Here is a 54818-nt window from a genome sequence, read left to right on the forward strand (position 1 = left end):
CATTGAAGCGTTTCCAGTTGGATTATTGCAATTGGATGATGCAGATAACCTATTGTAACAGTGCAAGTGAAGCGAGAGGTGAAGCGTAGCATGGCGTTAGCGAAAATGAGCGTGGCGGAGCTCGAGCAGTTTCTCCGCGGGGAGTTTCCCCAGGCCTTCAGCGGCGACGACATCGCCATCGAAAGCGCCGACGGCCAGACCTCGCTGCTGCGCCAGCGCTATAGCGAAAGGATGCTGCGGCCGGGTGGAACCGTGTCGGGGCCGACGCTGATGGCACTGGCCGATTTCGCGATGTACGTGGTGCTTCTGTCGGCGATCGGGCCGATCGGGCTCGCGGTCACCACCAATCTCAACATCAATTTCCTGCGCAAGGGCCAGCCCGGGCAGGACGTGCTGGCGGAGGCGCGGCTGCTCAAGCTCGGCAAGCGGCTGGCGGTCGGAGAGGTGAACCTGTTGTCCGGCACCTCGCCCGATCCGATCGCCCATGTCACCTCGACCTATTCCATTCCAAACGTTTGAACTTTTCGCAGGTATTTTAATACCATATTTTTAAGCCATTGATATTGAACATGTAAATTCCACCTTTGGGCATTGACCGTGGCGCCTCTGTTCTCTAGAAAACCGCCCAGTCCGGTGCGGTGTTCGCGCCGATGCTCCCCGTCCACGGAAACTCTGACATGAAAACCTTTTCGGCAAAGCCGGCTGAGGTGACGAAGAAGTGGGTATTGATCGACGCCAAGGGTCTGGTCGTCGGCCGTCTCGCCACCATCGTCGCCATGCGCCTGCGCGGCAAGCACCTCCCGACCTACACCCCGCACGTTGATTGCGGCGACAACGTCATCATCATCAACGCGCAGCATGCGGTTCTCACCGGCCGCAAGCGCGAGCAGAAGACCTATTACAAGCACACCGGTTATGTCGGCCACATCAAGGAGCGCACCGCGCGCCAGATCCTCGAGGGCAAGCATCCCGAGCGCGTGCTCGAGAAGGCCGTCGAGCGCATGATCCCGCGTGGTCCGCTCGGTCGCGTGCAGATGGGCAACCTCCGCGTCTATGGCGGCGCCGATCATCCGCACGAGGCCCAGACGCCCGAAAAGATCGACATCGCCAAGTTGAACCGCAAGAACACGAGGGCCGCATAACATGGCCGAATCCATCCAGTCGCTCGACCAGCTCTCGCAGTTCAAGACTGCGGCCGCGCCCGACGCGCCCAAGCACGAGAAGAAGGTCGACAAGTTCAACCGCGCCTATGCCACCGGCAAGCGCAAGGACGCGGTCGCCCGCGTCTGGATCAAGCCGGGCGCCGGCAAGGTCACCGTCAACGCGCGCGAGGTCGAGGTCTATTTCGCCCGTCCCGTGCTGCGCATGATGATCGAGCAGCCCTTCTCCGTGGCCGCGCGTTCCGGCCAGTACGACGTGATCTGCACCGTCGCCGGCGGCGGCCTCTCCGGCCAGGCCGGCGCGGTCCGTCACGGCATCTCCAAGGCGCTGACCTATTTCGAGCCGGAGCTGCGCACCGTGCTCAAGAAGGGCGGCTTCCTTACCCGCGACTCCCGCGTGGTCGAGCGCAAGAAGTACGGCAAGGCCAAGGCCCGCCGGTCCTTCCAGTTCTCGAAGCGTTAATCGCTTCGGTCACATTCGTCGCGAAAGCGGCTTCAATGAGATGCAAAAGGGCGCTGATTTCAGCGCCCTTTTTGCTGTTCGTTTGTATGCAAATTGATGGCGTGTTTCCTGAAAACTTGGGTCCGCATGAAAACCTGAATGGAACTCGCGGGACATAGCGTCGCATTTGGAAGGGCGCGCAAATCGGCTGGGCCGATCGCGTAACTGCTATGTCTAAGAGGGGGCCGACATGACGTCGCTCGATAGCATCACGCTCTATTTGGTCGCGACCATGGTTGCCGCACTGCTCGGCGCCATGATGGTGTTTTTCGGAAGGCAGGAGAACAGCCCTGCGTTGAAATGGTGGGGCACCGCGTATCTCCTCGGCGCCGCTTCCGTGGCGCTCTGGACTGCGGCCGGCGACAAGCTGGGCCCGCATCTTTACCTCGCGCTGAACGCGGTCGGCTTCGTCGCCTGCGGCATGGTGTGGAATGCAGCGCGCGTCTTCCACGGCCGCAAGCCGAACTGGCCGGGTCTCCTGGTCGGCGCGCTGGCCTGGGCCGCTGCCGCCACGCTGCTCGATCCCGCCGCGTCCATGCTGCGCATGATCGTCGGCGCCGGCATCGTCTCGGTCTATGCGGCGCTGACCGCGAGCGAACTCTGGGTCGAGCGGCGCAAGAGCCTGCAACGGCGCTGGCCGGCCTTCGTGGTCCCGGTGATGCACGGCTGCGTCTTGATGCTGCCGATCGTGCTTGGCAGCTTCCTGCGCCCGAACGATGCCGGCTTTTCCACCAGCATCTGGGTCACCGTGTTCGCGGTCGAGCTCGTGCTCTATGCCGTCGGCACCGTGTTCGTGATCTTCATGCTGGTGTCCGAACGCACGGTCACCGCGCACCGGACTGCCGCGTCGACCGATCCGCTAACCGGCATGCTCAACCGCCGCGGCTTCTCGGAGGCCTGCGGCCGCGTGATCGAGCGCGAGGCCAAGGCCGGCCGTCCGGTGACCGTGATGATCTTCGACATCGACCATTTCAAGTCGATCAACGATCGCTTCGGCCATCCCGCCGGCGACGAGATGCTGAAGCTGTTCTCGACCGTCGTCGTCAGCAATCTGCGCATGACCGACATGTCGGGCCGCATCGGCGGCGAGGAGTTCGCGGCGCTGCTGCCGTGTTCGCTGGAGGAGGGCGTGCTGGTCGCCGAGCGCGTGCGCGAGGCGTTCGAGACCTCCGGCGTCGTGGTCGATGAAGGCCCGGTCGATACCACCGTCAGCATCGGCGTCGCCGGCGGTCCGGCCGGCACCGAGCTCGAAGTGCTGCTGGCGTCGGCCGACACCGCGCTCTACCAGGCCAAGCGCGGCGGCCGTAACCGCGTCGAGGCGGCGGAGGAGCTGCCACTGTCGCTGGAGAACTGGCGCCGCCAGAGCGCCGCGCGGATCGGCGTGTCGCGGCCGCAGCCGGCGACAGCCTAGGCAATGGAGGCCTTGCGGTAATCCCCTGTTTACCATTCGATCCCTACCATTGCGGTCATGGAATCGATCCGTCGACAGAATCCGCAGGTTGCCCTGATGTCGCTCGAAGCCGCTGCGGCCTCGGCACGCGGCGGTTTCGCCTGCCTGTTCTCGACCGCAGACGAATACGAGAGCGCGCTGATCACCGAGCGCCGTGCCCAGGGGCGCTATACGCAAGGCCGCAATTACTGGCCGCTCGCGCTGTTCGCCGGTTGTGCGCTCATGGTGGCGGGCACCGTTCTGCTGCTCGCCTGAGTGATCTGCATTTTTGGACCGGGCAGGGCGCCGTTTCGGCGCCTTTTTCTTTGTCGCCGGCTGCGCTAGACACGCCCGTCGAACAAAAATGGGTGGAAACAGATGATCACCGAGATCGCGCAAATCGACGTCAAGCCGGGCAGCGAGAAGGACTTTGAGGCCGCCGTCGCCAAGGCCAAGGCCGCTTTCGGCCGCTCCAAGGGTTTTCATGGTTTCGAGCTGCACAAGTCGATCGAGAAGCCGCAGCGCTACCGGCTGATGGTGAAATGGGAGACGCTGGAGAACCACACCGTCGACTTCCGCGGCTCGGAGAATTTCACCGAATGGCGCGGCCTCGTCGGCCAGTATTTTGCGTCGCCCCCTGAGGTCGAGCACACCGAGACCGTGCTCACGACCTGAGCAGCGTCACGCCGCCTCCGCCAAGGGGCGGCGCCTCATACGCCTTGAAATGGTCGATCATGACCTTGGCGATGGCGACCAGCGGCAGCGCCAGCGCCAGGCCCCAGATTCCGAACACGACGCCGAGCAGGATCTGGAACGCGAACAGCGTGGCCGGCGGGATGTCCAATGCCTGCCGCTGGAGGATCGGCGTCAGCACATAGCTCTCCATGGCGTGCACGCCCATGAAGAGAACAAAGGCCGACAGCGCCGGAATCCAGCCGGAGGCGAGGCTCGCCAGCACCACGACGACGCCGGCGATGATGGCGCCGACGGTCGGGATGAAGGCGAGCAGGCCCGCCTGGATTCCCAGGATGAACGAGCCGGGGATGCCGATGACGGCGAGCCCGATCCAGGTCACGACGCCGACCGCGAGCATGACGGTGATCTGCGCGATCAGCCAGCGCTCCAATGTCTCGCTGATGCGGTCGATGACCAGGGTGACGCGGCTACGATGCCGGGCCGGCGCCAGGAACAGCAGGCCGTCGTGATAGGCGGCGGGCTGGGCGGCAAAGGCCAGCCCCAGGAACAACACGATGAAGATGTTCCCTACACCGTGGATGGCGCCAAGCAGCAGCTTGAAAGTCTGGCTCACGATCGCTCCGCCACTCGAGGCGAGGGCGCCGGCGGCGGGCAACGGACCGCGCGATGCCGTTCCAGGTGAGGGCGTCGCGTCCGGGGGCGCATTGGCGGAGGAATCAGCCGCTGTATTGCCGAGATCGAAGAAGCTGGTGTCGAGGCCGTGGTTTTCGAGGAACGACCTGACGTTGGTGATCTGCGACTTGATGGTCTTGCTCAGCAGTGAGGCCTGCTCGGCGATGGTGGCGCCGCCGAGATAGGCAACGCCGCCGAGCATGACAGCCAGCGCGGTGCAGACGATCGCGAGCCGGACCGCATGCGGCAGGTGCACGCGGCGGCCAAGCGCGTTGGTCAGCGCGTTGAGGCCGACGCCGAGCAGCATGCCGGTGAAGATCAGGAGCAGGGTGGCGGCAAAATACCAGGTGAAGACCAGCATTGCCGTGAACAGCACGACGCCGATGCCCCCGACCGAGATCGACCAGGCCAGATCGGTGCGGGTCCGGGGCCGTTCATCCGCGGGAATGGTCACATCGGGTCCTTTTCGTGGGCGGCGGGCGGGGCACTCTTTCGTGAAATCCCGTCGGGGATCAAGCCGGGCTCTGGCGCGATTTGACGCGTCCTTGGCCTCGCGGGCCAACGCGGCGGTTGCGAAAGGGGGCCACGCCCGTCCTCCGGCCGGCCATTTGCGCGAAAATAGCATTGCCGTCCCGCGAAGCCGTCTGTTGAATTTGTTCCACCCCAAGGGCATGTTTGGAGAATCTTCTTACTGGAGAGGTCGGAACGGGAGATGAGAAAGCCGGTCGTCGGCGTGATCGGGAATGCCCATCGCGTCGAAAATCGATTTCAGGTCCAGATGGTCGGCGAACGCAATTTGCGTGCGGTGGCCGAGGTCTCCGGCGGCCTGCCGGTGATGTTCGCGGGAGCGCCCGACATCACCGATATCGCGGCGCTGCTCGACACCGTCGACGGCATCGTGCTCACCGGCGCCCGCGCCAACGTCCATCCGACCCGCTTCAATGTCGACCCGTGTGAGCGGCACGAGCCCTACGACATCCACCGCGACGAGGTGGCACTGGCGCTTTCGGTCGCTTGCGTGTCCCGCGGCATCCCGCTGTTCGGCATCTGCCGGGGGCTGCAGGAGATGAACGTCGCCTTCGGCGGCTCGCTGCATCCCGAGATCCGCGAAATCCCCGGCCGCATGAATCATCGCATGCCCCGGCTCGAGAACGGCGAGATCCATCCCGATCCGACCGTGGTGTTCGCTGATCGTCACGACGTCGATCTGACGCCGGGCGGTGCGTTCGCAGAATTGCTCGGCTGCGAGAAGATCAGGGTCAATTCGCTGCACGGCCAGGGCATTCTCGAGCCCGGCAAGCGCGTGCTGATCGAGGGCATCGCCGAGGACGGCACCATCGAGGCCATCCGCATCGCGGAAGCCAAGACCTTTGCGCTCGGCGTGCAATGGCACGCCGAATACGACCCGCAGCGCAATCCGGTCAATCGCAAGATTTTTCAGGCCTTCGGCGAGGCGCTCTTGGCACGGCAGCGGGCGACGGCGTAGCGCGCATCGTGGGCGGGAAGGCGCACCCCGTTTGATGAGCAGGGCGGGATCCTGAGCGATCGTTCGAACCGCTCTTGAGGCTGCGATCCCTGGCGGTTGACTGTGCGTCAGCCCTGCGTGAAGTCGCCGGGTCTTAGTCCGAGCGCCTTAACGGCGACTTCCGGAAGCGGTCCATATGCTTCGACCCGCTCATTCGGGGCCATCATGGCTGCGATGATCGCGGTGGCCCTTGCCGGATCTCCTTCAGCCACAAAGAAAACCGAGCGGATGGGCGCGCCGCCGCCCAAAGGTTCAGTTGTCACCAGCACAACCTGACCATTTGCCATGGTCTCCTATACCTCCGTTACGACCGCGTTTCCATGATCGTATGGATCGATCGCCAACAAAGTGGCGGTGCAGCAGCGATCAGGCGTGCCGGAGCTAATCCTCCAGTGGTATTGCATCGTGTCGGCACAAACGCCACCTGACTGAGTTGTAGAAGGCACAATCGCTCCGGGAGTGAGAGCGTGGCCAGCCGAAGGGTAAACCAGGACCTTCCCATCATCGCGCGCTTCGAGGTACGTCGTCGCAACTACCTCGCGCCAGACGGCTCGATCCAGCGGCCGCTGCCTGCCTTCGCCTCCGACGCCAAGCTTCTGGTTGCGCTTTACCGGTCGATGGTGTTGCTGCGCCTGTTCGACCGGAAGGCTGTTGCGTTGCAGCGCACCGGCCGGCTTGGGACTTACGCCGTTTCGCTCGGCCAGGAGGCTGTGTCGGTCGGGATAGCCAGTGCGATGCGGGAGGACGACGTGCTGTTGCCGTCCTATCGCGACAACGGTGCGCTGCTCTGGCGTGGCGTCAAACTGGAGGAGATCCTCCTGTTCTGGGGCGGCGACGAGCGCGGCAACCGGTTTTCAGGACCGGTTCACGATTTCCCATTCTGTGTCCCGGTCGGCTCCCAGGCGCCGCATGCCGCCGGTGTCGCCTATGCCCTCAAGCTTCGCAAGGAACCGCGCGTCGCCGTCTGCCTGTTCGGCGATGGCGCCACTTCGAAAGGCGACGTTTACGAAGCGATGAACTTTGCCGGCGTGCACAGATTGCCGCTAGTTTTTGTGGTGGCCAACAATCAATGGGCCATCTCGGTAGCACTACGTCTGCAGACGGCTTGCGAAACGCTGGCCCAAAAGGCGATCGCCGCAGGCTTCGCCGGTGAGCAGGTCGACGGGAACGACGTGGTGGCGATGCGAGCCGCTGCCGACGAGGCGATCGCCGCCGCCCGCGACGGCAATGGTCCTCGCTTCATCGAGGCGGTCACCTACCGGCTCGGTGATCATACGACCTCCGACGACGCAGCGCGCTACCGTTCGGCCGAGGAAGTCCAGGCGCGTTGGAAGGAAGAGCCGATCGCGCGGCTGCGGGCCTATCTCGTCGCCCAGAAGATGTGGGGCAAGGCAGAGGAGCAGCGGCTCGCGGCCCAATGCCATGAGCACGTCGAGGCGGCGGCCGAACGCTATCTGGCAACCGCACCGCGCCGCCCGGAAACGATGTTCGATCACCTCTATGCCGACCTGCCCGAGGTCTATGCCGCGCAGCGCCGCGAACTCGCGGGAGAGCACGATGGCTGAGGCGACGTTGGTGGAAGCCATCAATCTAGCGCTCGGACGCGCGATGCAGGATGATCCAGACGTTGTTGTGCTTGGCGAAGATGTGGGCGTCAATGGAGGCGTATTCCGCGCTACCGCAGGCCTGCAAAAGCGCTTTGGACCGGAGCGCGTCCTCGACACGCCACTTGCCGAACTGCTGATCAGCGGGCTCTGCGTCGGCATGGCGGCGCAGGGGCTGAAGCCCGTGGGCGAGATCCAGTTCATGGGGTTCATTTACCCTTGTCTCGACCAGTTGGTGAATCACGCCTCGCGATTGCGCAACCGGACGCAGGGACGGCTCACCTGTCCAATGGTTCTGCGCACGCCGCACGGCGCCGGCATCCGAGCGCCCGAGCATCATTCCGAGAGCACCGAGGCGATGCTCGCCCATATTCCCGGCTTGCGCGTGGTCATGCCGTCGTCGCCGGAACGCGCCTATGGACTTCTGCTTGCCGCCATCCGCGATCCCGATCCGGTGGTGTTTCTGGAGCCGACGCGCCTGTACCGCGCGGCCAAAGGCGAGGTGGAGGACAATGGCGAAGCCTTGCCGCTGGATGTCGCTTTTGTCTTGCGGGAAGGCCGAGACCTCACGCTGATCAGCTGGGGTGCGATGCTGAAGGAGACCCTGGCCGCGGCCGATGCGCTGTCTCGTGAGGACATCTCCGCCGAGGTCATCGATCTCGCAACGCTAAAACCCTATGATGAAGACACCGTGCTCGGTTCGGTCGCAAAGACCGGGCGCTGCGTCATCGTACACGAGGCGGCACGCACCGGCGGTTTTGGCGCCGAGATCGCCGCGACGATCGCCGAACGCCGCTTGTCGTCGCTGCTTGCGCCTGTCACCCGCGTTGCGGGCTACGACACCATCGTCCCGATGGCTCGCCTCGAGCAATACTATATGCCTTCGGTCGAACGCATCGTGACCGCCGCCCGCAGGGTCTGCCAGTTCACCTAGACATCAACGGAATCTTGGCTCATGCGCCAGTTCACGCTGCCGGATCTTGGAGAGGGACTCGAGGAGGCGGAGATCGTGAGCTGGTATGTCGGCGAAGGCGATCACGTCGTCACCGATCAGCCGCTCCTTTCCGTCGAGACCGACAAGGCGGTCGTCGAGATTCCGTCGCCGTCGAGCGGACGCATCGCGCGCGTGTTTGGCACCAAGGGCGATATCGTGAAGGTCGGCATGCCGCTCGTCGAATTTGCCGAGGGCGCCGAACAGGACACGGGCACCATCGTTGGCGAGCTCGGCGGCGACGAGGCCGCGCGGGCGGCAACGATCGCTACTGCACGACCGGCCGGACCGCAGGTGTTCCCCGCGGTACGCGCGCTGGCGCAAAAGCTCGGCCTCGCGCTCGAGCTCGTCGAGGGCACCGGTCCCGGCGGTACCATTACGCGGGCCGATGTCGAGCGGGCTGCGAAGGGCACGTCCGACACGGGACCTGCCGAGCCGCTGCGCGGGATGCGGCGCGCGATGGCGCAACGCATGGCGGCATCCCATGCCGAGATCGTCCCCGCCACTGTCACCGATGAAGCCGACATCGACGATTGGCGGCAGGGCGAGGACGTGACGATCCGCCTCGCGCGGGCGATCGCTGCCGCTTGCAAAGCCGCCCCCGCGCTCAATGCCTGGTACAATTCAGGTACGGGAGATCGGCGGCTGATCGACCGCGTCGATCTCGGCATCGCCGTCGATACCGAGGGTGGCCTGATTGTTCCCGTGCTGCGCAATGTTGCCGCGCGCGAGGTGTCCGACTTGCGGGCCGGCCTCGATCGTCTGCGGGCGGACGCCATCGCGCGCGCGATACCTCCGGAAGAACTGCGCGGCGCTACGATCACGCTGTCGAATTTCGGAATGATCGGAGGCCGGTTTGCCAATCTGATCATCGTGCCGCCGCAGGCGGCAATCGTAGGCGCTGGCCGAATCTCGGAACGCGCGGTCGCGCATCGGGGCCAGCTCGCGGTCAGGCGTCTTTTGCCGTTGTCGCTCACCTTCGACCATCGTGTTGTGACGGGCGGCGAAGCCGCGCGCTTCCTGGTTGCACTCAAGTCGGATATCGAGCGGGCTTCATGAACCGCGCGACTGCACCGCAGGCAGCAAAAGTCTTTCGACCGACCTGCGCCATAGCATTGCCATTGCGCTGCACAACGACGCGCGTGATCCCTCATCCCGAATCCGGGCATTGAGGTTCCGAAACGGAACACCATATCTTCGGCAAGGGAGCCCTTGTCGTGCGGACCATGAAGGCGGCTTTCGTTGCGGCGATTGGCGCCGTGGCTTTGATCTGCTGCCTCCTTCCCAGCTCAGCGAAGGAGAACGGCCGTCTTGCACTGGTTGTTTCGATCGATGGGGCCATTGGCCCTGCGTCGGCCAGCTACGTGAAGGAGGCTTTCGCCAAGGCAAGCGAACGGCGTGCCGAGGTCGTGCTTCTGAGAATGAACACACCCGGCGGGCTTAATTCCAGCATGCGCGAGATCATCACGGATGTGCTGGCCTCGCCCATCCCCGTCGTCGGTTACGTCGCTCCCTCCGGCGCCCACGCGGCGAGCGCGGGGACCTATATCCTCTATGCGACCCACATCGCGGCGATGGCGCCAGGCACCAATATCGGTGCGGCGACGCCGGTGCAGATTGGCGGACCGCTGCCGGGGCTGCCGAGTGGTACCCCGGACAAGGGCGGCAAGGACAAGAAGGACGGCGACCAGCAAAGCGAGCCGAAGGATGCCATGACGGCAAAGGCGACCAACGATGCGGTCGCCCTCATCCGCAGCCTTGCGGAGCTGCGCAACCGCAATGCGGACTGGGCCGAGAAGGCGGTCCGTGAGGCTGCCACGCTCTCTGCCAATGCCGCGCTACAGGCACATGCCATCGATCTCGTCGCGCGCGATCAGGCTGAATTGCTCAGAGAGCTCGATGGTCGTGTGGTGGAGGTTGCGGGCGGCAAGACGCAACGCCTCGCGACGAAGGATGCCGTCGTTGAAGCCATCGACCCCGGATGGATATCCCGCTTCCTGGCGGTGATCACCGATCCGAACGTGGCGTTCATTCTCCTGATGCTCGGCATCTACGGCGTGATCTTCGAGTTCATATCCCCCGGTGCCGTCGCCCCGGGAGTCGTCGGCGCGATCTGCCTGCTGATCGGTCTCTATGCCCTCAATTTGCTGCCGATCAATTATGCCGGCCTTGCCCTGATGTTGATTGGACTCGTGCTTCTCACCGTCGAAGCCTTCAACCCGACCGTGGTGATCGGTCTCGGCGGGATCATCGCTTTCGTGCTGGGAGCGCTGATGCTTTTCCGGGTCGAGGCGCCGGGCTACCACCTGTCGTGGTGGGTGATCGGCATCACTGCTTCAGTGTTCATCGGCTTTGCGCTCGTCGTGCTTGGTTCGCTTCGGCGCGCCGCCAAGGCTCCTGAACGGGTCGGCGCGCGGGCCATGCGAGGCTTGCCCGCCGAGGTTCTCGACTGGAACGGGAGCGAAGGTCATGTCTTCGCCCATGGTGAGCGCTGGCAGGCGCGCGGCGCCGAAACGTTCAAGCCCGGCGAGACAGTCGAAGTCACTAACGTCATCGACCTGACGCTGCTGATCCGGCGCGCACCAACAGGCGAAGGAGGTACATCATGATGCTGGAATATCTGACCTATGCGGCACTTGCGCTGCTTGTCATCATGGTTCTATCCCAGGCTATTCGAATCCTGCGCGAATACGAGCGTGGCGTCATCTTTACACTCGGCCGCTTTACCGGCGTGAAGGGCCCGGGCCTCATCATCCTCGTTCCGATCGTGCAGCAACTCGTAAAGGTCGATCTCAGGGTGATGGTGCAGGTCGTGCCGCCGCAGGACGTGATTTCGCGGGACAACGTGTCCGTCAAGGTCAACGCCGTTCTGTACTTCCGCATCGTCGACGCCGAACGGGCCATCATCAAGGTCGGCGATTACATGGCCGCCACCAGCCAGCTCGCACAAACCACGCTGCGCTCGGTGCTCGGCAAGCACGAGCTCGACGAGTTGCTTGCCGAACGCGACAGGTTGAACGCCGACATCCAGGAGATACTCGACAAGCAGACCGACGTCTGGGGCATCAAGGTGACCGGCATAGAGATCAAGGACGTCGATATCAACGAAACCATGGTGCGCGCGATTGCCAAACAGGCCGAGGCGGAGCGGTTGCGGCGGGCCAAGGTGATCAATGCGATGGGTGAGCAGCAGGCCGCCGAAAAGCTCGTCGAAGCCGGCCGGATTCTCGCGCAGGAGCCTCAGGCGATGCAGCTACGTTACTTCGCGGCCCTGCATGATATCGCGGGCGAACGGTCTTCGACCGTCGTCTTTCCCCTGCCGACGGGCTTGTTCGACCATCTTATGCCGCGGCGGGACAATCCGTAGCCACAAGTCCCCAATCGTCATCGCAAATTGCGGGATGATGGGTTTCGCAAGGACGCTGCCTATCCTGTGTGCCAAACGAAAAGGCGCCCCTCGCGGAGCGCCTTCTTGTCGTGTCCTGTTCGAGCCTGATCAGCCCGAATAGTACATGTCGAACTCGACCGGATGCGGGGTCATTTCGAAGCGGGCGACTTCGGTCATCTTCAGCTCGATATAAGCGTCGATGAAGTCGTCGTCGAACACGCCGCCGTTCTTCAGGAAGCCGCGATCCTTGTCGAGGTTTTCGAGCGCCTCGCGCAAGCTGCCGCACACCGTCGGGATCTGCTTCAGCTCTTCCTTCGGCAGATCGTAGAGGTCCTTGTCCATCGCCGGACCCGGATCGATCTTGTTCTTGATGCCGTCGAGGCCCGCCATCAGCATCGCGGCGAAGCCGAGATAGGGATTGGCGAGCGGATCGGGGAAGCGCACCTCGACACGCTTGGCCTTCGGCGAAGCGGTGTAGGGGATGCGGCAGGAGGCCGAGCGGTTGCGCGCGGAATAGGCGAGCAGCACGGGAGCCTCATAGCCCGGGACCAGACGCTTGTAGGAGTTGGTCGACGGGTTGGTGAAGGCGTTGATCGCCTTGGCATGCCTGATGATGCCGCCGATGTAATGGAGGCAGGTTTCCGACAGGTCGGCGTACTTGTTGCCGGCGAACACCGGCTTGCCGTCCTTCCAGATCGACTGGTGCACGTGCATGCCCGAGCCGTTGTCGCCGAAAACCGGCTTCGGCATGAAGGTGGCGGTCTTGCCGTAGATGTGCGCGACCTGGTGGATGCAGTATTTGTAGATCTGCATGTGGTCGGCCATCAGCGTCAGCGTGTCGAACTTCATGCCGAGCTCGTGCTGGGCGGAAGCGACTTCGTGATGGTGCTTCTCGACCTTCACGCCCATCTTGGCCATGGCGCCGAGCATCTCCGAGCGCATGTCCTGCACGGAGTCCTGCGGCGGCACCGGGAAGTAGCCGCTCTTGGTGCGGACACGATGGCCGAGATTGCCGCCTTCATATTCGGTGTCGGAGTTGGTCGGCAGCTCAGAGGAATCGAGACGGAAGCCGGTGTTGTAGGGGTTGGCGGAGAAGCGCACGTCGTCGAACACGAAGAACTCGGCTTCGGGGCCGACGAACACGGTGTCGCCCACGCCCATCGACTTCACCATCGCCTCGGCCTTCTTGGCGATGCCGCGGGGGTCGCGGTTGTAGGGCTCGCCGGTGGTCGGCTCGAGGACGTCGCAGGTGATGACCATGGTGGTCTCGGCGAAGAACGGATCGATCGTCGCGGTCACCGGATCGGGCATCAGGCACATGTCGGACTCGTTGATCGCCTTCCAGCCGGCGATCGAGGATCCGTCGAACATCGTTCCTTCGGCGAAAATGTCCTCATCGATCATGCTGATGTCGAACGTAACGTGCTGCCACTTGCCGCGCGGATCGGTGAAGCGCAGGTCGACGTATTTGACGTCGTTGTCCTTGATCGATTTCAGGACGTCTTTGGCGGTCTTCATGCATACCCCTTTTGGCTCTGCGGGTCGGTTTCCAGGTGAGAAGGATTATTCTCGAGCAGGATTGTTCTCGCTTTTGGCGAGTTCGCGCGCGACCGCACAAACGAAATCAGGCCGCCGAAGCAGCCTATTTCTTGTCAGAGTGTCGCAAAATGCGGGATAGCACCCGGCTCAGATAGCGTCCAGCCCGGATTCTCCGGTCCGGATGCGGATCGCCTCTTCGATGTTGGAGACGAAGATCTTGCCGTCGCCGATGCGCCCGGTTTGCGCGGCGCGCCGGATCGCGTCGATGGCGCGCTCGACCAGATCGTCGCCGATCACGATCTCGATCTTCACCTTGGGCAGGAAGTCGACGATGTACTCTGCGCCGCGGTAGAGCTCGGCGTGACCCTTCTGGCGGCCGAAACCCTTGGCTTCGGTGACGGTGATGCCCTGAAGGCCGACTTCCTGAAGCGCTTCCTTCACCTCGTCGAGCTTGAACGGCTTGATGATGGCTTCGATTTTCTTCACTGCGCGCCTCCCGGCCTTTCGAACAAATAGCAACGTCTTCGTCAGGATGCGCTTTTCTTAACGCACGATCTTGTCTTCGCTATGCCGGGATCCCTGACCAGTCCGGCAACAACGGCCGGCCACACCTGATAAATGCCAGTGAGCACGACGAACCGAAGCGGCTTCCGCGAAAGCAGGGTCTATGCCAAGTTGCAAATGCCCTGATTATTGGAGCGTTATCAGCCTTTTAACGTGCAGCTCTGATAGGTGGCGCCGACCCGCACAATTACCGCAGACTACGAAATAGGCAAGCGGTTCAATATCTGTGCAGATCGGTGCTCCGTCGGATGGGCCGTCACGGAGCGTGCCTGTTGAAAAGGCGTTTGGACCAGGGAAGTGGCATGGAAGTTCTGACCAACGCCGAAATGCAGCGCGCCGACCAGCTCAGTATTGCGGCAGGCACCCCCGGCTTCAAGCTGATGCTGAGCGCGGGCCAGGCGGTCGCGGAGGCCGCCCATGCGCTGGTGGAGGAGGGGCCAATCCTGATCGTGGCCGGCCCCGGCAACAATGGCGGTGACGGTTTTGTCGCAGCCGCCGAGCTCGCCGCCCAGGGCCGCGAGGTCTCGGTGATCCTGATGTGCGAGCGCGACCAGCTCCAGGGCGATGCGGCCTCGGCCGCGCGGGGCTGGAAGCATCCGGTGCTCCCGTTCACCCCGCAGGCGATCGGCAGGCCCGCGCTGATCATCGATGCGCTGTTCGGCGCGGGCTTAAGCCGCCCGGTCGACGGCGAGGCGCACGCGATGATCGAGGCGATCAACGCCAACGGGGCGCCGGTGCTCGCGGTCGACCTGCCGAGCGGCATCAACGGCACCAGCGCGGCCGTGCTGGGCGTGGCGGTGAACGCCACCGAGACCGTCACCTTCTTCCGCAAGAAGCCGGCGCATCTGCTGCTGCCGGGGCGCATGCATTGCGGCCATGTGCGTGTCGCCGACATCGGCATCGACGCGCAGGTGCTGGACGAGATCGGGCCGCAGACCTTCGAGAACGACCCGGATTTTTGGGGCGCCGCCTTTCCGGTGCCGCGCATCGACGGCCATAAATATGCGCGAGGTCACGTGCTGGCGGTCTCGGGCGATGCGGCCGCGACCGGTGCAGCGCGGCTCGCCGCGCGCGGCGCGCTGCGCGCCGGCGCGGGCCTGGTGACTTTGGCCACGCCGCGTGATGCGCTCGCGATCAATGCGGCTGCACTCACCGCGGTGATGGTTCGCCCCGTCGATACCGCAATCGAGTTCGGCGAGCTGCTCGGCGACAAGCGCTACAACACCTGCATGATCGGCCCGGGTGCCGGCATCGGCGATCGCACCAGCGATTTCGTCCACACCGCGCTTAACGCGCAGCGGCACGTCGTGCTCGATGCGGATGCGCTGACGAGCTTTGCCGCAAATCCCGAGCGGCTGTTTGAATCGATCAAGACGTCGCAGGACAAGGCGGTGGTGCTGACGCCTCACGAGGGCGAGTTTCCACGCCTGTTCTCGGACCTCAGCAATAAGCATCCGGGCCGCTCGAAGCTGGAGCGCGTGCGCGCCGCCGCCGAGCGCTCCGGCGCCGTCGTGCTGCTGAAGGGCCCGGACACCACGATCGCCGCGCCCGACGGCCGCGCCACCATCGCCGCCAACGCACCGCCCTGGCTCGCCACCGCCGGCGCCGGCGACGTGCTCGCCGGCATCATCGCAGGCCTCCTTGCGCAAGGCGTGCCGGCGTTCGAAGCCGCCAGCATCGCGGTGTGGATGCATGGCGAAGCGGGGAGCGAAGCCGGGCCGGGCCTGATTGCGGAGGACCTCACCGAGACGCTGCCGGCCGTGCACCGGCGGATCTATAATGCGCTCGGGATCGAGTACTAGTGCTGAGGCAACTCGCGCTCACCGATATGGGCGCGGCGGCGCAAGTTCACCGGGCTGCATTCGACCATGCGATGCCCTGGCTCGTTGGGCTGCATACGCCGGACCAGGACCGCTGGTTCTACCGCGAGCATGTCTTCGCGACGTGCCGCGTGTGCGGACGCTTCGACGGCGATGTACTGAGCGGGATCATCGCTTTCCGGGACGGCTGGATCGAGCAGCTTTACGTGCTTCCTGCTGTTCAAGGGCGCGGCGTCGGCACCGAACTCCTCGATGTCGCCAAGCAGGCCTGCGAACGGCTGGAGCTCTGGACCTTTCAGCGCAACGCGCAGGCGCGGCGCTTCTATGAAGCGCGCGGGTTCACGCTGGTCGAGCAAACCGACGGAGCGCGGAACGAGGAGAACGAGCCCGACGCTCGGTACCTCTGGAGGCGTACGCCACTTGATTCGCGAATCATTGTAGTCTAAAAACTACATGTGGTTGAGCTCAAGCAGACTGAGACGTTTCGGAAGTGGCGATCGCGTCTCAAGGATGAACGTGCCAGAGCGCTGATTGCGTCGCGATTGGATCGGTTGGCTCATGGGCACGCAGGCGACGTCGAACCGGTGGGCGACGGTGTGAGCTGCGTATTCATCACGGCCCCGGATATCGCATCTATTTTCAGAAGCGGGGCAACACGATCATCGTTTTGCTGTGTGGGGGCGACAAGAGCACGCAGGTGAAAGACATCAAGGCGGCGAAGCGCCTTGCCGAGATGTGGAGCGAATGAGATGGGCGAAAAGTTGACGACTTACGATCCGGCCGAAGACCTGCAGTCTGACGAGGCCATTGCCGTTTTCATGGAGGAAGCGTTCAAGACCGAAGATGCGGCTTATATCGCGCACGCGCTTGGCGTCGTGGCCCGTGCGAAAGGGATGACGCAAATCGCGAAGGAGACAGGTCTTTCTCGCGAGCAGCTTTATCGCTCGTTCAGCACCAACGGTAATCCGACGCTCAAAACGACGATAGCGGTGATGAAGGCGCTCGGAATCGAACTCACGGCCAAGCCGCACGCCTGATCGGCGCGCCTCACTCCACCGCGTACCAGCGCACCAGCCGCGGCGCGGCCCAGTCGGTTACGACGGATTCGATCAGCCATCGCCCGGGGGAGGCCGCAGCGAACGCGATGCGCTGGGTCTGGCCGGGTTCGATCGCGAGCGTATCGAGCCGGTAGGGCTTCCAGCCGTCGTCGAGCTTGTCGAGCAGGCGGAAATGGTGGCCGTGCAGGTGGAAGACGGCGGCGACGGGTGCGGGGTTCTTCAGGGCCAGCACGACGGTGCGGCCGGCCTTGGCGCGGAAGGCGGGGGCGGAGGACGTCGAGAAATTTGCAGGCCGCGTCCAACCGCTGTCGGGAGCGCCCAGCGCGACATCGAACCGCAGGGCGCCTCTCAGATCGAGCCGGTCGGGAAGGTCGTTCAAGGGGAGCGGCTGCGGCGGCAACAGCGGCGCGGGCCGCTCCAGCTTGCCTGAGATCACGAGGCTGCCGACCTGGCGCGCCTCCCTGCCGTCATGCAGCAGGAATTGGGCCGATGTGGCCGCATCCACAAAGGCGTCGGCGCGTGCGCCGGGGGCCAGCACCAGGGCTCCGTTGCGGGCCGGGAACGGCTCAGCCGGCTGTCCGTCCAGGGCCACCACCTGGACCTCGTGGCTTTCCAATTTGATCGCCAGAACAGATCGTTGGGAGCCGTTGATAAAGCGCAGCCGCAGCCGCTCATTGGCCACGGCTGAGAGTTCGAATGAAGTCTTGCCGTTGATTGTATAGAGCGGGGTCGTGTCCTTGGGGTCTCGGCCCGGGGGAAGCGCGGTGCCGTCCGGCCGCATCCGCCATTCCTCGATCAAGAGCACCACGTCACGATCGACGGCGACCGGGTTGGTCTCGGTGGCGATGAGCGGAAGCGGGCGCGCGGGCTGCTTCAGGCCGTCCTCGAAGAGCCGGAAGTCGGCCAGCAGGGTTCCGGCGTTTGGGATTGAAACAATTGATGTTTCCGTCGCGTCCGGTGCCGTCGGGGCCCGTCCTCGAAGCGGGTCGGCCGCGGCCGGGCCGTTAAGGCCGTACCAGACTGGAGCAAGCGGCACAGGCAGGTCGTTGCGAAATACCATCTCGCAGCGGTCGCCACGCTTGAGACGAACGTCTCCAAGACGGCTTACGGCGGCCAGCTCCCAGATGGGTGTAGCCGGCTGCCCCGGCCTCAGAGCCAGCGTCGCCGGCCTTGCCTGAAGGGCGAGCTGGGCGGTCACGGCCGGAACTGCGCCGCCGGCGATCAACCCGGCCGCAGAGGCTCCCAAGCCGGCTCCAAGCCCGGCCAAAACCTCGCGCCTCGTCGGGTCGAAGATCCGCGTTTTCATGGGCGATCCGGACCACGCCGCGCTGGATAAGTCCAGCCGTCGTGCCTAGTTAAAGCCTGCCTCTATCGGGCCATTTTTTTGCTGCGAACAGGCGGGCACATGCTATAAGCCCGCCGCCCGCGGCATCGCGGCCGGTCTTGATGCAAATTTACGCGGGCGTGGCGGAACTGGTAGACGCGCTGGATTTAGGTTCCAGTGACGAAAGTTGTGGGGGTTCGAGTCCCTCCGCCCGCACCAAGCGCTTTCAGCGTTTGCACGGATTACGCGACCTGCTTCCGCGCGGATGTTTGTCCGCCTGAAGCCGGTCCGATGAACCACCGGCGTTGAGGCGTTTGCCTCGCGCTGGATCGATTAATGACAGCGTCCCGACGCATGCGCGCCGGGGCCGAACGAGAAGAAGATTGGACGCCATGCAGGTCACAGAAACCCTCTCGGAAGGTTTGAAGCACGAGTTCAAGATCAGCGTTCCCGCGTCTGATCTCGACGCCAAGGCCGGTGCCAAGCTCGTCGACCTCAAGGACAAGGTCCGCATCAACGGCTTCCGTCCCGGCAAGGTGCCGGTCACGCACCTCAAGAAGGTCTATGGCCGCTCGGTAATGGCCGAGACCATCGACCAGACCATCCGCGACACCAACACGCAGCTGTTCTCCGAGCGCGGCTTCCGCCTTGCGACCGAGCCGAAGATCACCATGCCGACCGAGCAGGCCGAGGTCGAGGAGCTGCTCAACGGCAAAACCGATCTGACCTACACGGTTGCGATCGAGGTGGTGCCGTCGATCGCACTCGCCGACTTCAAGGCCTTCGAGGTCGAGAAGCCCGTCGCCGAAGTCACCGACACCGACGTCGACGAGGCGATCAAGCGCATCGCTGATTCCAACCGCGGCTATGCTGCGAAGGACGAGGGCGCCAAGGCCGAGTCGGGCGACCGCGTCACGATCAGCTTCAAGGGCACCATCAACGGCGAAGCCTTCGAGGGCGGCGCCGGCGAGGGCATCCAGGTCGTGATCGGATCCAACACCTTCATCCCCGGCTTCGAAGAGCAGCTCACCGGCATCGCCGCCAACGAGACCCGCACGCTGAAGGTGGCGTTCCCGAAGAACTACATGAACGACAAGCTCGCCGGCCAGCCGGCCGAGTTCGAGACCACCGCGACGCTGATCGAGGCGCCGCAGGATCTCGCGATCGACGACGAGTTCGCCAAGACGCTCGGCCTCGAATCGCTGGACAAGCTGAAGGAAGCGGCGCGCGAGCGGCTGGTCGCCGAGTTCGCGACCGCGACGCGCCAGCGCGTCAAGCGCGCGCTGCTCGACCAGCTCGACGAGGCGCATCGCTTCGAGGCGCCTCCCTCGCTGGTGGACGAGGAGTTCAATCTGATGTGGAACTCGGTCAAGGCCGAGATGGATTCCGCCGGCAAGACCTTTGCCGACGAGGACACCACCGAAGACAAGGCGAAGGAAGAGTACCGCAAGATCGCCGACCGCCGCGTGCGGCTCGGCCTCGTGCTCTCCGAGATCGGCGAGAAGAACAAGATCTCTGTGACCGACGACGAGGTCGGCCGCGCCGTGATCGAGCGGGCGCGCTCGATGCCGGGCCGCGAGAAGGAAATCTGGGACTATTACCGCAGCAATGCCCAGGCGCTGGCCCAGCTTCGTGCACCGATCTATGAGGACAAGGTCGTCGACTTCATCCTCGAGCTCGCCAAAGTGACCGAGAAGAAGGTCTCGCGCGACGACCTCTACAAGGACGACGAGGCGGAAAAGACCGCAGCCTGAGGGCTCCAGGAGAGCCTTCCATGAGAGCCTTCCATTAAGGATGATCAGCGAAGAGGTCGAGCTAGCCAGGTGGCCGGCTGGGCCTCTTTGTACGAATCAGCTTCAACTGCCTCACGGATTAAGCCTTAATTCGCTCCGCACTTGTCAGGCGCGAATTGGGCTATATCTGTCGTTACGCCTTCTGCTTCTACCAAGTTCTTCTACCAAGTTCCTGCATCACGGGACGTCCATCGGCCTTCCGGCAGATCCAGCCCCGACTGGCAGCCAAGACTGGCGATGTCCGCCTCTTAAAAACCCTAGGTGACTCATGCGCGATCCGGTTGAAACCTACATGAACCTCGTGCCCATGGTGGTCGAGCAGACCAACCGTGGCGAGCGCGCCTACGACATTTTCTCGCGCCTTCTGAAAGAGCGCATCATCTTCCTGACCGGGCCGGTCGAGGACGGCATGTCGACGCTGATCGTCGCGCAGCTTCTGTTCCTTGAGGCGGAAAATCCGAAGAAGGAAATCTCGATGTACATCAACTCGCCGGGCGGCGTGGTGACGTCGGGCCTCGCGATCTACGACACCATGCAGTTCATCCGCCCGCCGGTTTCCACGCTGTGCACGGGCCAGGCCGCCTCGATGGGATCGCTGCTGCTTGCCGCCGGCGAGAAGGACATGCGCTTCTCGCTGCCGAACGCGCGCATCATGGTGCATCAGCCCTCCGGCGGCTTCCAGGGCCAGGCCACCGACATCATGCTGCACGCCCAGGAAATCCTGAACCTGAAGAAGCGGCTCAACGAGATCTACGTGAAGCACACCGGCCAGACCTACAAGGCGATCGAGGACGCGCTGGAACGCGACAAGTTCCTGACCGCGAGCGACGCCAAGGAGTTCGGCCTGGTCGATAGGGTCATCGACAAGCGCGCCGAAGAGGCTGCGTCGGCGAAGACCCCGTAGCATTACTGGCTGACGCGACGATCCCTCCGGGAACGCCGCGCACCATCAGGGTGGCGTTCACGTTAAGGACACGTGCGCGCGTTGCAAAACGCAGTTTTGCCCCCTACGACAGGCAGAAAGTTCCGCTTTCGTGCTTGTTTTTCGTGGCAATCCAGCAACGCCGGGGTGATTTCGATCACTTCGCCCGTGCCAAGACCGGAAATCACGGTATTGTCACGGGTAGCCGGCGACCCCCGATTAGCGAATTCTTGATAGTCGGGTGACAGCATGGTTGGCTACGAACGATCGGCTATGATCGCGGGAGAATCGAGACCGTGATTCGCACGGGGTGTAACGCGTAGGGTCTTTTTTGGTACGGAATTTGCTCTATTTAAACTTCATGCCGGCCGCCGTGTCGGAATGGAGCGATCGAGCGGAACGGGATCGAACCGCGGACGGAGACATGAATGAGTAAAGTCGGCACGAGCGACTCCAAGAACACGCTATATTGCTCGTTCTGCGGCAAGAGCCAGCACGAAGTCCGCAAACTGATCGCGGGTCCCACGGTCTTCATCTGCGACGAGTGCGTTGAGCTCTGCATGGACATCATCCGCGAGGAGAACAAATCCTCGCTCGTGAAGTCGCGCGACGGGATTCCGACGCCGAAGGAAATCTGCAAGGTGCTGGACGACTACGTGATCGGCCAGAACCATGCGAAGAAGGTCCTGTCGGTCGCGGTGCACAACCACTACAAGCGCCTCAACCACCAGACCAAGCACAACGACGTCGAGCTTGCGAAGTCGAACATCCTGCTGATCGGTCCGACCGGCTCGGGCAAGACGCTGCTCGCGCAGACGCTCGCCCGTATCCTCGACGTGCCGTTCACGATGGCGGATGCGACGACGCTGACCGAAGCCGGCTATGTCGGCGAGGACGTCGAGAACATCATCCTGAAGCTGCTCCAGGCCGCCGATTACAATGTCGAGCGCGCCCAGCGCGGCATCGTCTATATCGACGAAATCGACAAGATCAGCCGCAAGTCCGACAATCCCTCGATCACGCGCGACGTGTCGGGTGAGGGCGTGCAGCAGGCGCTGCTCAAGATCATGGAAGGCACGGTGGCTTCGGTCCCGCCGCAGGGCGGCCGCAAGCATCCGCAGCAGGAATTCCTGCAGGTGGACACCACCAATATCCTGTTCATCTGCGGTGGTGCGTTCTCTGGCCTGGAAAAGATCATCTCGGCACGCGGACGTTCGACCTCGATCGGTTTCGCCGCTCAGGTGCTCGCGCCTGAAGACCGCCGCACCGGCGAAATCTTCCGTCACGTCGAGCCGGAGGATCTCCTGAAGTACGGCCTGATCCCGGAATTCGTCGGCCGTCTGCCTGTCGTGGCGACGCTGGAGGATCTGGACGAGGCTTCGCTCAAGAAGATTCTGGTCGAGCCGAAGAACGCGCTGGTGAAGCAGTACCAGCGGCTGTTCGAGATGGAGAACATCGAGCTGACCTTCGCCGACGAGGCGCTTGGCGCGGTTGCCCGCAGGGCGATCGAGCGCAAGACCGGTGCGCGCGGACTGCGTTCGATCCTCGAGGCGATCCTGCTCGAGACCATGTTCGACCTGCCGGGCCTCGAAGGTGTGGAAGAAGTCGTGATTTCGCGCGAAGTCGTGGAAGGAACGGCGCGTCCGCTCTACATCTACGCCGATCGGTCCGATCGCGCCGTCGAGAACGCCAGCGCCTGATTTGCGGCGCTGGAACGCTCCAATCGTCTCCTCAAGTAAGGGCTGCGGAAAGTATCTCCGCAGCCGGTGTTGCGTCGCTTATTTGCGTGCGTAAGCGCCTGATGGCGCGCGTCTTTCAATGACTTGACACCCCCGGGGTCGATAGCCACCTAATGTCGGCGGCGAGCGAGAATTCTCTTCAAGATTCGCCTCAGTTCCGATCCGGCGAGCCGGTCCTACTCTCGAAAAGGACCGACCGGTTTTGCGGATCACCTCGGCACCTTGTGGCGGTTGCGCATGAGCATGGCGGGCTGCGTGCAAGGGGGCAAAGCAAAAGGAAAAGGCCATGACCAATCCAAAACCCAGGCCAACCATCGTTCATGGCGAAACGCACGCCTATCCCGTGCTGCCGCTGCGCGACATCGTCGTCTTCCCGCACATGATCGTTCCGCTCTTCGTCGGCCGCGAGAAGTCGATCCGCGCGCTCGAAGAGGTGATGAAGAACGACGCGCTGATCATGCTCGCGACCCAGAAGAACGCGTCCGACGATGATCCGGCACCCGATTCCATTTACGAGACCGGGACGCTTGCCAGCGTGCTCCAGCTCTTGAAGCTTCCCGACGGCACCGTGAAGGTGCTGGTGGAAGGGCTCGAGCGGGCGCGCGTGCAGAAGTACACCGATCGCGCCGACTATTACGAAGCGACCGCGATTGCGCTCGCCGACACCGATGCGAAGTCGGTCGAGGCCGAGGCCATGTCGCGCTCGGTCGTGTCCGACTTCGAGAGCTATGTGAAGCTCAACAAGAAGATCTCGGCCGAGGTCGTCGGCGTCGTGCAGGCGATCACCGATTTCGCCAAGCTCGCCGATACCGTCGCCTCGCATCTCGCCGTCAAGATCGCGGACCGCCAGGGTATCCTGGAGACGCTGTCGGTCACGCAGCGCCTTGAGAAGGTGCTGGGCCTGATGGAGAGCGAGATCTCGGTGCTCCAGGTCGAGAAGCGCATCCGCTCGCGCGTCAAGCGCCAGATGGAGAAGACCCAGCGCGAGTACTATCTCAACGAGCAGATGAAGGCGATCCAGAAGGAGCTCGGCGACGACGACGGTCGCGACGAGCTCGCCGATCTCGAAGAGAAGATCGCCAAGACCAAGCTCTCCAAGGAAGCGCGCGAGAAGGCGCAGCACGAATTGAAGAAGCTGCGCCAGATGTCGCCGATGTCCGCGGAAGCGACCGTCGTGCGCAACTATCTGGATTGGCTGTTGTCGATCCCGTGGAACAAGAAGTCCAAGGTGAAGAAGGATCTGGAAGCCGCGCAGGCGGTTCTGGACGCCGATCACTATGGGCTGGAGAAGGTCAAGGACCGCATCGTCGAGTATCTCGCCGTGCAGTCGCGCGCCAACAAGCTGACCGGTCCGATCCTGTGCCTGGTCGGGCCTCCCGGCGTCGGCAAGACCTCGCTCGGCAAGTCGATCGCGAAGGCGACGGGGCGCGAATTCGTGCGCGTCTCGCTCGGTGGCGTGCGCGACGAGGCCGAGATCCGCGGTCACCGCCGCACCTATATCGGCTCGATGCCTGGCAAGATCATCCAGTCGATGCGGAAGGCGAAGTCGTCCAATCCGCTGTTCCTGCTGGACGAGATCGACAAGATGGGCGCCGATTTCCGCGGCGATCCGTCCTCGGCGCTGCTTGAGGTCCTCGACCCCGAGCAGAACGCGACTTTCAACGACCACTATCTCGAGGTCGACTACGATCTCTCCAACGTGATGTTCATCACGACCGCGAATACGCTGAATATTCCGGGGCCGCTGATGGACCGCATGGAGATCATCCGGATCGCGGGCTACACCGAGAACGAGAAGGTCGAGATCGCGCGCAAGCACCTGATCCCGAACGCGGTGTCCAAGCACGGCCTGGACTCCAAGGAGTTCTCGATCGACGACGACGCGCTGCTGCTTCTGATCCGCCGCTACACCCGCGAAGCGGGCGTGCGTAACCTGGAGCGTGAGCTTTCGACACTCGCCCGCAAGGCGGTGAAGGAGCTGATGATCTCCAAGAAGAAGTCGGTCAAGGTCACCGAGAAGACTCTCGAAGAGCTTCTGGGCGTGCCGAAGTACCGCTACGGCGAGATCGAGAGCGAGCCGCAGGTCGGCATCGTCACCGGCCTTGCCTGGACCGATGTCGGCGGCGAGCTGCTGACGATCGAAGGCGTCATGATGCCCGGCAAGGGCAAGATGACGGTCACCGGCAATCTGCGTGACGTGATGAAGGAATCGATCTCGGCGGCGGCATCCTATGTCCGCTCGCGCGCGATCGTCTACGGCATCGAGCCACCGCTGTTCGACCGCCGCGACATCCACGTGCACGTGCCGGAAGGCGCGACGCCGAAGGACGGTCCGTCGGCGGGCGTGGCGATGGCCACCGCGATCATCTCGGTCATGACCGGCATCCCGGTCCGCCATGATGTCGCGATGACCGGCGAGATCACGCTGCGCGGCCGCGTGCTGCCGATCGGCGGCCTGAAGGAGAAGCTGCTCGCCGCTGCCCGCGGCGGCATCAAGACGGTGCTGATCCCCGAGGACAACGCCAAGGATCTCACGGAGATTTCCGATGCGATCAAGGGCGGCATGGAGATCATCCCGGTCTCGCGCCTCGACGACGTCGTTGCAAAGGCCTTGGTGAAGAAGCCGGTGCCGATCGTCTGGGAAGAGGACACCAAGGTGACGGTGAAGCCGGAGGGCGACGAAGCCGCCGGCGGACTGACCGCTCACTGAGATCGCAGCTCGAAAAGATGATAAAACGGCGCCTTCGGGCGCCGTTTTTGTTTCGGGGCAGCGGATGACGACGATGCACATCGACGGGCAATGCCATTGCGGGCAGATCACCTTTGAAGCCGAGATCGACCCGGAGGCGGTGTCGGTCTGCCATTGCCGGGACTGCCAGACCCTGACGGGCTCGCCGTTCCGGGTGACCGCGATCTGCACCGAGGCCGACGTGAAGCTCACCGCCGGCACGCCCAGGATCTACGGCAAGCGCGGCGACAACGGCCGGATGCGCTTCCAGCACTTTTGCGCCGACTGCGGTTCCCCGCTGTTCACGAGCGGCGAGGGCGACCAGGAGGACGATTGGGGCATCCGCTGGGGCAGTATCCGCCAGCGCGACCAATTGCGGCCGGTCAGGCAGATCTGGTGCCAGTCGGCGGTTGTGTGGATCGACGCGGTGCCGCTGCTGCCGGGGCGGCCGCAGGATTGAGGCCCAGGAAGTGGAGTTCCGCGCTTGCCCGTTCGGGGCCGGTGGGGATAAAGAAGCGGCGAGGGGCGGTTAGCTCAGCTGGTTAGAGCATCTCGTTTACACCGAGAGTCAAGGCCAGTAAGATCAATAGGTTACTTAGGGCTAGCTTGGTCCGGGTAACTTGCCGGGTAACAAATCTCGGGCGGTTAGCTCAGTTGGTAGAGCGCCTGCTTTACACGCAGGATGTCGGCGGTTCGAGCCCGTCACTGCCCACCATTACCTGCGTCGCCGAGCTCCAGCATTTCGAACGGCTCTGCTTGGCCCTGGCAGCCTCCGCAACCATCCCGGAGGAGCGCGCCGGGCTCGAGATCATGGCGGCCAACTATCGTGCCAAGATCGCAATAATCAACTCGTGATCGGAAGTTTGGGGAGCCGCTGCGACTGAACCGCACGGCTGCTTTCTCTGCGGGCGTGAACGCATTACGTGCTCTCCCAGTTATGGGAGGCTCACATGTTCTTTGAAATCCTGAAGGAAAGACGCGCGCTCACATTTGCGTTGGGCGCGGCGGTGTTCGCCTGTCAATTGGGCGAGGCGTTCAAACCTGCGGTTGGGCCTTCCCCGATCCAGGTGATCGGCCTCGCGGGTGCCAGCACCGTTCACGTCGCGGGGTTTTTCAACACCACCACCTTCGCGGAATTCGATGTGTTGCCGCCAATGGCGCCACCGAACGGTCAGCAAGAGCAAGGCTAACAAAGACCGAGTTGCGCAATGAGAAGGCTGCGCGGGACCGAAGCCACGAGCAGCTCAGTGTCTCAATCGGCGCATTCAAAGTGGTGGAAGCAGGCAGCGAATATCCGGTGATGGAGCGCGCAAGCGCGACTCCTCTTGCCGAAGGGCAGTATAATGCCGAATCAGTAGCGTGTGCGTCTGCGTCCCCGAAACAACTCGTGAGGACTGCTTGTCAAATCCAAACGTTGCTCAGCCCAACCGGTTCTGGGCCACCGTTACCGACGAACAACTGGTCGATCTCAATCTGGAGATCGACGATCCGGAAACCCTGCCGGGTCTGGTTCACGAAGTGCCAGACAACTATAGGGAAGCCCACGTCGAGTTCAAATACGATCTGCGCGGCAAGGGTATCGACCAGGAATTTTCCTGCGTCCATGGCCACCACCAGCACAAGGCCGGCTTCGTAATGAAGTTGGGCGATGCCCGCTTTATGGTTGGCCACATCTGCGCCAAGTCGATCTACGGCGAGGACTTCAATCAGTACACAGCCGACATCGACGCTGCGATCATCCGCAAAGATGCCCTGCGTCGCGTCCGAGAACTTCGTGACGCTATCCTGCCGTTCGAGGCATGGCTGAAACAGCTTGCCGAATCAGACACCATGAAGAGCTGGTCCAAATTGCGCGGCCAACTCGATAGTCACTTACCGTTCCTTTACGACAATCTCACAGCTTATGCGCAATTCGATCGCCGAATAACGGGTGCATCTCTGCCGAAGTGGCTGTGTCGCGCCGACTGCAATCCACGCCAGCAGATCGACGCTCTCTTGGCCGAGATCGCAAAGTTGAACAGCCTGCTGAGTGGGGCGGCCGAGAAAGCCGCTGGCATTATCGGTCAGCTTCGAGCCAGAATGGACGGGATTTCGAACCGGGCCGAGCCGATCCTCGAGTACCTGCAAGACGTTGAACTCTTCTTTCAACCGGTGACGCTTGATGCCATGTGCAAGTGGGCGAATGAGCACGACAACCCTAAACGACGCACCTATAGCTATGGGCTTTTATCGATCACCTTAAAGAACGACAAAGGCCACAAAACGCTCATCCTTATACCGAAGGGGTACGTCTCGCCCAGCAAACAGCCGATCATTGCACTCAGGAATGCCCTGGCAGGAGTTGGTACGGAAACAGCATCGCCGAACAAGATGATCGCCTGACACGCTAATCGGCCACGGTGAGGACCAGCCTGTCGGAACGCGCAGAGAAACGCTCCGAAAACAAAAAAGGCCCGCCAGCGTGCACCGGCGGGCCCAGATCGTTACCCCTTCAGCCGCCGGCGGTGCGTTATCAGCCGCTGCCGGTCGCGCGTTCGGTGGATCCTGAGCCTGCGGTTCATGTTCGCCTCGCGACGATCATTCGAACAAGCCCCTTCAGGTCGCCGCAGATCAGCCAGTCGAGGCTGATGCGGTACTTTTCGGCGAAGCACAGCAGATCATAGTGCTTGAGTCGCCCTCTCACCTTTGCGACTTCCGCTTCGGGTACGCCATAGTCGGCCGCTATCATGTCGATCCGCCGTCTCATTCGGGCTTTGTAATTTGCCCGCACCTTCTCTTGATCTTCCCTCATCGCAGCCCCCGCTGATCGAGTAGGGCCTGCATATAGCCCTCGATATATTTGCGCCCGAGCGGATCCAGTTCATTGAGCTTCGCCTCAAATTCCTGCTGCAACAACGCGCGCTTTGGAGGGCGTTGCAATTCGATGATTGTCGCCGATGGCAATGCGGCCGATGCCGCCGCCTTTGCTGCCCGTTCTTCCGGCGTGCCGTTCTTTGACCTCCGCGGCTTCCGTGAATGAATTCGTCGGGTAACTTCATACGGCAGCCGCTTGACCTCGGCGACGTTCTCCGGAGGCGGGGTGGCGGCAGAAGTAGCCTGAGCGCGCGCGGCGGATAGATCGATGATGTTGTTTGAAGACGAGCTTAGGGGTGGCGTGCTATGCACGCTGTCAGCCTTGGTCATCTTGAATTACCCTTCTATGATCGAGGTTAGGGCCGAGATGGAAGTTGGCGCTTCCTCTCGGCCTGATTTTCGGATATCCTATATTCATGCGCAAGTCAATTCGGGATATCCCTAAAAAAGGGCGCGGACGCCCGTCGACCGGTGGTCGGCGCGATGGCGTGCTTGTGCGCTTTGAAGCCACACAGTTTGATGCGTTAGACGCTTGGATCGCGAGGCAAGCAGAGCCTCCCTCACGCCCCGAGGCAATCCGCCGGCTGATCGAGCTCGGGCTGAAGGCGAAAGGGAAATGATCGGTCGCCTGGGAAACGTTCTCTACTGGTCCGGCCTCGCAATCGCCTCCCTTTGCGAGATCGCTGCCATTCTTGTTTCGTTGATCATTATCATGCGCAGGATTGATCCAGAGGCTTGGTTTGCTGTAGCGTTTTTTGCAGGCTTCGGCGGGTGTGCGTGGCTTGCCGGACGCGCAGCAAAATACATCCTTACCGGCGTCTGACATTGCCGCATCCCCTTGCGCTCGCCCTTCGGTTGCGCTTCGCTACCGCTTGGTAGCAAGGATAACCTCAATGAAAAGAAAAGATTTCGACGCCACTCAACAATCGCTCGAGCGATGCCGCGCTCTGATTTCCGAAATGAGCCGTACTACAACGCCCGAACAGATCGAGAAGACGTGGACGGATTTTTTGTCTCACTCACAGCGCTTCTTTTCTAAGCTCGCAGCGGCCACGACAGAGGGGGAAAGCGCGGCTTGGTTTGGTCGAGTAAAGCACGAAAGGAAGACCGACGACCTAATGCAGTACGTTCATCAAGCCCGACATGCCGACGAACATGGCTTGGAGAAAATTGCTGCGCCGACAGACGCATCTATAACCATTGATCCAATCAGGGCTGGCGAGTCCGTGACGATCAAAAAGATGGCGGCGGCAGACGGCGTGCTACGGATCGAAGGCGAAAATGCCAAAGTCCAGTTCAATCCTGCAAATGCGATACTTCATCCAGTAATAAACAGCGGCCGCCTCTATGATCCGCCAACCGTGCATTCGGGGAAACCTTGGACTGAAAACAACGCCCAAGCTGTAGCCAAGGCAGCGTTGACCTTCATGGAGCGGGTTTCGGAGGAAGGAAAAGCATTTGCAATAGACTGAGCTAGTCGACCTCCGCTCCAGACAGTTACAGACGATGCCGATATCGGGAGGATTACATTGGCCGCCATCGATGTCCCAAACGAGCCAGCATTCGGATTGCGCCGCGAGGTGAGTGCGGAGGAGTTGGCGCGCGCACAGCGTGAATTCGAGGAGCGACGAGATCTGGATCGCCGAACGCAGATGACAATGCTTACAGTCGGAGGGGTCGCCGTCTGTTTGGGATTAGGCTGGCTCTTTAGCCGCCGATCTCGAATCGCAAACGCCGCCGATATCGCCATGGTGGATGCCGCAGCGCGTGGGGTTAAGGCAAAACGGAAAGCCAAAAGTGCGATTGCCCAATGGGCCGAGCGCGTTCGCGATCGCGCAAACCGCGACCATACTTCAGATCCCGGTTGAGCTTCGCTCATGCTCGATCTGCCGCACCGGCTCCGGACCGATGGTGCGCGGCCGCCCGGCGGTAATGCCAGGCGGCTGAACAATCACAATCAGCCCCGCGCTAGAACGAAGCCCACCCGAGCAGATTGCCGGGATCCTATCCGCTAGTATTTCGTAACATCGATGATGTTGCCGGTAGCCACGCACGTACCCGCGCTGCGTACGGTGCAGTTAGAGCCGTTGCTGCCGATCAACTCGACTTTCAATTGATTGGCGGCGCTGCCCGTAACGCGCTGTATCAAATCCACGACCGTAGCATTGCCAACCATGCCGCTGATGTACGTCATGAGACCGTTACCGCCGGCCGGCGTGTTGATATACGCGCATACGGTTACGTTTTCGCAATGGACGTCAACGAAACGGTTCACTACCGCGGGGCCGTTGGTGTTTTGAAGTATGGCTTGACCGCCCCAAACCGGGCCGCCCGCGCTGAACCAAGTCCCGCCGTCTATGACATTGTTAGCTGCGCCATTCAACGACACGCCGAAAGGCGTCACGCTCGAATTTGGGACGCAGTACATCTGACGAATGTGAAAGATACTAGCGCCGCCGTATCCCGTTTCCGTGTACACGCAAGCGCGGTAAATCGGATATATGGAAACGTCGACGATCGCATCGTCGCTATTCGTGCTGTTGCTGTACACCATGGCCACGGTGCCAGAAATGGCGGCATTTGCGCCAAACAACGTCATGCGCTCAATGCCAACAAAGTGCGCCGTCTGGTGGTTCTGGGGGTCGCCGAGCGTGATGAACTGTTGCGTGGAAGCGTCCCGCGTCGCACTGCTTAAGCGTAGTCCCCGAATTTGAAACTCCGCTGAGCTTGACGCTAAACGGCACCATGAGCCCATTGCAGATCAAAGCTGTCCCGGCCGGGACGATGACTTTGCCGCCTGCGTACCCGCCGGTATCGACATTGCTAACGCCATAGCCGGTGAAATTCAGTGCATTCTGTACCGCGGCTTGGTCATTGGTTGCCAAGCCGTCGTTGGCCTTGCCGGCGCGATCCAGCTTGGCGCCAAACTGCCGGACGTTTGGGAAGTTGCCATTATCAACGACATACTGGAATTTTGTACCGACGCTGTCCGTAAAACTTGCGCTCGGGGTCGTGACCGTCGCAACCGTCCACTGCGGTGAAACCGAACATGTCAGCGTTGAGCCGTTGTACGAACCGTTCGGAATGGTCAACGCGTTGCCGGCAGTGTACGCGTTCCCCTTCGATCCTGTCGGGGTGAAGCTCGTCATCACGCCGCCTGCAATGACGACGATGCCTTGCAGCTTTCCACCCGTGCCACCGGTCGGAGACACTCCGTAGAAAGTCCCGTTTGTACTGCACGTTCCAGCAGCCGACACCGACCCAGTCGCAACAAAGCTGTCAATAAAGTTGCCGGACGTGATTTTCTTGAAGGTCGCGCCTCCGCCATCGCCAGAGGCGGCATAGCCCACCGTCACTAGGCCCGTGAAGGACGACAGATTGAGCGTCTGCGCCAGCGCGCGCGAAGCCACGATCGGCGATGCAGCGGCGGTGCTGGTCGCACAGGTCGGGCAACTGATGACGCCCGTGACGGCATCCAGCAGGATCGGCGTGGTCGCCGTGGTCGGGACAGTGCCGGACGTGGTCGGCCATTTGATGCTTGGCGTGCCCGCAACCGCTTGGGCGCCGACTGTGGCTTGGCCGCTGGTCGAGCCCGTGTAGATCACCGTGCTCGTGTTGATGGTCGGGATCGTGAGGCTCGATTGCAGCATCAAGGCGATCAATGTCGAGAAAGGGATCGCCTGCGCCGGGCCCGTTCCCGCCTGGGTTCGCCCGATCACGGTGCCGGACGGAACGGTGGGATAGGTCTGGGCAATGGAAAGCGAGGGTAGATAGGCGAGCAGCGCGAAGAGCCGGCGCGAGCCTCTTCAGGTACGGGGCGATCATGATGAGGAGCCAAAATTGACGCGGCCGCTGCCCGGCGAGCATCTCAACTTCGGCCTTATCCTCATCGGGGGGCCGCCTTCTCCTTTCTGCCTTGTCGCTTTCGCGGGGCGTCTACGCGGTACGTAAATTGGCGGTGGTTCAGTCTCCCCAGGCGAACCACCAAGCCTGGATGAAAGGCGCTCAACGTGCCTTGGAGCTCTCTTAATTCCTAACCGGCGTTCATGCTCCGCCGGTGCCGAGGTCGACAAGCGCCGGAGTGAAGTTGTTGAACGGCAGACCATTCGCCTTGCAGGACGCAATGATCCGGCGGTAGTGCGCGATCTCCGCAGTCTTGATTGCTGCAGCGATGGCCGCGCTTCCGCCGCCAGCGGCGTAGGCTGCAGCGACGGCGCCCTGCCGCGTCATTTCGCTATCGACGCACGAGCCCGCATGAGTTCGATTTTCAGATGAGATAACGGCCATGAATTCGTGCTCCTGTTCACTGAAGAATGCGGACGCGATTGCCGATCGGCAAGAAGCCGGCCGGGATCAGCGGTCGCGCGATATCCTGGATCACGCGCATCCAATCGCTGCTACACAACGCCTGCGCGCGTTGCTGGGGAGTGACAGACACGGTGATTTGCCGCTCCTCATTGGTCTTAGGGTCGATGAGGTCGATCTCATATCCGATCATGTTCAAAATCCTTTCTTTTCGCCCTTGATGCCGCCCGCGATCACCACGTTTGCCGTCGTCATCAGGCGAACGGCCTCAGCGTCATTCGACAGAAAACGCTTCGAGAAAGCGGGATCATTCATGTGGCGGGACTTCCAGTCCGAAACCGCACGATACTCTTCCTTGCTGACGCCGGCGCCTTCCAGCGCTTCACGCACCACGCCATCAGAAAGGCCCAGGGTTCGCATCCATGAGGCGCCCTCAGCGAGCCGCTTGGAGTCGCCATCCGGGATCATGTCGGCGCCGAGGACCACGCCGTTCATGGCGTTCTCGATCTCGTCACCGCCCTTTCCCAGTACGCTATGCAAATCATTCCACTGCTGCGTCGCTGCGACGTCACCGGATAGAAGCTTTGAGCCGAATTCCGCGTTCATCGTGAGCGCGTCAATCTGGGCGCGGGCTTCGACCGCGGTCGCTGGTGCCTGGATCTGGTCCATCATGCTGCCTCTGAGGTGTGAGTTTTGAACGCCTCGCGCAGAAGGCGGACGAAGTAAGCACCAGATCGCTGGAAAGCGATCGCTGCAGGCTCGATCGAAGGCCGGTCGTAGGCCAACATTGCGTGCGGTGGACGCGCGCCGGGCAAGAAGGCATTCGGCATGCCGCTCCGGAACGCCTCGCCGGCCAAGAGTGCATCAATGTGGATGGGGTTCGCGACACCGCCCACCAGGACGTCGACCGTTTTGAAGTCGAGCGCGTGCGCAACGAGCCCCGTGGGAAATTTGTGCTGCATGTCCTCGGCCAGCGTCCCGAGATTGACGCGCAGCTTCGCCGCCTTCTCGATCAGTTCGGACAGCTCAACGCCGACCTTGGTCCATTCTTCCGCGGCAGCGGCAAACTCCTGGAATTGCCGATCGCGAGCTGCTGCCTGCTGGGCGATTTCGGCCTGGGCATCTTGGCGAAGTGCCACCCCATACGCGGCCTCGAGCTCGTCCACAGCCTCCCTGGCCTCTGCCTTGTCACGGCGCAGCACCGCCAGCCGCTTCTCGCCGCCCCCGGGCTGGGCGACAAGGTCGCCGATCTCCGCATTGATGGCGACCAACCGACGGCGTGCGTCTTCCAACCGGCCAGCGACGTCGTTTGCGCGTGCACTAGGCTGCATGAGACCGCTCCTCGGTGCTCACCGTGGCTTCGGCGCAGATTTTACGGATCAGGCTTGCCAGCGGCCTGCGATCACGATCCGCAGCGTCCCGAAGACGCTGGTGCAGCTCTGGCTCAAACCGCACGCTCACTTGTTTTAGTTCGCTCGACATGAAGATGTCTCCGTTCGATGTTCCGAGCATCGCCCGGCATCGCAGAACCAGCAACGCACTGAAGTGCAGGTTTGTCGGAAGAGAATCGCCTCCGCTTGGTCCACCGGCCTTGCACGAGCGCAGCCTGTTGGTGATCAACGATCGGAACGAAGCAGATGCCGAGCGCGCCGGCGATCAGCACCATGGTTCTCGCACCCATCGCCTTCTGCGGCGGCTCGCTCAGCATTTTGGCTGTCAGGCCATCAGCAATCCCGGCTATCGAGTCGACCGTCGCATAGGTGATGCCGAGCGCGCGGATGCGCTCCCGGAAAACCTGGACGATGTCGGGCATTGAGCGGACGGCGTCGCCTAGCATCGCTGCGCTCACTCCCCCGTAAAGACGTCGAAATCGAGCCCGCGCGCTATCTGGGGCGCGTTCCCGAGGGTTTGGCGCTGGCCTGTGGTGGAATAGCCGCCATAGCCAACCCCATCGCACTCCGATAGCGGCTTGCCCCTCCGGCGCATCATCACCGCGTAGCGCATGGCCGACACCAGGTCATCGCGCTGTTTCACGACCCGGAAATTCTCGTCCCGGTGATAGTTGCGCATCTCCTCGAAAAGCTCGCCGTTGTGGATCGCAATCGTGAGCTTGCCCAGAAACATCAGCTCACGGATCTCGGCGAGCGCTGGCTCGACGGCATTGGTCTTTGTGCCATGATTGACGGCATGGCTCGGCATCATGTTGGCGCCGAAATTCTTGTACTGATCGGCGAGCGGAAGGCCTGAGCCCTTGTCGTGTTGCGATCCATCGTGCGGCCAGGCCACAGGGATGCGCAGGCCCCGGGTCATCGCGTGAATGCGCTGGACATGGTAGAGCGCCGAACTGCGCTCCATTCGGAATGAATCGACCAACCAGACTTGGCCGGTGTCGTGCGCCCAGGCGATCAACGCTGCGGCAAATGGATGCCCATAACCGAAATCGATGCCGACGCACCAGCGAGCGTAGGTCGGAATGTCGGTGTCGGGATTGAAGCTCTTCGAAATGGTCGGCAGGAGCTCGATCGGGAAAATAGGACCGGCGCCCAGCTGTGGGGTGCCTTCGATGCGGGCTTCGCGTTCATGCTCGGAATAACCGGAGGAAAGCTCCTCGCGGCGTGCCTCCGAGATGTGCTTCACCTCGGCGCTCGGGATGCGGAAGACGGCACGATCCGAAGACGGCTCGGACAAAAACTTGTAGGTCACGCCGGCCGCCGCACCATCACCGACGGGCGTATAGCTGACGATCAGATGACCGTCGGTCGCACTGGTCCGGGCCAGGAGCTCGGAATAGATGTCCTCGCCCGGCCGCTCGTCGATCCAAATGACATCGACAGACTCGCCCTGCAGCTTCTCGCGCCGCATCTCGAAGCTTTTATACGTCAAGCTGGAGGTGCCATCGGCAACCCCGTCGGTCTGGTGCGCGACAAACATGGTGTCGACCGCGCCGGTGCCGCCGGGGACCATCACGGGGCGCTTGGCGAAGCTCTCGAGCGGGATCATCCCGGTGCCAAACTCATCGTCGCCGCAGAGCTTCTTCTGCAGCGTGTCCCGGACCAGCTGCCCGGATTCGCCGACGGCCCAAACACGGATTGGCTTGTCGAAGCGCTTGCCGGTCCACCAAAACGGATAGTCGCCGGTCATGTGCAGCGCGACCTCAAAGGCGGCGGACAGAGTTTTGCCCGACTGGTTGCCACCATAGATCAGCCGCTGGTGCACACCGCTGGATCCGGCCAGGAAGAATGCCTTCTGGCTCGGATACCAATAGCTGGCGTCGAGGAAGTCGATCCTCCGATATTTTTTGCGGCGCTCGGACGACGATAACGTCTGCCGGGCGAGGCGGATCAACGCCTGCGGGTCTGGAACATCCTCAGCCATTGTTTTCCACCTCTATCAAATTGCCTTCGATCAGTTTCGCTTCACTGGCCCGCCGGGCCATGTCGGCCGCCTCCAGACGCTCCAGCCGTGCCAGACCGTTGCCGCCGAAGGTCTCGACCATCTTCTCGCGTGAGACGCCCAACTGCCGCAGCGCGCGCAGCTCCTCGAGCGCTTCCTGGTCGGGGTCGACGACCCGGTGCGTGATGTCGATGGTTTGCTTGGTGACGACCGGGTCGGTGCGCTCGAGCAGGGACAACACGGCCCGTCCGTGGTCGCGGTGCCCCGAGTTGCGGATCATGGCGAGCAGCGCCGCCACGGCCTCCGGATGACTGCCCCGGAGGTACTTCCGGCTCTCCTCGGCGATCGCAGCAAGCATCCGCTCGTCGTGCGCGAGGCGCCACGCGATCTTCGCCACGTTCGTCGTGGTGGAGTCCTTGCCAAAGCCGGCGGCCCGCGCCGCGCGCGCGTAGCGGCCGTGGCCGGGCTTGCCAGTCACCAGCTGGTGGCAGAACGCCCGCCACTGGTCATTCGGCAGCGCCCGCATCGCCGGCCCGAGTTGCCCCCAATCAGGCTTTGCCGGCGCAGCGACGGCCTTCTGTTTCGCGCGCGCCATCAGGCGACCCCTCGCGCCGCTGCCGCTGCACGGCGCTCCTGAGCCGCCTGATCGACGATCCTGCGCAGCAGACTGCCGACGCTCCGGTCCTCTTCGCGGGCCCAGGTCTCCAGCGCGGCCTTGATCTCCGGCTCCGTCTCGAATGTCACCTTCTCACGCTTCATGTCACGCCTCCGAAATGTTCGGCGGGAAGGTGCGCGGGGTATCAGATGGCAGCAACGCACCGGGAAAATCCGAACAAGGTCTGGAGGGCGCCGCCGCGTAGGGAGCCGTGCAATGAATTCGGGGCAGAGCTCGGGAATTTCGCCCCACGGCATCAATTTCTGAAACGCGATCGCAATCTGGCTGGTGATCTGCCGAATGATCGATGCGAACTGCTACCCCGACGCTACCCGAACTGCAGGGATTGCAGCTAACCCATTGATCTGACTCACGGAAGCTATCGTGCTCAGCGAGGTGCTCTCGTGACTGATGCTGTTGATGCTGGTAGGTGGGCGAGCCGGAGGGAATATCTACAGTGGAAGGGAAGAACGTGGTGCTTTCCATGACCTGTCTCTCATGTTCGGGGTGTTCGGTTCGTGTTCGGTTCGGTTCGGGTTTCGCGATGTTCGGTGTTCGGTTCGGTTCGGCCCCTCTATAAGAGGGCCGTCCGTCCGAACATCATCCGAACATCAGTGGTCGACGGTCCAGCGATCTCCCATCTCCCTGATGAGGCCTTTGGTCTTGAGCGCATTCCTGATGTCGGTGAGGTCGGCGCGGCGATAGCAGCCAATGCCAGCGGCACGGGCCAGCGTGTTCCAGTCCTCGGTGAGCAGCCCGGATTTGCCGGCATCGTGCAGCATGGCGAACAGGGTCTTTTGATTGGCCGTGAGCTTTGGTTCGCGCTGCTTTGGGGCAGCTTGTGCGTCGATCGCGTCGGTTGATACGATCGCGGTGGTGATCGGGTCGCCATCCTCGTCCCGGCCGAGTTCGAAGGGTTCCAGCCTGAACTGGGCAACCACGCGTTCGGGCTGGTCGTTGCCCTTGATGACCTGGGCCACCTTGGTCGCATCGCCGCTGATCTGCACCATAACGTCGACATCGCCGACGTGCGCATTGCTGCCGCGGGCGCCTCGGGTCTCGTCCTTGCCGGTGTGGCCCACGAGCGCGATGTGCAGATCAAGCCGGCTGTGGACGGTCCTCAGGTTCGCTGCGGCCCGGTTCTGATCCTTTGCCTTGTCCTCGTCCCCTCCATTCGCGGCGATCCCCTTCGCATAGGTGTCGATAATGATCAGCCCGACATCGCCACCAAACTGCTCCTCGGCCTGGCGCACGGTCGAAACGATGGTGTCGACGCAATTCGGATTGAGCAGATCGATCACCGCGTCCGCCACCGCGATCGGGAGGGCCTTGAGGCCGTCGCGGAGGTGGTAAACTTGCAATCGACGCTTGAAGAGATCAGCCCGCTCGAGGGCAAAGACCACAACACCACAGGCCTGTTTCGCCCGGTGGCCACGCCAGTCGATCTGTGCGGCGGCGTGCACGGAAATCTCCGTCAACAGCGCGGACTTGCCAGCGCCTGGCGGGGCAATCCATGCCGACGTTTCTCCCCGGGAGATGATGCCTTTGAAGATCCAGCGTTTCCGCGCAAAGGCGCCGCAGTCGTCGAAGTAGGTCAGTTTCAGCGCGGCCGCGGAATCCGGCGCCTGATCCGCGCGGGCGTTCGAGGACAGACCGTAGTCCTCCGGCCCCCCAGGCAGCGGTGGCTCCTCAGACTGGAAGCGATCGAGCGTGACGAGCTCAGACGCGCGCGCCGTCGGTGCGGAAAGGATCATGTTTGCACAGCGTCGTTCATGTCACCGGCTTCGCGCGGCGTTGCGACTATCACTTCACGCTGTTCGGCGGCCCAACGATTGCCGCAGTTCTTGATCGCTTGCGCATTGGCGCCGCTGTCGTCGGTTTCGGCGAGGATGGTCAGCGCGTCGATGCCGGCCAGCACGGGAAACGTTCCGATTGCCGTCGCCGAGCCGAGCGCCCACACCGGCCGAAAGCCCAGCATTCGCCCGGCAAGGCAGGTCTCGAAGCCTTCGCCGATCGTCAGGCCCTGCTCGACGTCTTCATCCGGATCGATCTTGATGGCCGCGCCAGCCACGGGGCCGAGCATTTTCCGGCCGATCTTCTTTGCGTCGGGATCCAGCGCCGTGCGGTGGATCGCCTGCAGCCCGTCGTCGGCGACCGACCGAAACGCAACGAGCATGCAGGGGTGGCGGACACCGGGCCCGAACGGGCAAGATGGATGGAAGCGCACCACCCGGTTTGCCACGTCCTCGAAAAGCTCGAGGCGGCGGCCTTCGACATAGCGCTGGACGAGCGTCCCCCGCGGCTCGACGGCTTCGCGCCAAAGCGCCTGTGCCATGCCACCTTCGTTACGCGGCGCTGTTACTGTAACGGCGCGCTGGCGTTTCACTGGCTCGCTGCGAGCGGCGCGACCAAGCCGCTGCAACACATGTTCGCGGCACGGCCGCCAGTCGTCGCCGGCGTGGCTGTGCACAATGAAGCCGTCGGGATCTGTGGGCGCCAAGCTGACGCTGAGCGAGCGGTCGCGCGGCGAATGTCCTGGGCCGGGGCAAAGGATTGAGCGCCCGACAACGTCACCCCCGAGCGCCGCCGCCATGCTGCGAAGCGCGTTCATTCGTCCACCCCGTCCTTGAGCAGGCCCAGTTCGCGGGCCTTCTCGATCGCCTTTGCAGCGCCCGCGGCGAACTGTTCCAACCGAGCCATGCCGACAGTCACACCGCGTTGTGTAGGAACGCTCTGGCCCTCTGCGTTCGTGCCGAAAAGCCGGCAATCGAGGAACGTGTGGCCTTCAAATTCCCGGATAGCCATCACGATGCTCTGCTTCCGGTTGCGAGCAGACTTCCAAAACTTCGCGACCTCGATCGGCTCGACGATCTTGGGGGCGTCGCTCATAGCGTCACCTGGTCGAGTGCGGCGCCGATCGGCGAGGAGGGTTCACCACGGCTGTTGCGCTTCATGGCGTGCTTGATCGTCGCAAAGTCGGCACCGTGCTGTAGGGCGAACGAAAGAGCTATCGCGGCGTCGGATGCGAGCGCGTCGAGTAAGCTGTTCGCATGAGCAGCGTTGATGAAGATTTCGCCGAGCCGGCCGTCGCTGTAGTAGCCGGCGCTCATGGTGAAAGTGGCGCCGACGTGCTCGAAGGAAAGCGTCTCCGAAGCTCGACGGTTTGGCAGACGTTGACGCGGGATTCCGATTTGCTGTATGGGCATGTTGCTGATCTCGATTTGCTGATCTGAAAACACGAGCGCCGCCCGGTCAGGGGCGGCGTTTCTCGTTCAGGCGACTTCACGTTCAAGCTTGATGTGCCCACGCGGCAGCGAAGCGGCCCAGGCCTCAAATTCCTCCTCAACCCAGCCAACCGAGTTGGGGCCGAGCTGGACGGGCTTGGGAAATGCGCCTGCCTGGATTTTGCGCCAGATGGTGGGATAGCTGAGGCCGGACCGGTCAACGATCTCGGGGCGGCGAAGGATTTTCATGGTGTGACATCCCAGTTAATCAGATGTCTTCCCATCTACGGCATGTTCGGCCCGTCTCAGTGGGACACTGGACGGCTACGTTTTTGCCGAGTGTCTACCGGCCCGTGTCGATGCCTTGAGCGCGTCCCGGACCTCGTTCGTTTTCGGCTCGGCACCAGATACCGCGAACAGAAGTATCTCGGTGACCTGGTCAAGCGGTTGGCCGCAATTCGCAATGAAGAGTTCGCGGCAAGCTAGTATGAACAGCTTTCTGGGGTTCGGCTGCCGTCCCAATACTCGCAACCGCATCGCGGCTTGATTTCTTGCTAGCTTGTTTTGGATGCCGGCGAGAATCCCGAAGTTGGGATCGCCATTGCGTGCGGTTCTCCAATTCTTTTCTGCCTGCGACACGGCCCTATCTTCGAGGGCCTTCGATTGAGGGACGATCTCCGTCACGAGTCGGTGGTGCTCCCACCCTTTTTCGAGGACCCAGGCGATAAGATCGACGGGCTCCAGATAAGGACTTCCGTCGGAAGTTGCTGCCCGATCGATTGCTTCCCAAGCTTCATTTGCAGCTGCGTGTTCCGACCATCTATCGATGACGGCCAACTCGAAAACGCGCTTTTCGGTCTGTTCCTCAGATGCAACCTGCCGGCGGACATGGGAAAGCTGATCGCGGAAGCTTGGAGTCGGGGCTCTCATGTTTAAGCCCGCAGCGCAAAGACGTTATCGGCCGGCGCACTGGGAGGCTCGACGATGCCCTTGAGCCGTGCAGCCCAAAGCTCCAATGCTTCGCGCTTCTCGTCGGCATACGCCCACTGGTCATAAATTTTGTGAAGCTCAGGCTTCGCATGGGCGAGGATCAGCTCGCGGACTAGCTCGGGAACGGGCAACGCTGAAAGATGGGTTCGCACTGTGCGCCTTACGTCGTGGAGGACGAACCAAAGTCGCTTGAGATCAGCTACAATCTTTTTGCGCTCCTCGCCCTGGGCCCGACTGAGCTTGCCCATCGCGGTTTCAATTTCGGCAACGCGAGCCAGCAGCGAAGCGTCACTGTTCACGGTGCCAATCTTGCGCAACTCCTCCAACATGAGCTTGTCGAAACGGCGCTTCATCTTTGAGAACCCGGAAATTGGCTCCGCGCCGTCCCCTGTACTAAACAGGAAATCGCCACCATTAAAGCGGGGCAGCCCCTCGATGATGGCCAGCAGATCAGCGCAAAGCGGCACGGTGTGAGGGCCGCTCTCATCCTCCTCGCCCTTCATGCGCTCGGCCGGGATGGTCCAAAGCCTACGCCCAATCTCGAATTCGGACCGATGAGCCTCAGCGGCTTCATTGCGACGAAGCGCCGTCAACATCAGCACCTTGACCATGTCGCCGAACGGATAGCCCATCCGGCCTGCTGCGCGCCATGCCCCTCGGAGCTCGTCATCCGAAAGGATGCGCTTGCGCTTCACTTTCTTGCCGATCAATTTCATTGCGTTCATTCGATCAGCAGGCGACCGGTCAAGCCGGTAAGATGGGTGAGCCATTGCCCAATCGAAGATTTGGCGGATGACTTCGAGAAGCTTGCGAGCGGCTTCGGGTTTGCCGGCATTGACTAGCGCCAGAATGCGCTCCTCCACATCGATTGATGTGATGTCGACGGCGGCTTTATTGCCCCACGGTCCGATCAGTTCCCGATCGATGATGCGTCCGAGCTCGGCGCCGCGGCGTTTCCGGCTAAGCTCGCGGGCCTTATAGGTCTCTGCGACGATCGCGAAGGTCGGCCGGTTTGCTTCCTGCTGTTGTGCCTTCGCTGTGGCCGCAGCCGCATCGTCTGATTTGTCCCGCTCGTCGGCCGGATCACATTGGCCTTTGACCATTCGACGGAGTTCCGCCGCCTTGGCGCGGGCTTGCTCGAGATCGAATGTCGACTTGCCGTCCGGATTGTCGAAGTCGACGGCCCCGATGGTGTAGCGGCGCCGCTTGTTCTGCGTGGGAGAGTTGTAGACGAAGATCCACGACCTGTTGCCTTCCGAAGTGACGCGGCATCCGAAGCCAGGCACGATCGCGTCATATCGCTCTGCGCGAGCGGTCTTGGAAGCCGGCCGTTTGATCTTCTGGACAGAAAGGGCCGTGAGTGCAGCGCGCGCCATGGTGAAGCCTTTCGGGTAACACCGGGTAGCAAAATGACGCGATTACTGTTGTGTTGCCCTGAAATGCGATGATACGTTCCAGGACGAAAAACGCAATGAATCTGGTCGGTTATGCACACCGGATGGATACGGTTGAAACGGAGTGAAACCGAATATGCCCTCGTTTACACCGAGAGGGTCCGCGGTTCGAATCCGTGACCGCCCACCAGCCTGCGCTCGCGAAGCGAGGCAGGTTGCCGCGCCGAAGCCTGACGGGCGAAGGTGGGCTTCCGACGCGAGCTCCGGCCCGGCAAGCCAGCCTGCGCTCGCGGGGCGAGGCCAAGCGAACCAGCGCGGCGCGCGGTTTTCGCCAACAATCAGTCCGATTTGGACGGCATCTTGCGCTTGCGGCCTGTCTCTGCGTCGGGCATATCGGCCTGAATCGGGAGGCGTAGAGCGGCTGCCCCACCAAGCATCATCTGGATCAGACGCCGGCCACATGCCGTCCAAGCTGCCTTACCGACCGGAGATCGATGGCCTGCGAGCCATTGCGGTCCTGCCGGTGATCCTCTTTCACGCCGGCATCCCAGGATTTTCGGGAGGCTTTGTCGGGGTCGACGTCTTCTTCGTCATCAGCGGCTATCTGATCACGTCAATCATCCTCGATGAGTATGAAAACGGCGGCTTCAGCTTCGTCGGATTCTACGAGCGGCGCGCCCGGCGCATTTTGCCGCCGCTCTTCTTCGTGTGCATCGCTTGCCTCCCGGTCGCCGTCTGGTGCCTCGGTCCGCGCGATCTGGCGGACTTCTCGAAGAGTCTGCTGTCGGTATGCGCCTTCGTTTCGAATTTCTTCTTCTGGGCACAAAGCGGATATTTCGATACCCAGAGCGAGCTCAAGCCGCTGCTTCACACCTGGAGCCTGGCGGTCGAAGAACAGTTCTATCTTTTGTTTCCGATTTTGCTGTTCTGGTCGCTGAGGCTTGGTCGGACCAGGGCCACGGCCTGCTTCGTCGTCATCGCAGCGGCGAGCTTTGCCTATGCGCAGTGGGGCTCGCATCACGCGGAGGCCGCAGCGTTTTATCTGCTGCCTGCACGGTTCTGGGAGCTCCTGCTCGGTGCGCTCCTGCCGCTCTCAGGCATTGCGGTGCAGAGCCGGGTTGCCCGTTCGTACGCCGACGCACTCGCCTTGCTGGGCCTCGCGATGATTGCCTTGCCCGTGTTCGGCTATCGGAACGTTCCGTATCCTGGAGTTTACGCGCTAGCTCCGACTTTGGGCACCGCGCTGGCGATCCTGTTCCTGCGGCGGGATACGGTGTTGGGCCACATCATCGGATCGCGCGTCCCGGTGGCCATCGGCCTCGTCAGCTACAGCGCTTATCTGTGGCATCAGCCCCTGTTTGCTTTCGCAAGACTGACCAAATTCTATGAGACCAACATCCCGGTGTTTGCGGGCCTGTCGGTTCTTTCGATGGTTCTGGCATATTTGACCTATCTGCTGGTCGAACGCCCGGCTCGCGATCGCAAGCGTATCGGCCGGCGCGCGGTGTTTGCCTCGTGCGGCGTCGCCATAGCGATTTTTGCCAGTCTCGGCTCGGTGGGCGTTTTCACCAATGGCCTCGAGAACATCCACTTCAACAGGTATGACATGGCGACCCGGCGCGCCTACGAGCTGATCAGGCGCTACGCCTTGCGCGATCTGAAGGGCAGTTTGATCGACAATGGCGACTGCCTGTTCTGGTCCTCAAGTCCCGACAGCAAGTTTGAGATGCGGTTCAAGGCTTGCGCCGCAAAATATGGACCGGCGGTCATGGTCGTCGGAGATTCCCATGGCATGAACGTCTATAATGGTCTTGCCAAAGCCAAGCCGGGTCCGTTCGTGGTCGGTCTGGTCAACGAAGGTTGCCGGGCCTGGAACGACAGCGAACTCTGTCCGTATGCGGGATTGAAGGGCTTCCTCGAACGCAATGGTTCTTCTCTGCGCGGGATCGTCTTCAACGTGTCCGGCGCGCATCTGCTCACCGATCCCGCGGGCAATGCAGAAAACCACCATTTGTTCGAATGGGAGACCGGATATCTGATCAACTACGAAAAGGTCGGCTTCACGCTGAGTTATCTGAGGGCGCTTGCCCCGCTCGCGAAGATCGTTTGGCTCGGCCCGTTTGTCGAGGCGCGGGTCAATTTCAGGGACCTGCCTCAACTCGCCAGCGATGGATTCCTCATGAACCCGGTCGCGCTTCATCATTTCAAGGAATTGGACGAGGAGATTGCGAAGGAGGTCGCCGACGGGCCGCGGACAATTCAGTACTTGTCCTTCTACGACGTCCTCAAGGTCGACAAATATTTGCTGTTTACCGATGACTGTCTGACATTCAGCGATCCGGATCATCTAAGTGCGTGCGGTGAAGCGTTGCTTGGCAACAAGCTCAAAGTGCATTTGCCCTGGCTCAATTCCTAGGTGGCCCGCCAGACGTTCGATTTTGAATGGGCGGGAACTTCGCTTCGTGGTATGGCCCGCGCGGTAAGGAATACTGCGAAGCACTAACGGTGCGCGAGTGCGCGCGATGAGGTCCCGATGCAGCAGTCCAGCGGACACGAGCAGAACGCAGACCAGATCGCCTATTGGAACGGCCCGAGCGGGCAGCGCTGGGCCGATCGCCATGCAGCGCAGGAAAGCCTGCTCGGACCCATTGCCGACGTGCTGATCGACCGCGCCAGGCCGAAGCCAGGCGAGCGCGTCCTCGACGTCGGCTGCGGCTCCGGCGCAACGACGGTCGCGTTCGCGAAAGCGGTGGCCCCGAATGGCTTTGCGCTCGGCCTCGACGTCTCCGATCCGATGCTGTCGCAGGCGCGTGCGTTTGCGCCAAAGGGCCTGCCGCTCGATTTCGTGCTGGCGGATGCGACGGTGCATCCGTTCGAGCCGGCGAGTTTCGACCTGCTGGCCTCGCGGTTCGGCGTGATGTTCTTCGCTGACCCGATCGCGTCTTTCACCAACCTCCGCCGCGCGCTGAAGCCGACGGGGCGGCTGGCGTTTGCCTGCTGGCGCGAGCCGAAGGAAAATCCCTGGATGATGGCGCCGTTGATGGCGGTCTACAAGCACGTCCCCAAGATGCCGCCGGTCGGGCCGGAAGAGCCGGGCCCGTTCGCCTTCGCCTCCGAAGAGCGGGTGATGCGGATCCTGAAAGGTGCAGGCTTCGTCGACGTCGCGATGGAGCCGCACAATCTCGCGATGGATATCGCGATTGGCGGCGGGCTCGATGCCGCCGTCGACGGCTCGCTCCAGATCGGCCCGGCCAGCCGCGCGCTGCAAGGCCATCCGCCGGAGACTTATGAGGCCGCAAAAGCTTCGATCCGCGAGATGCTGGCGCCGTTCCTGAAGGGGCAGTCGGTCGCGCTGCAGGGCGCGATCTGGATCGTGACGGCGAAGGTGGCGTAGGGCGTCGCTGTCTAAGCGTCGCCGTTGCCAAACACTCGGTGTCGTCCCGGCGAAGGCCGGGACCCATAACCCCAGGGAGAAGTTGCGGCGCGAGGCTGATAACCACGAGTCTTCGTTAAACTACTCCCTGTGGTTATGGGTCCCGGATCAGCGCTCCGCTTCGCTGCGCTTGTCCGGGACGACACCGGAGATTGGAGCTCCCACGCAACTCCCTCACACCACATCATCCGGCGCCAGCGCGCAGCCATTGTCGGGATGCGTCTCGATCTGAAGGGTGGTGTGGCCGATGCGGAAGGAGGTCTTCAGCATCTGCGTGGTCTCCATCAGGAATGCGTCGCCGGCGCCGGTGGGCATGACGAGGTGGCAGGTCAGCGCCGTCTCGGTGGTCGAGATCGGCCAGACGTGGAGATCGTGGATCCTTGAGACGCCGGGGCGCTCGAGCAGAAACGCCTTGATTGCGGCGAGGTCGGTGCCTTTGGGGGCCGCCGCCATCGACATGTCGATGGAGCCGCGGAGCAGGCTGGTGGTGCTCCAGAGGATGGCGGCGCAGATGGCGAGGCTGGTGACGGGATCGAGCCAGAGCCAGCCGGTCCAGATGATCAGCGCCGCCGAGACCACGACGCCGAGCGAGACCGCGGCATCGGCCGCCATGTGCAGATAGGCGCCTTCGATGTTGATGTCGTCCTTGCGTCCGCGCGCGAACAGCATGGCGGTGAAGCCGTTGACGAGGATGCCGACGCCGGCAACCACCATCACGGTGACGCCCGCGACCGGCTCCGGCTCGCGCAGGCGCAAAATCGCCTCCCAGCCAATCGCACCGGTCGCGACCAGCAGGAATACCGCGTTGGCCATGGCCGCCAGGATGGTCGAGGCGCGCAGGCCGTAAGTGAAGCGGCCGCTGGGCGCGCGCCTCGCCGCGATCGACGCGCCCCAGGCCACGACCAGGCCGAGCACGTCGGAAAGGTTATGGCCGGCGTCCGCAAGCAGGGCCGTGGAGTTGCCGATATAGCCGTAGACGGCCTCGGCCACGACCAGCGCGGTGTTGAGCGAAATGCCGATCGCGAACGCCTTGCCGAAACTGGCGGGCGCATGGACATGCGCGTGGCCAGGACCATGATCGTGACCATGATCGTGGCTGTGATCGTGGCCATGATCATGATGGTGATGACCGTGATGGTCGTGGCTGCTCACCTCTAGCGCTCCCCGGAAGCTGCCAAATCAGGCGCTATTGTAGGCGTTTCGGTGCCTGCGTCACGGCGGAACAGCACGTAGAGCGCCGGCAGCACCAGGAGCGTCAGCGCGGTCGAGGAGATGATGCCGCCGATCATCACGGTCGCAAGCGGCCGCTGCACCTCGGCACCGGCCCCGGTGGCAAAGGCCATCGGCACGAAGCCGAGGGAGGCGACCAGCGCCGTCATCAGCACCGGACGCAGGCGTGTCAGCGCGCCCTCGCGCACCGCGTCCGCGACGGGGTGCCCCTCGCTACGCAGCCGCTCGATGAAGGCGATGATGACGAGGCCGTTGAGCACGGCGACGCCCGACAGCGCGATGAAGCCGACGCCGGCGCTGATGGATAAGGGAATGCCGCGCAGCAGCAGCGCCATGACGCCGCCGGTCAGCGCCAGCGGCACACCGGAGAACACGAGAGCGGCATCCGCCGCCGATCCCGTGCCCATGGACAGCAGCAAAAACACCAGCAGCAGCGCCACCGGCACCACCAGCGTCAGCCGCTTGGTGGCGGAGACCAATTGCTCGAACTGTCCACCCCAGCCGATCCAGTAGCCCGGCGGCAGCTTGACCTTCTCCGCGACGGCGTTCTGGGCCTCGGCGACAAAGGAGCGCAGATCGCGCCCGCGAACGTTGGCCATCACCACCACGCGGCGCTTGCCGTTCTCGCGGCTGATCTGGTTGGGTCCCGGTGCGATCTCGATCGCCGCGACGGAAGACAGCGGGACGTGGCGCAACGCCGTGTTTCCGCCAGGCCATGCGGTTTTGGTGACGGCCGGTCCATCCTCGCCCGGCGGCAGCGGGATAGGCAGCGACTTGATCGTGTCAGGGTCGGCACGCAGGCTTTCCGGCAGCCGCACCACGATGTCGAAGCGGCGATCGCCCTCGAACAGCTTTCCGACCGGCTTGCCGCCGATCGCGATCTCGACCACGTTCTGCACCTCGCTGAGGCTGAGGCCGTAGCGTGACAGCGCCTGGCGGTCGAGCCTGACGGTGAGGATCGGCAGGCCCGCGATCTGCTCGGTCTTGACGTCGGCCGCGCCCTCGATGGCATGGACGACGCCGTTGACCTGCTGGGCGATGCCGGCAAGCACGTCGAGATCGTCGCCGAAGATATTCACGCCGACGTCGCTGCGGATGCCGGCAATGAGCTCGTTGAAGCGCATCTGGATCGGCTGGGTCATGCCATAGGCCGTGCCGGGCAGGGTGTTGGCGGTGCGTTCGAGCTCGGCGATCACCTCGTCCTTGGGCTTGTCCGGGTCGGGCCATTCGTCGCGTGGCTTGAGCGTAACATAGGTGTCGGACATATTCGGTGGCATCGGATCGTTGGCGATCTCGGCGGTACCGATCTTGGAGAAGATGGTCGCGACCTCCGGTACCTGCTTGATCGCCATTTCCAGCCGGAGCTGCATGTCGACGCTCTGGGTCAGGCTGGTGCCGGGAATCCGGATGGTTTCGATGGTGATGTCGCCTTCGTCGAGGCTCGGGATGAATTCGCCTCCCATGCGCGTCGCGGCGAAGACGCTGCCGGCAACGATCAGCATGGCGCCAAACGCGACGGTGCCGCGGTGGCGGATGGCGCGGTCGAGCAGCGGCACATAGAACCGCTTGGCCGCTCTCATGAAGATGTTCTCCTTCTCCGAGACCTTGCCGGTGACGAAGATCGCAACCGCGGCCGGGACGAAGGTGATCGACAACAGCGCCGCGCCGGCAAGCGCCATCAGCACGGTCAGCGCCATCGGCGTGAACATCTTGCCCTCGGTCCCCGTCAGGGTCAGGACCGGCAGGTAGACCACGGCGATGATCAGCGTGCCGAACAGGCTCGGCTTGATGACCTCGCTGCTGCCGGCGCGGATTGTCTCCATCCGCTCCTCGAGCGACAGCAGCCGGCCGCGCCGGTGCTGCTCGGCAGCGAGCAACCGCAGACAGTTCTCCACAATGATGACCGCGCCGTCGACGATGATGCCGAAGTCGATCGCGCCGAGGCTCATCAGATTGGCGCTGACCTTGCTCTCGACCATGCCCGTGATCGTGAACAGCATGGAAAGGGGGATGACACAGGCGGTAATCAGCGCGGCGCGGATGTTGCCGAGGATCAGGAACAGTACCGCGATCACCAGCGCCGCGCCCTCGACGAGATTCTTCTCGACGGTCTGGATGGTGGCTTCCACCAGATGCGTGCGGTCATAGACGGCGCGCGCGATCACGCCGTCAGGGAGCGATTTCGCGATCTCCGTGAGCCGGGCCTTAACGCGCTGGGCCACCGTACGGCTGTTCTCGCCGATCAGCAGCATGGCGGTGCCGAGCACGGTTTCGCTGCCGTTTGCGGTCGCAGCGCCCGAGCGCAGGTCCTGGCCTTCCTGGACGTCGGCGACGTCGCGGATACGCACCGGGACGCCGCCGCGCGAACCGATCACGATGTCGCGGATCTCCGCGACATTGGCGACCTGGCCCGGGGCGCGGACGAGATATTGCTCGCCGTTGCGCTCGATATAGCCGGCACCGACATTGGCGTTGTTGGCGGCCAGCGCTGTCATGATGTCGCGAAAGCCGAGTTTGTAGGCCATCAGCCGGCCGGGGATCGGCAGCACGTGGAACTGCCGCTCATAACCGCCGATCGAGTTGACCTCGATCACGCCGGGAATGGTGCGCAGTTGCGGCTTGATGATCCAGTCCTGGATGGTCCGCAGCTCCGTCGGCGTGAACTCGGCACCGGTCTGTGACTTCGCGCCGGCCTTGGCTTCGACGGAGTAGACATAGATCTCGCCAAGGCCGGTCGAGATCGGCCCCATCGCGACCTCGGTTCCGGCCGGAAGCTGGTCCTTCGCCTGCTGGATACGCTCGTTGACGAGCTGCCGCGCGAAATAGATGTCGGTGCCGTCCTGGAACACGACGGTGACCTGGCTCAGGCCATAGCGTGAGATCGACCGGGTGTATTCGAGCTTGGGCAGCCCGCCCATTGCGGTCTCGATCGGGAAGGTGATGCGCTGCTCGGATTCGAGCGGCGACAGGCCCGGCGCGTGGGTGTTGATCTGGACCTGCACGTTGGTGACGTCAGGGACCGCGTCGATCGGCAGGCGGGTGAAGTTCCAGGCGCCGAAGCCGCCAGCGCCGAGCGCGAGCAGCAGGACCAGCCAGCGCTGCTGCAGCGAGACCGCGATGAGACGCTCAATCATGCTCGGCCTCGCCTTTGCCCATCTCCGCCTTCACGACGAAGCTGTTCTCCGCAACGTAATGCTCGCCGGCGGAAAGGCCGGCCCTGATCTCGACATGGCGGGGATCGGAATCGCCCAGCTCGACGGGGCGCGCCTCGATCTTGTCGCCATCCTCGCGGACGAACACGATGGTCCTATTCTCCAGCGTCTGGATCGCGCTTCGGCGCACGGCGACCGCGACGTTGCGGGCGGCGAGGATCAGCCGTGCCGTGACGAACAGGCCGGGACGCAGGCGCCCGTCCGGATTTGGCAGCACCACGCGCGCCAGCGCGGTCTGGGTCTCGCTGCTGCCGATCGGGGCCATGTAGGAGATGGTGCCCTTGATCTCGCCGCGGCCGTCGTCGGGATCGATCAGCACCTCGTCGTTGAGGCGAACGCGCCGCAGATCCTGCCGATAGATCGAGAGGTCGACCCAGATGGTGGAGAGGTCGGCGACGACGAAGGCCGGTTTCTGCTCGGAGGCATATTCGCCGAGCGAGATCTGCCGCTCGATGATGGTGCCGGCGATCGGCGCCTTGAGCTCGTAGACGGTGAGGCTCTGGTTGCTCTCGATCGCGGCGAGCAGATCGTCCTTGCCGACCTTGTCGCCGATGCGCTTCTGGATCGATTTGGCAACGCCGGGAAAACGCGGCGTCACCTGCACCACGGCTTCCTGGTTGGCGCGCAGGATGCCGTTGAAGGCGAGCGTGTCGGTCAGCGTGACGCTCGCGGCTTCCGCCAGCGTCACGCCTGCGGCTGCAAGCTTGACGTCGGAGATGCGGATCCGGTCGGCGCCGTGCTCGTCCTGCTCGACATGGTCGTTCGGCTTCTCCGGCTTCTTGTTTGCGGCGTGTTCGGCGGGCGCGACCCTCGCGGGGGCCAGCAGGGAATAGCCGTAAGCGCCAAGTGCGGCGCCAAGTGCGGCGGCAACGATTGCGACGAGGATGGTGGAGGACGTCTTCATCGTGCGCTCTCCCGCGCCAGCGTGAAGGGGTTGCCGACGAGACCCTCGATGGTCGCCACCCCCGCATGGAAGTTCTGGAGCGCCTCCTGCTCGCGCAGCCGCGCCTGGGTGACGCTCGCCTGGGCGTCGAGCACTTCGAGCAGTGTGAAGCGGCCCTGGCCGTAGCCTTGCGCGATTGCGTCCGAAGCTTCGGTGGCCTTGGGAATGGCGCTCTCGCGCAGCACCGCGAGCTCGCGCAGCGAGCCCTGGAGCGAGTCGTAGGCGCGGCCGGCGACCACGATCAGCGTGTTGCGGTTGGCCTCGCGCTCGGCTTTGGTCTTGGCGAGGCTTTCCTGCGCCGAGAGGATGTTGCCCTGGTTCTGGTCGAACACGGGAATCGGCACCGAGACGGTGAGGCGCGCCGCGTCGTCATTGGTCTCGTTGAAATGGCGCCAGCCGGCCGCGATCCGCACGTCGGGATAGGGCCTGAGGCGCGCCAGCAACAGCTCGGCGTTGCGCTGGGCATAGATCGCGGTCCAGCGCACCAGCTGTGGATTGGCATCGATGGCGGCGACGACCGACTGGAACGTCGGCGGCCGTCCCATGGTGTCGAGTCGGCCGGAGACCTCGCCGAATTTCGGTGCCGCGTCGCCCATCAACACCGCAAGCTCGCGCCGGGCGCTGGCTAGCGTGGCCTTGAAGCGCTCACGGTCGGCCTTCACCAGCGCGGAGGCCACTTCCGCACGGCCGGTCTCGGCCGGCGAGGAGGCGCCGGCCTCGACGCGGCGGCGCAAGAGCGGCGTCAGCCGGTCAATGGCGGCGATCTGCTCGTCGAGGATCTGGATGCGCCGCTGCGCGCCGAGCACGCTGAGGAAGGCGATCGCGGTCTCCGACAGCACCTCCAGCCTGACGGCCTTGCGCTGGATCGCGGCGACCTCGATGCCGGCAACGCCCGCGGCGATGCGCGCGTCGCGCTTGCCGAACAGCTCGAAGGCCTGGCTGATCTGGAGCGTGGTCTCGGCCGATCGCGTGCCGCGATAGATGCCGGACCCCAACGAATTGTCCTGCTCGTAGGACAGTTCCGGATTGAGAAGCGCACCTGCCTGGATGCGCTGGCCCGTCGCGATGCCGACGTCGCGCTCCGCCGCGGTCAGCCGCGGACTCGTGGCCAGCGCGCGCGAGAGCGCGCTACGCATCGTCAGAGTCTGGGCGTGAGACGGCGCAAGCGCCAATCCGCCAATCAGGCACGCTGCCGCGCACGCAAGGCGCGCGGCCATTCCGCTGCAAAACATGAAACCGACCTGTGAAGGATGAACCTAATGGGCGCGCGTGGCGCCCGACCAAATCCGTTCAGGCAATCTGTTTGGGAGGCGGGGGGTCGGTATCGGGGACAATGCCGGCGAGCCGGGATAGGCGTTGCGGGCGCGGTGCGGACACGAGCGCGATCGACGCGGCCGGCGGCGCCGGCTGCGCCAGCGTCACCGAGAAGCAGCCATGGCAATGATGTCCGCCGATTGCCTTGTGGTCGCTGTGATCTGTGGAGCCGTCAATGACCGCGGCGATCTCCGAGCCGCCGCCGGGTGTGGTGACGTCGATGTCGTGCAGGCCGTGCAGCGCGCCCGCGAGCAGATAGACAACCGCAATCAGCACAGACAGCAGCCCGCGCCAGTTGAGCGGCCGGCAATATCCTGGGGGCTGGCGGTTCGCGAGCACGAGGTCACTCTGGTTGCGGTCTGCGTCCGGCCTAGCATGGGGGCGGGAACAGTGTCGACCCGCAACATCGTTACGTCCCAGGAACAAATGCCGCAGCAGCGGTAACGACGCGACCGCTTCTTATTGCCGTGCAATCAGGCGCGTTGTCGGGCGAACCGTATCGTCTGCCGGCTCATCTGCCGGCTGCGGAACAGGGGAGATGTCGCCGGCTTCAACGGTGACAACGGCGCGATAGCTCGCTTCCATCGCCCGCTCCAGCCATTTGATGGCTTCATCGATCCATTTGTCGTGCTGCTCGGGATCGGCGATCGCCTTTTCCCGAAATGCATCTGCCTGATGAAGGCACGCCGTTCTGCGATCCACGCGGCTCTCCCGATCCGGAGGTTCCGCCCCGATCGCATCTTTGATGATCGGAGAGCCGGCGTCCTTAACATAGGACAGGGAGCGCAGCGCAAAAAGGAAGGCCCCAGCTCCGGGACTGACCGGCTGGGGCCCTTGTGCTCACAAACTTCATCCCTGGGACTTGCACGATCTCTGGGACTTGCACGATCCCTGGGACTTGAACGGCCAATCCGCATCGCACCGGTTCGTTCCGCAGCCGATGCCGAATTAGGAACGTTCCTCAGTTCTCCCGATTAGCGGTCAGGATTGTTTGAGGAGGATGGGACTATGGACGGACTGATTTATCTCATCGGCTTGATCGTCGTGATCATGGCGATCCTGTCTTTCTTCGGCCTGCGTTGAGAGAGCGGCGATGGAAACGCGCGTGCAGGACAATTTAGGGGAGGGCGGCGTGGCTTCCGCGGAAGATCGCCGCACCATCCAATGGAGCTCGGTGCTCGCAGGCGCTTTGGCCGCCGGTGCGATGTCATTCATCCTCATCGGTTTTGGCGTCGCCATCGGCCTTGGTGTCAGTTCGGCCTCGCCGACATGGCGCGATTCATCGGCGGCGCTGGCGCTGCTCTCCGGGCTGTATCTGATGATCCAGGCGATCATCAGCTTCGGCTTCGGCGGTTATATCGCCGGCCGGACCACGCGACCGGCGCCCGCGCTGGCGACGGTCGAGGACGACGGCGAGCGGCGGGACGGCCTTCACGGGTTGACGTCCTGGGCTCTGGCCGTGCTGATCGGCGCGGCGCTGCTGGCGATGATCGGCGCTGCGGCGGTCGACCGTTCGCCGATGCGCAGTTCGAGCGCGAATGCAACCTCCGCCGAGCCGCTGTTGAGCTACGAGCTCGACAAGCTGTTCCGTGCGCCGCGGCGGCCTCCCGCCGCCGACATCCGGGAAGTTCGCGCCGAAGCCGGACGCATCCTGATGACATCGTCGAGTCATAGCGGCGTCAGCACCGACGATCGAACCTATCTCGTGCAGCAGGTCGCCGCGGTGACGGGTTTGGCTGCGCCGGACTCCGAACGGCGGGTCGATGCGGTAATCGCGGATGCCCATACGGCGATCAACCGCGCACGGCGCAATTCGGTCATCGTCGCCTTCTCGGTGGCGGCAGCAGCCCTGATCGGCGCTGCGGTGGCCTGGGCTGCGGCTGTTGCCGGCGGCCGCCATCGCGATGGCGAACCGTTGCCGAACTGGATGGCAAGCTCGAACCGCTTTCATCGCACTCCGCGCGCGACGCCGGTGCCGTAAGCGGATCAGGCGTGGTCTCTACCTGTCTGTCCCCGCACGCCGGCGGATAAACTCGGCAATGAGAGTTGTGATTTCCGCCGGGCGCTCCAGGTTAGGGAGATGTGCCACGCCCCGCATTTCATGGCTCTCTGCGTCTGGGACTGACGCGACGACTTGGCGACAGCGTTCCTGGACGTAGGGGAAATCGAGGTCGCCCCACACGACCAGGGTTGGCACCGCGATTTCATGAAGCCGGTGGAAGAAGGGGCGAATGTCGACCTCCGATCCGAATGGTGGGGACCGGAGCGCGATGCCGTTCATATCAAGGAGCAGATCGCGAGCGGCACCGGCTACGCGGCCTTCGGGCGCCAGCGGTCCATCCAGCCAGAGGCGCGCCTTCATTGCGTTCAACCGATCGAGGTCGCCGGATGCCTCGGCCTGCCTCGATTGGATTATCA

General features: G+C 63.1%; 59 protein-coding genes, 2 tRNA genes and 1 pseudogene (1 of these 62 running past the window's edge). 31 read left to right on the forward strand and 31 right to left on the reverse strand.

Going from position 1 to position 54818, the window contains the following annotated elements:
- Positions 1 to 90: 90 nt before the first annotated feature.
- The 6 genes from QCM77_RS12940 (at position 91) to QCM77_RS12965 (ending at position 3766) form a co-directional block, all read left to right on the forward strand.
- Positions 91 to 519, forward strand: a complete 429-nt coding sequence (locus QCM77_RS12940) for a PaaI family thioesterase (protein ID WP_279664433.1) — start codon at positions 91 to 93, stop codon at positions 517 to 519.
- A 158-nt stretch (positions 520 to 677) separates the two neighbouring features.
- Positions 678 to 1142, forward strand: a complete 465-nt coding sequence (gene rplM / locus QCM77_RS12945) for a 50S ribosomal protein L13 (RefSeq protein WP_091965253.1) — start codon at positions 678 to 680, stop codon at positions 1140 to 1142.
- Position 1143: 1 nt separating this feature from the next.
- Entirely contained in the window at positions 1144 to 1623 is a 480-nt protein-coding gene (gene rpsI / locus QCM77_RS12950; RefSeq protein ID WP_279664432.1) for a 30S ribosomal protein S9, read from the forward strand.
- Positions 1624 to 1852: 229 nt separating this feature from the next.
- A complete protein-coding gene (locus QCM77_RS12955; RefSeq protein WP_279664431.1) occupies positions 1853 to 3073 on the forward strand; it encodes a GGDEF domain-containing protein in 1221 nt (406 codons plus the stop codon).
- Between the two features lie 57 nt (positions 3074 to 3130).
- A complete protein-coding gene (locus QCM77_RS12960; RefSeq protein ID WP_279664430.1) occupies positions 3131 to 3367 on the forward strand; it encodes a hypothetical protein in 237 nt (78 codons plus the stop codon).
- 102 nt (positions 3368 to 3469) lie between these two features.
- On the forward strand, positions 3470 to 3766 hold the full coding sequence (locus QCM77_RS12965) for an antibiotic biosynthesis monooxygenase family protein (RefSeq protein WP_015685728.1): 297 nt from the start codon (positions 3470 to 3472) through the stop codon (positions 3764 to 3766).
- On the opposite strand, the gene QCM77_RS12970 is transcribed toward QCM77_RS12965, so the two are convergent.
- Entirely contained in the window at positions 3756 to 4913 is a 1158-nt protein-coding gene (locus QCM77_RS12970; protein ID WP_279664427.1) for an AI-2E family transporter, read from the reverse strand. The two genes, QCM77_RS12965 and QCM77_RS12970, sit on opposite strands and share 11 nt — an antisense overlap.
- Before the next feature lie 258 nt (positions 4914 to 5171).
- On the opposite strand from QCM77_RS12970, the gene QCM77_RS12975 reads away from it, so the two are divergent.
- Positions 5172 to 5945: a gamma-glutamyl-gamma-aminobutyrate hydrolase family protein gene (locus tag QCM77_RS12975; protein WP_279664425.1), complete on the forward strand. Its 774-nt coding sequence runs from the start codon at positions 5172 to 5174 to the stop codon at positions 5943 to 5945.
- Positions 5946 to 6052: 107 nt separating this feature from the next.
- Here the strand turns inward: QCM77_RS12975 and QCM77_RS12980 are convergent, their stop codons facing one another.
- On the reverse strand, positions 6053 to 6271 hold the full coding sequence (locus QCM77_RS12980; protein WP_279664424.1) for a hypothetical protein: 219 nt from the start codon (positions 6269 to 6271) through the stop codon (positions 6053 to 6055).
- A 180-nt stretch (positions 6272 to 6451) separates the two neighbouring features.
- Between QCM77_RS12980 and pdhA the strand changes: the two genes are divergently transcribed.
- From pdhA to QCM77_RS13005, 5 genes are all read left to right on the forward strand, one after another.
- The gene (pdhA, locus tag QCM77_RS12985) at positions 6452 to 7549 is read left to right on the forward strand and encodes a pyruvate dehydrogenase (acetyl-transferring) E1 component subunit alpha (RefSeq protein ID WP_279664422.1); all 1098 of its coding nucleotides are present in this window, start codon (positions 6452 to 6454) and stop codon (positions 7547 to 7549) included.
- The gene (locus QCM77_RS12990) at positions 7542 to 8522 is read left to right on the forward strand and encodes an alpha-ketoacid dehydrogenase subunit beta (protein ID WP_279664420.1); all 981 of its coding nucleotides are present in this window, start codon (positions 7542 to 7544) and stop codon (positions 8520 to 8522) included. Before pdhA ends, QCM77_RS12990 begins: the two co-directional genes overlap by 8 nt.
- Positions 8523 to 8543: 21 nt before the next feature.
- A complete protein-coding gene (locus tag QCM77_RS12995; protein ID WP_279664418.1) occupies positions 8544 to 9638 on the forward strand; it encodes a dihydrolipoamide acetyltransferase family protein in 1095 nt (364 codons plus the stop codon).
- A 158-nt stretch (positions 9639 to 9796) separates the two neighbouring features.
- Positions 9797 to 11188, forward strand: coding sequence for an NfeD family protein (locus QCM77_RS13000; protein ID WP_279664416.1), 1392 nt, complete (start codon positions 9797 to 9799; stop codon positions 11186 to 11188).
- Complete coding sequence (locus QCM77_RS13005; protein WP_279664414.1) at positions 11185 to 11946, forward strand: slipin family protein; 762 nt, start codon at positions 11185 to 11187, stop codon at positions 11944 to 11946. The genes QCM77_RS13000 and QCM77_RS13005 overlap by 4 nt, the downstream gene beginning before the upstream one ends.
- 129 nt (positions 11947 to 12075) lie before the next feature.
- Here QCM77_RS13005 and glnA read toward each other — a convergent pair whose 3' ends face one another.
- Both glnA and QCM77_RS13015 read right to left on the reverse strand, forming a co-directional pair.
- Complete coding sequence (gene glnA, locus QCM77_RS13010) at positions 12076 to 13485, reverse strand: type I glutamate--ammonia ligase (RefSeq protein WP_279664413.1); 1410 nt, start codon at positions 13483 to 13485, stop codon at positions 12076 to 12078.
- Between the two features lie 168 nt (positions 13486 to 13653).
- Positions 13654 to 13992: a P-II family nitrogen regulator gene (locus QCM77_RS13015; RefSeq protein WP_007603495.1), complete on the reverse strand. Its 339-nt coding sequence runs from the start codon at positions 13990 to 13992 to the stop codon at positions 13654 to 13656.
- A 380-nt stretch (positions 13993 to 14372) separates the two neighbouring features.
- On the opposite strand from QCM77_RS13015, the gene QCM77_RS13020 reads away from it, so the two are divergent.
- The 4 genes and pseudogenes from QCM77_RS13020 to QCM77_RS13035 all read left to right on the forward strand — a co-directional run bounded on the left by QCM77_RS13020 (position 14373) and on the right by QCM77_RS13035 (position 16927).
- Positions 14373 to 15872, forward strand: a complete 1500-nt coding sequence (locus QCM77_RS13020; protein ID WP_279664406.1) for an NAD(P)H-hydrate dehydratase — start codon at positions 14373 to 14375, stop codon at positions 15870 to 15872.
- Entirely contained in the window at positions 15872 to 16336 is a 465-nt protein-coding gene (locus tag QCM77_RS13025) for a GNAT family N-acetyltransferase (RefSeq protein WP_279664405.1), read from the forward strand. Before QCM77_RS13020 ends, QCM77_RS13025 begins: the two co-directional genes overlap by 1 nt.
- A gap of 9 nt (positions 16337 to 16345) precedes the next feature.
- Positions 16346 to 16638, forward strand: a pseudogene (locus QCM77_RS13030) (type II toxin-antitoxin system RelE/ParE family toxin).
- 1 nt (position 16639) lies between these two features.
- Positions 16640 to 16927, forward strand: a complete 288-nt coding sequence (locus tag QCM77_RS13035) for an addiction module antidote protein (RefSeq protein ID WP_007603498.1) — start codon at positions 16640 to 16642, stop codon at positions 16925 to 16927.
- A gap of 10 nt (positions 16928 to 16937) precedes the next feature.
- Here the strand turns inward: QCM77_RS13035 and QCM77_RS13040 are convergent, their stop codons facing one another.
- Positions 16938 to 18254, reverse strand: a complete 1317-nt coding sequence (locus QCM77_RS13040; RefSeq protein ID WP_279664404.1) for a multicopper oxidase family protein — start codon at positions 18252 to 18254, stop codon at positions 16938 to 16940.
- A 152-nt stretch (positions 18255 to 18406) separates the two neighbouring features.
- Between QCM77_RS13040 and QCM77_RS13045 the strand changes: the two genes are divergently transcribed.
- The 9 genes from QCM77_RS13045 (at position 18407) to QCM77_RS13085 (ending at position 27836) form a co-directional block, all read left to right on the forward strand.
- A tRNA-Leu gene (locus tag QCM77_RS13045) sits at positions 18407 to 18491 on the forward strand.
- A 173-nt stretch (positions 18492 to 18664) separates the two neighbouring features.
- On the forward strand, positions 18665 to 20026 hold the full coding sequence (gene tig / locus QCM77_RS13050) for a trigger factor (protein WP_279664403.1): 1362 nt from the start codon (positions 18665 to 18667) through the stop codon (positions 20024 to 20026).
- Positions 20027 to 20333: 307 nt separating this feature from the next.
- Positions 20334 to 20969 (forward strand): ATP-dependent Clp protease proteolytic subunit, encoded by a 636-nt coding sequence (locus QCM77_RS13055; RefSeq protein ID WP_279664402.1) that lies wholly within the window; start codon positions 20334 to 20336, stop codon positions 20967 to 20969.
- Positions 20970 to 21415: 446 nt separating this feature from the next.
- A complete protein-coding gene (clpX, locus tag QCM77_RS13060; RefSeq protein ID WP_007603503.1) occupies positions 21416 to 22687 on the forward strand; it encodes an ATP-dependent Clp protease ATP-binding subunit ClpX in 1272 nt (423 codons plus the stop codon).
- A gap of 325 nt (positions 22688 to 23012) precedes the next feature.
- A complete protein-coding gene (lon, locus tag QCM77_RS13065) occupies positions 23013 to 25436 on the forward strand; it encodes an endopeptidase La (RefSeq protein WP_279664401.1) in 2424 nt (807 codons plus the stop codon).
- Positions 25437 to 25509: 73 nt separating this feature from the next.
- On the forward strand, positions 25510 to 25914 hold the full coding sequence (locus tag QCM77_RS13070) for a GFA family protein (protein WP_279664442.1): 405 nt from the start codon (positions 25510 to 25512) through the stop codon (positions 25912 to 25914).
- A gap of 179 nt (positions 25915 to 26093) precedes the next feature.
- A tRNA-Val gene (locus tag QCM77_RS13075) sits at positions 26094 to 26169 on the forward strand.
- 235 nt (positions 26170 to 26404) lie between these two features.
- A complete protein-coding gene (locus QCM77_RS13080) occupies positions 26405 to 26644 on the forward strand; it encodes a hypothetical protein (RefSeq protein ID WP_279683863.1) in 240 nt (79 codons plus the stop codon).
- A gap of 208 nt (positions 26645 to 26852) precedes the next feature.
- Positions 26853 to 27836: a hypothetical protein gene (locus QCM77_RS13085; RefSeq protein WP_279683865.1), complete on the forward strand. Its 984-nt coding sequence runs from the start codon at positions 26853 to 26855 to the stop codon at positions 27834 to 27836.
- A gap of 175 nt (positions 27837 to 28011) precedes the next feature.
- Here QCM77_RS13085 and QCM77_RS13090 read toward each other — a convergent pair whose 3' ends face one another.
- Both QCM77_RS13090 and QCM77_RS13095 read right to left on the reverse strand, forming a co-directional pair.
- On the reverse strand, positions 28012 to 28200 hold the full coding sequence (locus QCM77_RS13090; protein ID WP_511337195.1) for a hypothetical protein: 189 nt from the start codon (positions 28198 to 28200) through the stop codon (positions 28012 to 28014).
- Positions 28201 to 28241: 41 nt separating this feature from the next.
- On the reverse strand, positions 28242 to 28637 hold the full coding sequence (locus tag QCM77_RS13095; protein ID WP_279683869.1) for a hypothetical protein: 396 nt from the start codon (positions 28635 to 28637) through the stop codon (positions 28242 to 28244).
- Positions 28638 to 28923: 286 nt separating this feature from the next.
- On the opposite strand from QCM77_RS13095, the gene QCM77_RS13100 reads away from it, so the two are divergent.
- From QCM77_RS13100 to QCM77_RS13110, 3 genes are all read left to right on the forward strand, one after another.
- Positions 28924 to 29130 carry a hypothetical protein gene (locus tag QCM77_RS13100; RefSeq protein WP_279683870.1) on the forward strand — a complete coding sequence of 69 codons (207 nt, stop codon included), beginning with the start codon at positions 28924 to 28926 and terminating at the stop codon, positions 29128 to 29130.
- Positions 29131 to 29200: 70 nt separating this feature from the next.
- The gene (locus QCM77_RS13105; protein WP_279683871.1) at positions 29201 to 29779 is read left to right on the forward strand and encodes a hypothetical protein; all 579 of its coding nucleotides are present in this window, start codon (positions 29201 to 29203) and stop codon (positions 29777 to 29779) included.
- A 57-nt stretch (positions 29780 to 29836) separates the two neighbouring features.
- Complete coding sequence (locus QCM77_RS13110) at positions 29837 to 30175, forward strand: hypothetical protein (RefSeq protein ID WP_279683872.1); 339 nt, start codon at positions 29837 to 29839, stop codon at positions 30173 to 30175.
- Between the two features lie 143 nt (positions 30176 to 30318).
- On the opposite strand, the gene QCM77_RS13115 is transcribed toward QCM77_RS13110, so the two are convergent.
- From QCM77_RS13115 to QCM77_RS13195, 17 genes are all read right to left on the reverse strand, one after another.
- Positions 30319 to 30906: a hypothetical protein gene (locus tag QCM77_RS13115; RefSeq protein ID WP_279683873.1), complete on the reverse strand. Its 588-nt coding sequence runs from the start codon at positions 30904 to 30906 to the stop codon at positions 30319 to 30321.
- A 4-nt stretch (positions 30907 to 30910) separates the two neighbouring features.
- Positions 30911 to 31969, reverse strand: coding sequence for a pectate lyase family protein (locus tag QCM77_RS13120; RefSeq protein WP_279683874.1), 1059 nt, complete (start codon positions 31967 to 31969; stop codon positions 30911 to 30913).
- A 382-nt stretch (positions 31970 to 32351) separates the two neighbouring features.
- Entirely contained in the window at positions 32352 to 32537 is a 186-nt protein-coding gene (locus tag QCM77_RS13125; protein ID WP_279683875.1) for a hypothetical protein, read from the reverse strand.
- Between the two features lie 73 nt (positions 32538 to 32610).
- Positions 32611 to 32805 carry a hypothetical protein gene (locus QCM77_RS13130; protein ID WP_279683876.1) on the reverse strand — a complete coding sequence of 65 codons (195 nt, stop codon included), beginning with the start codon at positions 32803 to 32805 and terminating at the stop codon, positions 32611 to 32613.
- A 2-nt stretch (positions 32806 to 32807) separates the two neighbouring features.
- Positions 32808 to 33218 (reverse strand): hypothetical protein, encoded by a 411-nt coding sequence (locus QCM77_RS13135; RefSeq protein WP_511337196.1) that lies wholly within the window; start codon positions 33216 to 33218, stop codon positions 32808 to 32810.
- A gap of 62 nt (positions 33219 to 33280) precedes the next feature.
- Positions 33281 to 33883: a hypothetical protein gene (locus QCM77_RS13140; protein ID WP_279683880.1), complete on the reverse strand. Its 603-nt coding sequence runs from the start codon at positions 33881 to 33883 to the stop codon at positions 33281 to 33283.
- 173 nt (positions 33884 to 34056) lie between these two features.
- Entirely contained in the window at positions 34057 to 34425 is a 369-nt protein-coding gene (locus QCM77_RS13145) for a hypothetical protein (protein WP_279683881.1), read from the reverse strand.
- A gap of 32 nt (positions 34426 to 34457) precedes the next feature.
- A complete protein-coding gene (locus QCM77_RS13150) occupies positions 34458 to 35987 on the reverse strand; it encodes a terminase large subunit domain-containing protein (protein ID WP_279683882.1) in 1530 nt (509 codons plus the stop codon).
- Positions 35980 to 36600, reverse strand: a complete 621-nt coding sequence (locus QCM77_RS13155; protein WP_279683884.1) for a hypothetical protein — start codon at positions 36598 to 36600, stop codon at positions 35980 to 35982. Before QCM77_RS13155 ends, QCM77_RS13150 begins: the two co-directional genes overlap by 8 nt.
- Positions 36600 to 36764, reverse strand: a complete 165-nt coding sequence (locus tag QCM77_RS13160) for a hypothetical protein (protein WP_279683885.1) — start codon at positions 36762 to 36764, stop codon at positions 36600 to 36602. The genes QCM77_RS13155 and QCM77_RS13160 overlap by 1 nt, the downstream gene beginning before the upstream one ends.
- Before the next feature lie 507 nt (positions 36765 to 37271).
- On the reverse strand, positions 37272 to 38414 hold the full coding sequence (locus QCM77_RS13165) for an AAA family ATPase (protein WP_279683886.1): 1143 nt from the start codon (positions 38412 to 38414) through the stop codon (positions 37272 to 37274).
- Positions 38411 to 39253 carry a DUF7146 domain-containing protein gene (locus tag QCM77_RS13170; RefSeq protein WP_279683888.1) on the reverse strand — a complete coding sequence of 281 codons (843 nt, stop codon included), beginning with the start codon at positions 39251 to 39253 and terminating at the stop codon, positions 38411 to 38413. The genes QCM77_RS13165 and QCM77_RS13170 overlap by 4 nt, the downstream gene beginning before the upstream one ends.
- A gap of 14 nt (positions 39254 to 39267) precedes the next feature.
- On the reverse strand, positions 39268 to 39549 hold the full coding sequence (locus tag QCM77_RS13175; RefSeq protein WP_279683890.1) for a PC4/YdbC family ssDNA-binding protein: 282 nt from the start codon (positions 39547 to 39549) through the stop codon (positions 39268 to 39270).
- The gene (locus QCM77_RS13180) at positions 39546 to 39899 is read right to left on the reverse strand and encodes a hypothetical protein (protein ID WP_279683892.1); all 354 of its coding nucleotides are present in this window, start codon (positions 39897 to 39899) and stop codon (positions 39546 to 39548) included. Before QCM77_RS13180 ends, QCM77_RS13175 begins: the two co-directional genes overlap by 4 nt.
- A 33-nt stretch (positions 39900 to 39932) precedes the next feature.
- On the reverse strand, positions 39933 to 40133 hold the full coding sequence (locus tag QCM77_RS13185; protein WP_247409260.1) for a helix-turn-helix transcriptional regulator: 201 nt from the start codon (positions 40131 to 40133) through the stop codon (positions 39933 to 39935).
- Positions 40134 to 40208: 75 nt separating this feature from the next.
- A complete protein-coding gene (locus QCM77_RS13190; protein WP_279683895.1) occupies positions 40209 to 40814 on the reverse strand; it encodes a hypothetical protein in 606 nt (201 codons plus the stop codon).
- A gap of 2 nt (positions 40815 to 40816) precedes the next feature.
- A complete protein-coding gene (locus tag QCM77_RS13195; RefSeq protein WP_279683896.1) occupies positions 40817 to 42250 on the reverse strand; it encodes a tyrosine-type recombinase/integrase in 1434 nt (477 codons plus the stop codon).
- 478 nt (positions 42251 to 42728) lie between these two features.
- On the opposite strand from QCM77_RS13195, the gene QCM77_RS13200 reads away from it, so the two are divergent.
- Positions 42729 to 44684 carry an acyltransferase family protein gene (locus QCM77_RS13200; protein WP_279664399.1) on the forward strand — a complete coding sequence of 652 codons (1956 nt, stop codon included), beginning with the start codon at positions 42729 to 42731 and terminating at the stop codon, positions 44682 to 44684.
- 117 nt (positions 44685 to 44801) lie between these two features.
- Positions 44802 to 45662: a class I SAM-dependent methyltransferase gene (locus QCM77_RS13205; RefSeq protein WP_279664397.1), complete on the forward strand. Its 861-nt coding sequence runs from the start codon at positions 44802 to 44804 to the stop codon at positions 45660 to 45662.
- A gap of 213 nt (positions 45663 to 45875) precedes the next feature.
- On the opposite strand, the gene QCM77_RS13210 is transcribed toward QCM77_RS13205, so the two are convergent.
- The 6 genes from QCM77_RS13210 to QCM77_RS13235 form a co-directional block, all read right to left on the reverse strand.
- Complete coding sequence (locus tag QCM77_RS13210; protein WP_279664394.1) at positions 45876 to 46853, reverse strand: cation diffusion facilitator family transporter; 978 nt, start codon at positions 46851 to 46853, stop codon at positions 45876 to 45878.
- Between the two features lie 2 nt (positions 46854 to 46855).
- Positions 46856 to 50065 carry an efflux RND transporter permease subunit gene (locus QCM77_RS13215; protein ID WP_279664392.1) on the reverse strand — a complete coding sequence of 1070 codons (3210 nt, stop codon included), beginning with the start codon at positions 50063 to 50065 and terminating at the stop codon, positions 46856 to 46858.
- Positions 50058 to 51047 (reverse strand): divalent metal ion exporter adaptor subunit IhpB, encoded by a 990-nt coding sequence (ihpB, locus tag QCM77_RS13220; protein WP_279664390.1) that lies wholly within the window; start codon positions 51045 to 51047, stop codon positions 50058 to 50060. The genes QCM77_RS13215 and ihpB overlap by 8 nt, the downstream gene beginning before the upstream one ends.
- Positions 51044 to 52318 carry a divalent metal ion exporter subunit IhpA gene (ihpA, locus tag QCM77_RS13225; protein WP_279664388.1) on the reverse strand — a complete coding sequence of 425 codons (1275 nt, stop codon included), beginning with the start codon at positions 52316 to 52318 and terminating at the stop codon, positions 51044 to 51046. Before ihpA ends, ihpB begins: the two co-directional genes overlap by 4 nt.
- Before the next feature lie 58 nt (positions 52319 to 52376).
- Complete coding sequence (locus QCM77_RS13230) at positions 52377 to 52739, reverse strand: hypothetical protein (RefSeq protein WP_279664386.1); 363 nt, start codon at positions 52737 to 52739, stop codon at positions 52377 to 52379.
- 120 nt (positions 52740 to 52859) lie between these two features.
- Positions 52860 to 53102 carry a hypothetical protein gene (locus QCM77_RS13235; protein WP_279664384.1) on the reverse strand — a complete coding sequence of 81 codons (243 nt, stop codon included), beginning with the start codon at positions 53100 to 53102 and terminating at the stop codon, positions 52860 to 52862.
- 391 nt (positions 53103 to 53493) lie between these two features.
- Here QCM77_RS13235 and QCM77_RS13240 point away from each other — a divergent pair, with 391 nt between their 5' ends.
- Positions 53494 to 54381 carry a hypothetical protein gene (locus tag QCM77_RS13240; protein ID WP_279683897.1) on the forward strand — a complete coding sequence of 296 codons (888 nt, stop codon included), beginning with the start codon at positions 53494 to 53496 and terminating at the stop codon, positions 54379 to 54381.
- A gap of 18 nt (positions 54382 to 54399) precedes the next feature.
- Here the strand turns inward: QCM77_RS13240 and QCM77_RS13245 are convergent, their stop codons facing one another.
- Positions 54400 to 54818, reverse strand: partial view of an alpha/beta fold hydrolase gene (locus tag QCM77_RS13245; protein WP_279664382.1) — the final stretch only. It continues 463 nt past the right edge of the window; 419 of the gene's 882 nt are visible here — the last part of the coding sequence; its start codon lies beyond the right edge, outside the window; its stop codon occupies positions 54400 to 54402.

It is taken from the genome of Bradyrhizobium nivariense (assembly GCF_029846695.2).
GTDB lineage: Bacteria > Pseudomonadota > Alphaproteobacteria > Rhizobiales > Xanthobacteraceae > Bradyrhizobium.

Coding starts and splice junctions, on each gene's coding strand:
- QCM77_RS12940 (WP_279664433.1), top strand. CDS start 91: ATGGCGTTAGCGAAAATGAGCGTGGCGGAGCTCGAGCAGTTTCTCCGC.
- QCM77_RS13160 (WP_279683885.1), bottom strand. CDS start 36,764: ATGAAGCGTGAGAAGGTGACATTCGAGACGGAGCCGGAGATCAAGGCC.
- QCM77_RS13190 (WP_279683895.1), bottom strand. CDS start 40,814: ATGAGAGCCCCGACTCCAAGCTTCCGCGATCAGCTTTCCCATGTCCGC.
- QCM77_RS13055 (WP_279664402.1), top strand. CDS start 20,334: ATGCGCGATCCGGTTGAAACCTACATGAACCTCGTGCCCATGGTGGTC.
- QCM77_RS13035 (WP_007603498.1), top strand. CDS start 16,640: ATGGGCGAAAAGTTGACGACTTACGATCCGGCCGAAGACCTGCAGTCT.
- ihpA (WP_279664388.1), bottom strand. CDS start 52,318: ATGTTTTGCAGCGGAATGGCCGCGCGCCTTGCGTGCGCGGCAGCGTGC.
- QCM77_RS13105 (WP_279683871.1), top strand. CDS start 29,201: ATGAAAAGAAAAGATTTCGACGCCACTCAACAATCGCTCGAGCGATGC.
- QCM77_RS13205 (WP_279664397.1), top strand. CDS start 44,802: ATGCAGCAGTCCAGCGGACACGAGCAGAACGCAGACCAGATCGCCTAT.
- QCM77_RS13095 (WP_279683869.1), bottom strand. CDS start 28,637: ATGACCAAGGCTGACAGCGTGCATAGCACGCCACCCCTAAGCTCGTCT.
- clpX (WP_007603503.1), top strand. CDS start 21,416: ATGAGTAAAGTCGGCACGAGCGACTCCAAGAACACGCTATATTGCTCG.
- rpsI (WP_279664432.1), top strand. CDS start 1,144: ATGGCCGAATCCATCCAGTCGCTCGACCAGCTCTCGCAGTTCAAGACT.
- glnA (WP_279664413.1), bottom strand. CDS start 13,485: ATGAAGACCGCCAAAGACGTCCTGAAATCGATCAAGGACAACGACGTC.
- QCM77_RS13185 (WP_247409260.1), bottom strand. CDS start 40,133: ATGAAAATCCTTCGCCGCCCCGAGATCGTTGACCGGTCCGGCCTCAGC.
- QCM77_RS12995 (WP_279664418.1), top strand. CDS start 8,544: ATGCGCCAGTTCACGCTGCCGGATCTTGGAGAGGGACTCGAGGAGGCG.
- tig (WP_279664403.1), top strand. CDS start 18,665: ATGCAGGTCACAGAAACCCTCTCGGAAGGTTTGAAGCACGAGTTCAAG.
- QCM77_RS13215 (WP_279664392.1), bottom strand. CDS start 50,065: ATGATTGAGCGTCTCATCGCGGTCTCGCTGCAGCAGCGCTGGCTGGTC.
- QCM77_RS13195 (WP_279683896.1), bottom strand. CDS start 42,250: ATGGCGCGCGCTGCACTCACGGCCCTTTCTGTCCAGAAGATCAAACGG.
- QCM77_RS12955 (WP_279664431.1), top strand. CDS start 1,853: ATGACGTCGCTCGATAGCATCACGCTCTATTTGGTCGCGACCATGGTT.
- QCM77_RS13100 (WP_279683870.1), top strand. CDS start 28,924: ATGATCGGTCGCCTGGGAAACGTTCTCTACTGGTCCGGCCTCGCAATC.
- QCM77_RS12975 (WP_279664425.1), top strand. CDS start 5,172: ATGAGAAAGCCGGTCGTCGGCGTGATCGGGAATGCCCATCGCGTCGAA.
- ihpB (WP_279664390.1), bottom strand. CDS start 51,047: ATGAAGACGTCCTCCACCATCCTCGTCGCAATCGTTGCCGCCGCACTT.
- QCM77_RS13020 (WP_279664406.1), top strand. CDS start 14,373: ATGGAAGTTCTGACCAACGCCGAAATGCAGCGCGCCGACCAGCTCAGT.
- QCM77_RS13150 (WP_279683882.1), bottom strand. CDS start 35,987: ATGGCTGAGGATGTTCCAGACCCGCAGGCGTTGATCCGCCTCGCCCGG.
- QCM77_RS12965 (WP_015685728.1), top strand. CDS start 3,470: ATGATCACCGAGATCGCGCAAATCGACGTCAAGCCGGGCAGCGAGAAG.
- QCM77_RS13135 (WP_511337196.1), bottom strand. CDS start 33,218: ATGAACGCGGAATTCGGCTCAAAGCTTCTATCCGGTGACGTCGCAGCG.
- QCM77_RS13240 (WP_279683897.1), top strand. CDS start 53,494: ATGGAAACGCGCGTGCAGGACAATTTAGGGGAGGGCGGCGTGGCTTCC.
- QCM77_RS13115 (WP_279683873.1), bottom strand. CDS start 30,906: ATGACGTTGTTTGGCGCAAATGCCGCCATTTCTGGCACCGTGGCCATG.
- QCM77_RS13175 (WP_279683890.1), bottom strand. CDS start 39,549: ATGAGCGACGCCCCCAAGATCGTCGAGCCGATCGAGGTCGCGAAGTTT.
- QCM77_RS13130 (WP_279683876.1), bottom strand. CDS start 32,805: ATGATCGGATATGAGATCGACCTCATCGACCCTAAGACCAATGAGGAG.
- QCM77_RS13005 (WP_279664414.1), top strand. CDS start 11,185: ATGATGCTGGAATATCTGACCTATGCGGCACTTGCGCTGCTTGTCATC.
- QCM77_RS13165 (WP_279683886.1), bottom strand. CDS start 38,414: ATGATCCTTTCCGCACCGACGGCGCGCGCGTCTGAGCTCGTCACGCTC.
- QCM77_RS13040 (WP_279664404.1), bottom strand. CDS start 18,254: ATGAAAACGCGGATCTTCGACCCGACGAGGCGCGAGGTTTTGGCCGGG.
- QCM77_RS13080 (WP_279683863.1), top strand. CDS start 26,405: ATGTTCTTTGAAATCCTGAAGGAAAGACGCGCGCTCACATTTGCGTTG.
- QCM77_RS13145 (WP_279683881.1), bottom strand. CDS start 34,425: ATGCCCGACATCGTCCAGGTTTTCCGGGAGCGCATCCGCGCGCTCGGC.
- QCM77_RS12960 (WP_279664430.1), top strand. CDS start 3,131: ATGGAATCGATCCGTCGACAGAATCCGCAGGTTGCCCTGATGTCGCTC.
- QCM77_RS13155 (WP_279683884.1), bottom strand. CDS start 36,600: ATGGCGCGCGCGAAACAGAAGGCCGTCGCTGCGCCGGCAAAGCCTGAT.
- QCM77_RS12980 (WP_279664424.1), bottom strand. CDS start 6,271: ATGGCAAATGGTCAGGTTGTGCTGGTGACAACTGAACCTTTGGGCGGC.
- QCM77_RS13200 (WP_279664399.1), top strand. CDS start 42,729: ATGCCGTCCAAGCTGCCTTACCGACCGGAGATCGATGGCCTGCGAGCC.
- QCM77_RS13170 (WP_279683888.1), bottom strand. CDS start 39,253: ATGGCGGCGGCGCTCGGGGGTGACGTTGTCGGGCGCTCAATCCTTTGC.
- QCM77_RS13070 (WP_279664442.1), top strand. CDS start 25,510: ATGCACATCGACGGGCAATGCCATTGCGGGCAGATCACCTTTGAAGCC.
- QCM77_RS13125 (WP_279683875.1), bottom strand. CDS start 32,537: ATGACGCGGCAGGGCGCCGTCGCTGCAGCCTACGCCGCTGGCGGCGGA.
- rplM (WP_091965253.1), top strand. CDS start 678: ATGAAAACCTTTTCGGCAAAGCCGGCTGAGGTGACGAAGAAGTGGGTA.
- QCM77_RS13090 (WP_511337195.1), bottom strand. CDS start 28,200: ATGAGACGGCGGATCGACATGATAGCGGCCGACTATGGCGTACCCGAA.
- lon (WP_279664401.1), top strand. CDS start 23,013: ATGACCAATCCAAAACCCAGGCCAACCATCGTTCATGGCGAAACGCAC.
- QCM77_RS12990 (WP_279664420.1), top strand. CDS start 7,542: ATGGCTGAGGCGACGTTGGTGGAAGCCATCAATCTAGCGCTCGGACGC.